Source organism: Yeosuana marina (genome assembly GCF_011762485.1).
In the GTDB taxonomy this organism is placed as follows: domain Bacteria; phylum Bacteroidota; class Bacteroidia; order Flavobacteriales; family Flavobacteriaceae; genus Yeosuana; species Yeosuana marina.
This window is the reverse complement of sequence record NZ_JAAKGI010000027.1, coordinates 1-57,671: the sequence shown is the minus strand read 5'-3', so window position 1 is coordinate 57,671 and position 57,671 is coordinate 1. Positions and strand designations below refer to the sequence as shown.

The following is a 57,671-nucleotide window of genomic DNA, read 5'->3' as shown; positions in this document are numbered from 1 at the left end:
TTATAGGGAGCATATGAACAATCTGTAACGATGCGTTTTATAAATTGAAAAGCATCTGTTATAGATTCCGACCTAAAAAATATTCTTGAAAAGGTTACAATTCCAAAGGTTAACAGAACTTGTCCTATTTCTATTAGTGAAGGAAAAAAGGTATTCTGCCCTACTACAGAATCTTTATAAATTGTATTTCTTCCCATTAAGAACACGGGGATAAAAGCCAGCGCATGAAAACCTCCCCAAAATACAAACGTCCAATTAGCACCATGCCAAAATCCACTTATTAAGAATACAATACAAATATTTCTAACTGATTTTAGTTTGCTAACCCGAGAACCTCCTAAAGGTATATAAACATAATGCCGAAACCAGGTTGATAAAGAAACGTGCCAACGTTGCCAGTATTCCGCGACGTTTCTGGAAAAATTGGGAAACTTAAAATTAGACATCAATTCAATACCAAAAAGTTTGGCGGTTCCTATGGCAATATCTGAATAGCCACTAAAATCTCCATACACCTGGAAACTAAATAAGGTGACTCCTAAAACAAGAGTTGATGCTGGATAGGCAGTATAATTGGCAAAAATATCATCCACGATAGGACCTATAGAGTCCGCAATAACAACTTTTTTAAATAAACCCCATAAAATTAATTTTAAACCACTAACGGTTTGATGATAATTAAATTGGCGTGGATTAGTGATTTGCGATAATAAATTGGAGGCTCGTTCTATGGGACCCGCCACTAATTGCGGAAAGAAACTTACAAAGGCAGCAAACGATAAAAAATCGGTAGTCGGCTGTAATTTTTTATAATACACATCAAACGAATACGACATGGTTTGAAAGGTATAAAATGAGATACCTACGGGTAAGATGATACGCAACATCCAAGGACTTTCTATGTTATATCCTAAAAATGATGAAAAATCAATCCAAGAATCAACAAAAAAATTAAAGTATTTAAAAAATCCTAAAAGCCCAACATTAAAAATGACACTTACCCAAAGCCAGCGCTTTCGCTTTAAGGAGTCATCCGTATTGTAAATCCGCAGTCCTACAAAATAATCAACGATGGTACTTAGTAAAATAAGCGACAAAAAACGCCAATCCCATAAACCATAAAACACATAGCTAGCAACTAATAAGAGAATATTCTGTCCTTTTAAATGTTTGTTAAATACAAACCAATAGAGCACAAACACCATTGGAAGGAACATAAAAAATTCTAAAGAATTAAATACCATGAAGACTTAAAATATAGTAAATGAGTTGAATAGCAATTTTTTTATCAAAACAAACATCACCCTTTTACTGAATAATCTCAAAAAAAATCTTTGAATCGTCTAATAATTACTTTTATCGGTAAAAAAATAAAAGCGCATAAAAAAAGCCCTTAATTAAAGGGCTTTCTAATATTTTACTTGTTTGTAATTTTTAAATTACATATCATTAAAGATAGAATGCATCAAACGTTTTTTATCATTTATGCTTTCTTCAAGAGAAATCATGGTTTCAGTTCTGTAAACACCTTCAATTTCATCTAGCTTAAAAATAACTTCTTTTGCATGCTCGGTACTTTTTGCTCGTATTTTGCAAAATATGTTAAACTTACCCGTAGTTATATGGGCTACTGTTACAAAAGGAATATCGTTAATGCGCTCTAAAACAAATTTAGTTTGAGAGGTATTATTTAAATATAAGCCAACATAGGCAATAAACGAATATCCTAGTTTTTTATAGTCTAAGGTTAACGAAGAGCCTTTAATAATACCTGCCTCTTCCATTTTTTTGACTCTAACATGAACAGTCCCTGCAGATATTAATAATTTTTTTGCAATATCGGTAAAAGGAATTCTTGTATTATCGATTAACATATCAAGAATTTGATGGTCGATTTCGTCTAATTTAATTTTTGCCATGTTTTCATTATTTTTAAATAATAAGCAAAATTAAGACATTTTTGATGATAAATACACATATTTATTGCACTTTATTTCAATAATAATGAGATTTTCTTAGTATTTATCATCACGAAAACGTTTTCGTGACCGGTTTCTAACTCCGAGCCATCTTCTTTTTTTACCGTATTGCCATTTGCAGAAATTTCATGGTGACCAAAAAAACCATCTAAAACAGCAATTTTTTCAACTTTTGGAAGAAATTCTATAACACCTTCTCTAAGTATTTCTTGATATAAAATACCGATATCAACACAAGAATTATCATTTTCAGAATAGACATGGGCGTTTCTGATAATAATGTCAAAAAACCTTTTTTGATTTTCTGGGATGTTGTAATAAGTCTTGTAAAGATTACCGGTTATATGATTATTAGAAATATAATCTAAGGATTCCATCAAAGATAAATAAATAAACTTGCGGGTTTGCTCTCTTGGATAGTCATTTGGATAATGTCCCGCTTCAAAAAGAATGGTTGGTATGTTTTGACTCTGAAAAGTGTCGCCAACACAGTTCATATTAAAAGAATCGTCATACACGCCTACTTGATTAGGAATGACGTTTTGAAGCAGGGTATTCATAACCCCAATAACTTCCATAGCTACTTTGCGATTATCTGTTACGGTACAGGCCTCATCCTGTGCGGGTGCTAAAAACGAAACCGTAGCAGGATTATTGGTGCTGCCAGCACTAAAAATAGTACGCTGACCATGCAAATTATAACAAAAATGAGGTTTAAACCTATCAAAAGCCTCTTTTAAAATGATACTTTCTGGTTGCGTAAGTGCTTGGGCGTCCCTATTTAAATCGACAGCATTAGCATTAACTCTTGTATATGCTTCGGCTCCGTCTGGATTTAAAATGGGGATGATGTATAAAGTACAAGCGTTCAATAGACGTGATGTCTCATTCTTACCCTCTTTAAGAGTGTTTAAGAGATCAAAAATCGCTTTGGTAGTTGTAGACTCATTACCGTGCATTTGTGACCACATAAGGATTCTTTGGTCTCCAGAACCAACCCTAACAGCGCAAATTGGTTTATTCTGAACTGAATGCCCGATAGTCTCAACTATAAATTGGTCGTCTAAAGAGGCTAGTAAAGGAGTGATATGTGTATTCGTAATATAGCGATGATAAAGACTGCTTTCTTTATGTCGTTTAAACAAAGTTTGTAAAATATCAATAGTCATAAAAATAATTAAGATACAAATGTAAACAATTGTATTTTTACATTTGTAAACAATATAAAAGGCGTTTGAAGTTTACATTATTATACAAAATAACGTGTTTTAATAGGGGGTATTTTAGAACAGTAAACACATAAAATCATTTATTAAATTATATTTAATAAACTGCTGTTTGTCAGTTATTCATTGTAGTTAAATTAAAGTAACAATTCATTAAATTAAGTATAATAAGTATATTATTTTTAATAGAATCATTTAAATTAGTTACATTTGTAAAATATTAACCATTTGAATATTGTTTACAATGGTAAACACAGATGAATTTGCTAAAAGACTCCAATTAGTGATCGATTACTACGGTGAATCCGCCTCTTCGTTTGCAGAAAAAATTGGTGTGCAACGCTCAAGTATTTCACATATCTTATCTGGTAGAAATAAACCCAGTTTAGAATTTGTTTTAAAAATCCTGTCCTCCTTTCCTGAAGTTGAATTGTATTGGCTATTAAATGGCAAGGGTAGCTTTCCTGCTCCCGAAAAATCAATACAAACAACATTAGAGTTGCCTCCAACTCCTGTCGTAACTACTGAAACCAAAAAATCGGAATCTAAAACAGATAAAGTAATTGAGCGTATTGTTATTTTTTATTCGGACGGAAGTTTCGAAAATTATCAAAATTAACAGCTTTCTTTAGTAGTTTTGTGGAAAAATCTGTGTCATGCAAAAGCTACCTATCCTATTCTTGTTATTAATAGTTTTAAGTTGTTATCAAACCCAACGTACTTGTAAAAATTTTAAAACCGGAAAATTTTATAGTGAGGTTTCTATTAAAGGGGTGTTATATAAATCTACATTTACTAGAACGGATACTACCCAGGTTGAATACTATGATGGAAAGACAGATTCGTCTACCGTACGTTGGATAAACGATTGTGAAATGGTTTTTAAAACCATTCACCCAAAAAATATGGCTGAACAAAAAGATATTCACTTAAAGATTTTAACTACTACAGATTCCTCATACACCTATGAATACTCCTATGTTGGTGAAACCAAAAAACAAAAAGGAGTTGCCTATAAAATGGACTAGCAGAGGTAAGTATATAGCTTTTTACCCTAATTATTATTTAACAACTAATATGTCCGTTCGAGCGCAGTCGAGAACTAATTGGTTGGATACAAAAAGGATTCTACAACCTTAAATGTGACGTCGTTAGTATTGGTTAGTTCATAAGTTAAAAATAGCTCACCCCAAAAAACTCCATCTGAGAAATCTGCTATAATCCATTTATGGTTTAATAATTTCACCGTATTAATCATCATTTTCCGTCCGTCACTCGCTGCGTAAGGAATTAAAGGATGTTCGCCCTTAACCTCGTTCGTTTTATAGAGTTCGTCTTTGATATAGGGAATTAATTCACTGATGTTATAGCCCTTAGTTTCAAAGTAGGATATAGCATCTTCATTCTTGTCCAGATTAAAATGTGAAAGGTTTAAAATATCATCTTGTAAGGTGGTTATAGAGTCTTTATAAGTCTCTAATTTTACCTTATACGTTTCTAATTGCTTGTTTTGGACTTCAAATAACCGCTTAGAATTAACGTATTGAAATAAAATGATAAGAACTGAAAATATGAATAGATAAATAAAAATACGCTGTTTCATGGTTGTTGGGTATTAAATCGTGATTTGTAAAGTGTCATAGGCTAGAAAAACGCCTTCGGGCAAGGTGTTTTCTGCGTCCTCATGGAATCCTAAGAGGTGGCTAATATGTGTTAAATAGGCTGTTTGAGGGTTTACTTTGTCGATAAACTGCAAAGCCTCTTCTAAATTAAAGTGAGAAAGATGGGGTTCAATACGTAACGCATTAATAACTAAAACCTTCACGTTTTTAATTTTTTCAATTTCTGAATCTTCAACCGTCTTCATATCCGTTAAATAAGCAAAATCTTTAAAGCGAAATCCGAAAACTTGTAGTTTATGGTGCATTCCGTTTATAGGAATGACCGTTAAATTTTTCAGATTAAAGGGTTTATTCTCAATAGTATTAATAGAAAGTGTGGGAACGCCTGGGTATTTATTTTTTGTTTCAAAAATATAATCAAATCGTTTTGTTAAAGAGGTTATGACGCGTTCATGCGCATAAATATCAATATCGCCCTGACGAAAATAAAAAGGTCTCACATCATCTAATCCTGCAACATGATCGGAATGTTCGTGCGTAAAAATAATACCATCAATTTTACTACATTGGGCTCTTAACATTTGTTGTCTAAAATCAGGGCCACAATCAATAACATAGGTATAGTCATCCCATTCAACTAATACAGAAACGCGTAACCGCTTGTCTTTAAAATCTTTGCTTAAACAAACAGGATGTGTACTGCCTATAATGGGGATGCCTTGAGAAGTTCCTGTGCCAAGAAAAGTAATAGTCATGCGTTTTACATTAATTGAGTTTAAATTTATAATTTATTATTGAAACCCAAGACATCACTTAGTTTTTTTTAAAAAGCTAACTATTTTTTTAAAGTAAAACATGATAATTATCACATATTAAACGTCTCTAAAATGTTAATTTTGAAACGATATAATTTAAAACGTTTCCCAAATGATAATAGGTGTTTTAAAAGAAACCCAAAAAGGAGATAATAGAGTTGCCATTACTCCTAAAATTGCCCAACAACTTATAGAAAGAGGATTTGATGTGAGAGTTCAAGAAGACGCAGGTGCTAATTCGTCTTACAAAAACTCTGACTATAGTAAAGCTGGTGCAAGCTTAAGAACGAAAGAAGATCTTATTAAAAATGCAGATGTCTTAATTAAAATTAATCCTTTTGATAATAATGAATTAGAAGAATTAAAAAAAGGACAAATCATCATTGCGCAGTTATTTCATAAATCACATCCCGAGGATATGAAAATTATTGCAAAACGAGGTGCTACAGCATTTTCAATGGATGCGATGCCCCGAATTTCAAGAGCGCAAGATATGGATGTGTTGAGTTCTCAAAATAATTTAGCTGGCTACAAAGCGGTTATTAAAGGGGCTTATGAAATGACTAAAATATTCCCCCTAATGATGACGGCCGCAGGAACTATTTCTCCTGCAAGAGTTTTAGTCTATGGCGTTGGTGTTGCTGGTTTACAAGCTATTGCAACGGCTAAACGACTAGGCGCTATTGTAGAGGCAACAGATATTAGAACCGAAACGAAAGAACAAGCAGAATCCTTAGGTGCTAAATTTATTATGGTGGATAATACAGGCGAAGAATCTGAAGGTGGTTATGCTAAAGAAGCTTCCGAAGATTATGCCAAACGTCAAAAAGAAGCCGTAGATAAATCGTTGTTTAAAGCAGATTTAGTAATTACAACCGCCATGATTCCTGGAAGACGATCTCCAATTTTAATTACTGAAGAACAAGTTAAACAAATGCAAAATGGAGCGGTAATTATTGATTTAGCAGCGGCTCAAGGTGGGAATTGCGAACCGAGCATCATGAACAAAACAGTTATTAAGCATGGTGTTAAAATTATTGGTACAACCATAGCGCCTGAAAGCGTATCTACCAATGCGAGCGATTTATACGCAAAAAATACGTTTAATTACTTGGTGCATCTTACCGATGGCAATCAATTTAAATGGGATTTAGAAGAACAAATCACAGATGAAACGTTGATTATTTACAACGGAGAGATAAGACAAAACGGTAAAACAGTATAACATATGAATGAATTAATAGATTTTATAAGTAACAACATGCAAATGATCTATATCGTCGTATTGATGATATTTGTTGGTGTTGAAATTATTGGCCATGTGCCAGCCGTACTGCATACCCCATTAATGTCTGGAGCTAATGCCATTCATGGCGTCGTAATCATTGGGGCTATTTTAGTATTGCTAGGCGTAAATCCTGAAAATTACTTAGGTCAAGCCTTAGGCTTTGTGGCTGTTTTATTAGGAACCCTTAACGTGGTTGGTGGTTTTGTCGTTACCGATCGCATGTTAGAAATGTTTAAAAAGAAAAAATAATGGAGTATATATTTAGTCTCGAATTTATCTATTTAATTGCATCTATGACCTATATTTTGGGTTTAAAGATGCTTGGTAAACCAGAAACAGCAAGAAAAGGAAATCTTATTGCTGCAGCTGGTATGACTTTAGCCATTTTAGGAACCATTTTCTTATACCAAGGTCAAGTTCCTACATTCATATATGTTTTAATTGGAACCGCAATCGTTATCGGGACCATTATAGGTTGGATGATCGCCAAAAAAGTTGCAATGACCAAAATGCCAGAGTTAGTATCGCTATTTAATGGCATGGGAGGTGCCAGTGCCGCTTTAATTGGATTGATTGAATTTGAACATTATACAGGCGAAGCCTTATCTGTTGCGACTATTGTAGCAGGAATTATTATTGGGAGTATTTCCTTTTCAGGAAGTATGATTGCTTGGGCAAAATTGAATGGAACACTTAAAAAACCTATTCGTTTACCCAAATACAATCTTATCAATAATCTGATTATTATTGGTTTAATCGTGTTTGCCGTATTTATTACATGGTCAGGCACAGAAAGCCAAGTCCTATTATATATTTTGTTTTTTGCAGCCTTAGCATATGGTGTTTTATTTGTATTTCCTATTGGAGGTGCAGATATGCCAGTCGTCATTTCATTATTAAACTCATTTACTGGTTTAGCAGCCGCTTTAGGAGGTTTTCTTTATGGAAATATGGTGATGTTAACGGGTGGTATTTTAGTAGGCTCTGCAGGAACTATTCTTACGTTTGCCATGTGTGATGCCATGAATAGATCGCTAGTTAATGTTATTTTCGGAAGTTTTGGTAGTAGTAGCGGTGATGAAGCCACCTTAGGGGCTTCAGAAACTATGAAAGGATCTATTAAAAAAACAACCGTTAGTGATGCTGCTATTATGATGAATTATTCTCAAAGAATCATCATTGTACCCGGATATGGTTTGGCAGTAGCTCAAGCGCAGCATGCCATTCATGAGTTAGAACAATTATTGGCTAGTAAGGATATAGAAGTTAAATACGCCATTCATCCAGTTGCTGGTCGGATGCCAGGGCATATGAATGTGTTATTAGCAGAAACGAATGTTGACTATGATAAGTTGGTTGAAATGGAAGACGTTAACCCTGAATTTAAAAATACGGATATTGTTTTTGTGGTTGGAGCCAATGATGTTGTTAATCCTGCTGCTCACAACAACCCATCAAGTCCCATTTACGGTATGCCGATTTTAGATGTTGAAAACGCTAAAAATATCATTATCAACAAACGTAGTATGAATCCTGGATATGCCGGTATTGAAAACGAATTATTCTATAATCAAAAAACATCCATGTTATTTGGTGATGCGAAATCAGTGATTCAATCATTAATTTCAGAATTAAAAGGGATGTAAATCATTAAATCCATAAATTTTTTAGTAAAGCCATTTCAAATTTTGAAATGGCTTTCTTTATGTATTAATCCTTCTTTTTTTTCTATTTTTGTAACTCAAAAAAAAGAAAATGACTTTAAAGTTAAAAGGAGATAAAGAAATAAGTAAGATTCCTACCATTAAACAGAAATCCTTACAGATAAATCTTAATGAAAATATTTACGGAACCTTTGCTGAAATCGGTGCAGGCCAAGAAACGGTTCGTAATTTCTTTAGAGCTGGCGGTAGTTCAGGTACCATTGCCAAAGCCATGTCTGCCTACGATAAAGATTTTAGTGATGCTATTTATGGTGTTGAAAATGATAACCGTTATGTAAGCGAGTCTCGTTTACGTAAAATGTTAAATCATGAAGTTCGGTTGGTTGAAGATAGAATTTCAAGAGATAAGCATCCCGATAAACTATTCTTCTCTTTTGCGAATACCGTTGCTACCATTGATTTTTCGAAGAAATTTAAAGGCCATGGTTGGGTAGGTATTAAATTTCAGTTAGATCCGCTTGAAGATTATAACGATATTGTTATTCACGTGCGGTTTAAGCAAACGAATGCCCAGTTACAACAAGAAACATTAGGAATCCTTGGGGTAAATCTGATTTTTGGAGCTTTTTATATGCACGATGATCCAAAAGAGATTGTAAAATCTTTGTATGACAATATTGAAAAAGATCAGATAGAAATTGATATGATCAATTTTGCTGGCTGCAGATTTATGTATGTCGACAATCGCTTAATGAGTTTACAACTGCTTAAGAATGAGATGACTGAAGCCGTTATGTTTGGTCCTGACGGTATGAACCTGTTACCTGCTCAAGAATTATATAAGAAAAATATTTTAGCACTTCGGGGAAGTTTTAGACCAGTGACTAAAGTAAATATGGATATTTATGAAAAGGCAGTAGAATTATTTCTTAGTGAGAAAACAGTTAATAAAAAAAATGTCAAGATAATTTTTGAAATTACGTTGACTAATTTGAGAGCAGAAGGAAAAATTAACGAACGTGACTTTTTAGATAGAGCAGAATTATTATGTTCTCTTGGACAAACAGTTATGATTACTAATTTCCAGGAATACTATAGGTTAGTTGAGTTTTTTGCACAGTTTACAAAAGCAAGAATGGCACTCGCCATGGGCGTTTATAACCTAATTCAAATTTTTGATGAAAAGTACTATCGCAATTTAAGTGGTGGTATTCTAGAAGCTTTTGGTAAATTATTCTATAAAGATTTAAAAGTATATTTATATCCTTTAAAAAATCATGATACCGGAGAATTTTATACCAGTGAAAATTTAAAAGTGCATCCTCGTATGAAAGAATTATACAAATTCTTTAAATACAATGGTAAAATGCTCGATATCAAAGATTTTAATCCAGAAATCATGGATATCTTATCAAGAGAAGTACTTCAAATGATTCAAGATGGTCAAGACGGATGGGAAGACATGCTTCCTGAAGGAGTTGCTGAAATAATTAAAGATCAACGTTTATTTGGATATTCTAGAAGACGTAAATTAAAATAGAATTAGTCTTCTAGTATTTGGCTTGCGTGGTCTTTCGTTTTTACCTTTTCAATTATTTTTGAAATAATACCTTGTTCGTCTATAATAAAGGTGGTTCTATGAATGCCATCATATTCTTTACCCATAAACTTTTTAGGTCCCCAAACACCAAAAGCATTAATAACCGTTTTATCTTCATCTGCTAATAATGGAAACGGAAACTTATACTTGTTTTTAAAATTTTCTTGACGCTTTTGGCTATCGGCACTAACTCCTAAAATGTTGTAACCCTGGTCTTGTAATGTTTTGTAATTATCACTTAAATTACAAGCTTCTGCTGTACAACCAGGCGTACTAGCCTTTGGATAAAAGAAAACAACTAACTTTTTTCCTTTATAATCAGCTAATGAAATCGTGTTTCCTTGCTCGTCTAATGCTTTAAAATTGGGTGCTTTATCCCCTACTTGTAATGTGGTCATATTTTTTAACTTTGTTACTGCTAAATTACAATAAATGTCCAAAATAGAAAATGTAGAATTCGTTATTTCAACACTACAAGAATTATATCCAGAAATCCCTATTCCTTTAGAACACAAAGATCCATTCACTCTTTTGATAGCCGTCTTATTATCAGCTCAAAGCACCGATGTTAGGGTCAATCAAATTACGCCAATACTATTCAAAAAAGCGGACAATCCTTATGATATGGTTAAATTGTCTGTAGAAGAAATCAGAGATATCATAAAACCAGTTGGGTTATCACCTATGAAAAGTAAAGGTATCTATGGCTTATCAAAAATTCTGATTGAAAAGCATAATGGTTTAGTACCTCAAAATTTTGTGGATTTAGAGGAACTTCCTGCTGTTGGTCATAAAACAGCGAGTGTCGTCATGTCTCAAGCTTTTGGAGTGCCTGCATTTCCTGTTGATACACATATTCACAGATTGATGTATCGGTGGAATTTAAGTAGTGGAAAAAATGTGGTTCAAACCGAAAAAGATGCCAAACGTTTATTTCCTAAAGAGCTCTGGAACGATTTGCATTTACAAATAATATGGTACGGAAGACAATACTCTCCTGCCAGAGGTTGGGATTTGGATAAAGATATTATTACCAAAACAATTGGCAGAAAATCGGTGATTGATAATTACTATAAAACAAAAAAGCCCTGAAACTTTGGTTTTCAGGACTTTTGCTTTATTAAAACGTCGTTTAGATTAGTTTAAAACAGTTTCAAACGTCATTTTATTACAATTAATAACACTTAAAGCCTTAGAATAATTTAGAAGAAAATTAACCGTTTCTTCCTTCGGTTTTAGATCATTTAATTTTTTAATAGAATTGTGAGTGTAAAGTTTTGCCATGTATAGTATTTTTAAATGAATTAAAATAGTAACGCAGCAAAACTTGAAATATTGTTTAATTAGTTAAAACAATATTGTGTTTATCTATTATTTTTCTCAAATTAATGAGCGCATAACGCATTCTTCCTAATGCAGTATTAATACTAACACCCGTTTTATCTGAGATTTCCTTAAAGCTCATATCGTTATATATACGCATTAATAACACTTCCTTTTGGTCTTCTGGTAGTTCATCAACCAAGCGTCTTACGTCTGATTCTACTTGATCTTTTATAATCTGTTTTTCTGCATTAAGTGAACTATCGCTCAGCACAGAAAAAATACTGAATTCACCAGTATTATCAAATTTTGGCATTCTGCTATTCTTTCTAAAATGGTCTATAACTAAATTATGTGAGATTCGCATAACCCATGGTAAAAACTTACCTTCTTCATTGTAAGCGCCTCTTTTAAGTGTTCGTATGACTTTAATAAACGTATCTTGAAAAATATCTTCAGTAATATCTCTATCGTATACTTTTGAATAGATAAAACTATAAATTTTCTGTTTGTGTCTCGTTATAAGAATTTCTAATGCGCTCTCATCTCCAGTGATATAGTTTGTCACTAAAGCAGCATCTGGTATAATTTCGTGTTGCATAATAATTACTTTTAATGCATCGAAGAGTTCTTCTTTGCTTGGGGTTACATGTTTAAAAGTAATGTTCTGCTATAGGCAATAGTTTAATTGATGATTATCATTCAAATATAACAACAATCATTCCTAAAAAACAAAAATTATGGTCTTTTTTTGATTTATAAGTGCTTTAAATCCTGTTTTACCGTAATGTTTTATCGTTCAAATACATAACAAGAATCTCAAAAGTTAGGAAACAATTATTTTTACATAGATTAAATACTTATAGTATCTTTGCATGATAAGTCCTTATAAAACCCATGACTACAAACCTTTTAGACGTAAATCCAAAGCAAAATATCATCATTAAAGGTGCCAAATTGCACAACTTAAAAAACATTGATGTCGTTATTCCAAGAAATAAATTAGTAGTCATTACGGGATTATCTGGTTCGGGCAAGTCAAGTTTAGCATTCGACACCTTATATGCTGAAGGGCAACGACGCTACGTTGAAAGCTTATCGAGTTATGCACGACAATTTTTAGGTCGATTAAACAAACCAAAAGTAGATTATATAAAGGGTATTGCGCCGGCCATTGCTATTGAACAAAAAGTAAACTCTACGAATCCACGTTCAACTGTTGGAACATCTACAGAAATTTATGATTATTTAAAATTGTTATTTGCTAGAATAGGCAAAACTATATCACCTATTTCTGGTGCTGAAGTGAAAAAAGATACGGTTTCTGATGTGCTGAACTATCTAAAAGAATTTGCTGAAGGCGAACGATTATTGCTCCTCGCCCCTATTCATTTAGAATCTGGTCGTGAATTGCAAGACAAACTAAAAGTTTTGCAACAACAAGGCTATGCGCGAATAAAAGTAAAAGATAACGTTCTAAGAATTGATGAAGCTACAGATATTAAAGAATCAGTAAAAGATATTTTTTTAGTCGTTGATAGAATTATCATTAAAGACGAAGAAGATTTTCAAAATAGATTGGCTGATGCTGTGCAAACTGCTTTTTTTGAAGGAAAAGGCGAATGTATTATTGAAATCTTAAGCAATCATACTAATAGACATTTTAGCAATAAGTTTGAACTTGATGGGATCTCGTTTTTAGAACCGAATGTACATTTATTCAGTTTTAATAATCCGTACGGAGCCTGCCCAAAATGCGAAGGTTATGGTGATATTATTGGTATAGACGAGGATTTAGTTATTCCAAACACTGGCTTATCAGTCTACGAAAATGCTATTTTTCCCTGGCGTGGTGAAAGCATGAGTTGGTATAAAGATCAATTGGTTAATAATTCGCATAAATTTAATTTTCCCATCCATAAACCTTATTTTGAACTAAGTAAAGAACAAAAAGATCTTATTTGGAATGGAAACCAATATTTTGAAGGATTAAACTCGTTTTTTGCTGAGCTAGAGGCTAAAGCCTATAAAATCCAGAATAGAGTTATGTTGTCTCGTTATCGCGGAAAAACAAAGTGTAAAGCCTGTAATGGAAAGCGGTTACGTCCGGAAGCCAACTTTGTCAAAATTAGTGGTGCAACCATTACGGATTTAGTAGAGATGCCTTTAAATAAATTATCTAATTTTTTCAAAAACTTAGAACTGAATGATTACGATACGCAAATCGCTGAAAGACTTCTAAAGGAAATCAATAACCGATTATTATTTTTATCTAATGTAGGACTTGATTATTTAACCCTAAACAGAAAGTCAAACACTTTATCTGGTGGTGAAAGTCAGCGTATCAATCTAGCAACCTCACTAGGGAGTAGTCTAGTGGGATCTATGTATATTTTAGATGAACCTAGTATTGGCCTGCATCCTAAAGATACAGAACGTCTCATTTTGGTTTTAAAACAGCTACGTGATTTAGGAAATACCGTCATTGTTGTTGAACATGATGAAGATATCATGAAAGCGGCTGATCAAATTATCGATATTGGCCCTGAAGCAGGAACTTTTGGCGGCCATGTTGTTGCTAACGGAACCTACGCTGATATTTTAGAATCAGATTCATTAACAGCTAAATATTTAAATGGAGAATTAGAAATTTCAGTTCCAAAAACACGAAGAAATTCTAAATACCATGTAGACATTATTGGAGCTCGTGAAAACAACTTAAAAAATGTTGACGTATGTTTTCCACTGGGAATGCTTACCGTAGTTACAGGAGTTTCTGGTAGTGGAAAAAGCACGCTAGTTAAAAAAATCCTCTATCCGGCATTACAAAAAAAAATAACTGATTTTTCAGATAAACCGGGTCAATTCACTGCCTTAGAAGGTAATTTTAGTAATGTTAATCATATTGAGTTTGTAGACCAAAACCCCATTGGAAGGTCATCGCGTTCAAATCCCGTAACCTACATCAAAGCGTATGACGATATCAGAGCCTTATATTCAAATCAAAAACTGAGTTCTATTAGAGGCTACCAAGCCAAACATTTTTCTTTTAACGTAGATGGCGGACGCTGTGAGACTTGCAAAGGCGAAGGTGAAGTAACCATTGAAATGCAGTTTATGGCCGATGTGCATTTAGAATGTGAAACGTGTAAAGGAAAACGCTTTAAAAAGGAAGTCCTTGAAGTGACGTTTGCAGGCAAAAATATTGATGACATTTTAAATATGACTATTGATGATGCCATCACATTCTTTGAAACCAATAAGCAATCAAAAATCAAAAACAAATTACAACCGTTACAAGATGTTGGACTAGGCTATGTAACCTTAGGACAAAGCTCCTCTACCCTGTCTGGTGGAGAAGCACAACGGATTAAGCTAGCCTCATTTTTAGGAAAAGGCAATAGTAAAGAAAAGGCACTTTTTATCTTTGATGAACCCACTACAGGTCTGCATTTTCACGATATTTTAAAGTTATTAAAATCGTTTAATGCCTTGATTGAAAAAGGGCATTCCATTATTGTGGTTGAACACAACTTAGAGCTTATAAAATGTGCAGATCATATAATTGATTTAGGTCCAGAAGGTGGTGAAAACGGTGGTTATATAGTCGCAGCGGGCACGCCAGAAGAGATTATTAACAATAATGCTTCTGCTACCACCAAGTATCTAAAAGATAAACTATAGCAGAACGAACTATCATTTCTATCTATTCTAATAGAATAAAAAGGCTGTAAGCCCAATAATTAAAGCAGCTAAAGGCGTTACAAAACTTAAAAACAAAAATGAAATAACGCTACTTTTAATAAAACTTAAGAAATAGCCTTGTCCATAAAAACGTTTGACTGCAAACAATAGATAGAAAAAGGTGGAAAGCATGATTAAAACAATGGTTCCAGCTGATAATTTAAAGATAAAATTAGCTAGAATTAAAATGCTAAATACCATAAACAAAAACGAGAAAAAATAAAACGTAAACACTAAATGGTGCGAAAATCGTCCTTTATTATAGTAAAATAATTTTAGGAGTAATGCGAAAATTGGCAACAAAATAAACATGGCTATCGGTATACTATCGTAAAACGCCTGTAAAATAGAACCTCCGTTTTTTTGTTTATAAAATTTAAGAACTTGAGAAAATAATTTACGCTTAAAAGCTCCTGCATCATCATTTAATCCCATTGCTTTATAAATTTCTGCGTCTGGGGCACCAATGGCTATTAAAGAATCTATTTTCTGTTCATTAAAATCAAAATTAGCATTTACTATAGGTTTATCTTGATTATTTTTTAATATAGAATCTAAATCTTTATACCCATCTACTCCAGTTACAATATTATTTTCTTTTAAAGGCTTTAATATCTTTTCTGTTTGGATAGAGTCTAACGTCAGATTTGATTGAATAGAATCCTTAGCTACTTTAACCTTATCAAAACCATTTTTAAGCGCTTTATCAAACTCTTGAGTACTCTCTCTCGCAATAAATGAAAATAAAAAAAAGAACACCACTGAAATAAACAGATACATTTGTGCCGGATGCAAATATAATAAGCGTTTACCTTCTATAAATCGTTTAGGCAAATAGCCTGGTTTAAACATTAAAGGGATATAGCTTTTAAAAAAACGCGCATCAAACGAAAAATAGTTGCTTATGGTGTTATAAAACAGCACACCAAGCGTAAGCTCATCATTTGCTTTTTGTCCACAGTGCGGGCAAAACTGAAACTCTTTATCATAATCCTTTTCACAATTTTTACAAGTAGTGTAGTCGTGTTTCATACAAATAATAGCTTTGATTATAAAAATATGAAAAAGAATGCATAAACCAATACAGTATAACTAATTGATTATTAATATTTTAAATTTTTGGCACGCAAATTGAAAACTCTAAAGCAATAGCGGAAGCCGAAAAGCTAAAGAGTAGGCGAAAAAAGATAAACCCAAAAATCATGAATATAAAAATTACTTTACTTAGCATTTGCTTTCTTTTAGTTACTGCGTTTAGCTTTTCTCAAAGAAAGGACGACCCTAAAAGCATTATGAACAAAAACGTTGCTATCAAAAAATATCATAGTACTGAAGACCTAGAAAAAATGCAAAAAGGGGAGTTATTAGAATTGTATTTAGAAAGAATGACGACTCTTACTAATACATTACCATACATAGCCTTTGGCACAAAACCTAACGTAACAATGTCCTCAGTAGGTATACCAGAAAGCAAAGAGAATGTAAAGGCACTTGAAAAGCTTCACGAAAACACAGAGAACTATTTAGATAACACTATTGAATTTCAGAAAATAATCCTGCCCTACTCTGACACCAATAACTTAGCTAAGGCCATTTTGTTTTATGAAGAAATAATTAAGTCCTTTCATACTTATGAACAATTTATGTAGTAATGATTACTGTAAATAAATACAATATAGCGGAAGCCGAAAAGCTTAAAGAGTAGGCATCATATAAAATTTGATGATTATGAAAACACTTTTACTTTTTATGACAAGCTTGTTATTAAGTATAACAGCAACATCAGCAACAGAGCAACACCCTGAGCCAAAAGATAACCATGTGAATCCTACTAAATATTATCGCTATGCGCAACCTATTGTATTTGTGGAACGCGGTGTAGAATTCTCAATTTTTCCTGACGGAAGTTTTGACTTTGATGTATTACACAACACTTATTACAATAACTCAAATACAAGAAGAACAACTATCAATGCAGGTTATGCAACAAGAGGCGTACAAGTAAGATATACCTCTGTGCGTTCAAATGCGCCAGTGATTGTTAAAGATAGATTTGGAAAGATTACCCGAGTTGGCAACAGTCCTATTTATTATGACCGTATGGGAGATGTAACTCAAATAGGTTCCGTGGATATTGATTATAGCCGAGGAAATAAAATAGTTGCTAAAGTTGGCGGATTACGAGTAAACTATAACCATTGGGGGCAAATTGTAACGACTAAAGGCTATGTTAATTCTTTAAATAGAACCTTTAATAATTACTATGCTTTAAATAATGATACGTTTTATGATAATGATTATGACGATACGTATTTCTATTACAATAAAAATGGTAAAGTAAAAAAAGTTAAAAAGAATAAACGATAATCTTTTTTTATTAGTTAGTTAAATCCCAAAATGCCTTAGTTGGTGTTTTGGGATTTTTTGTGTTTTAAAACAGTCTATACTAACTCATGTTGGCTGATTTATTTTTTGGCTACTGACGTGGTTACCTTGAATTATCGGATAAATCGAAATTAACTTTCCTTCTATGATAATAATTTTAACTGGTATTCCAGATAATGTTTTGGAAAAATAAACGTAATCAGTTTCTTCATTTTTAACTTTATTGGAATTGGCAAAATCACATTCATTGAATAATGTCGTAGGAATCCAAGTTTTCGGAAAAAAGGTAGAAGACGTTTTTTTTGGAATCCATCTATTTGTGTTTTTATCGTAAAATTCAATTTTTGCTTTAAAAACACCTGTATTTTTATCATAATCTTCCTCTTCTATAATTCTAATTTTATTTGGATCATAATAATGTAACCCAGTAACTTTTCTATTTTTCACTTTACCTGTTGTAGCATGCAAGTAAACATTTATGAAATCCTCTTTATATGTTTTACCTGCAGGAGTTAAAATGTATTTTTCAATTGTTGAAATATTATTCAAAACTTTTTGAACGTGTTTAGAACCCTTTAAAACGACCTTTTTAAAAATCATCGAACTTCTCCTTAGGTTTCTAATTGATTTATATGGTCCTTCTCCTTCTCGAATGGGATAATAATCAGGAACTTTTATTATTCTTGTATCAGTATTTACCTCTTGTCCGGTTGCTTTCCAAACATTATCAATTATATAGTAAGAATAATTCTCTTTCATATTTACAGCTAACTTTAATGATATGAGTATATTTTAATAACTTATATCAACTGCTACAAGAATTTAGTAGTTTTTTCCTTCAAAAAATATATAATCGTTATGAGTTATTAAAAAAGTTATAAACTTTTATTTTTAATTGATTATCAACTACTTAAATAGCTCTGTTGTTTTTTGGCACGCTGTTTGTAATTAACTAAGCGTAGAACAATTAAAACTTACAGTTATGAAAAAATTACTAATATTAGCAGGTTTAATCTTTACAGGATTAACAGCTTCAGCAACAACAATAAATACTACTGAGAATGTTAATACATCTACCTATATTAATGGATATGGTAATTCTTTCATATTTGTAGAAGGTGGCATTGAGTTTTCTGTATTCCGTGATGGACAATTCGATTTTAATATTTTAGGAAACAGATCTAATGTTAATGTAGCTATTGGAACTCCAAATATAAACTTCAGCTTTAACTCTGGATATGATTACAATCCTTACATACAATACGATGAGTTTGGTGCTATCATTCAAATAGAAAATGTGCCTATTTATTATGATTATTATGGACGCATCAGTCAAGCAGGAAATGTAAATATTAATTATAACAACTACGGTTATGTATCTCGTGTTGGTGGTTTGTATGTTCACTATAATCGCTACAATGTATTTTCATATTGCACAGGCTATATAAACATTTATAACAGACATTATGTATACAGACCTTGGCATAATTATTATAGAATTCCACCTAGAAACTATTGTGTAGTATACAATAGACCTTACAGACAGTATTACAAACCTGTTCGTTACAACTATTCAAGACCCTATTACAATAATTACAGACGATCAACCGCTGTGGCTACTAGACGAGGAAATACAGTAGAAAGACACAGAAGTTATGCTACAATTAACAGAAGTAATAACTATACGAGAAGAAATGACTCTCAATTAAGAACAAACACAAATACTAGAAGGGATTATGCGCATGTAGAAAATAACAAACGTATAACAAGAAGCAATAATACATCTAATAATACGGTAATAAGACGCAATAATACAAGTCCTGTTAGAACTAATTCTCAAATAAATAACAATAGAAATACTAAAGAAACCGTTAAAAGAACCTATAAACCTAATACAACAGTAAGAAATAGTGAGGTTATAAGACAACGAAATAATACGGTCTTACAAAAACCAAAAACAACAAATACACGTACCTATAATAAAGTAAATACTACTAGAAACACACAACAAGTACATAGAAATACTGAAAGTAGACAACGAGTTGTAAAACAATCAAACTCACGCCCTACTCAAAGTAAAGCTACAAAAAGTAGAAGCACTTCTAGTAATAACAATACAAGATCGACACCTACAAGAAGACGGTCATAACAATTTTGGTTGGTTAGTTGGAAAGCCCTGCGATAAGTTTGCCTCAAAGCGACTTCGTAGGGTTTTCTTTTGGTTTTAAGAGCGTTTTAATAGCTTATTAATAATTAAAGATATATCATCTGAAAATTTAAAAGCATAAACCATATATCCATAGAAAACACAAACAAGTATAGATTTTAAACTGATGTTTATAATAGGATGAAACGGAAATTCCCAAAAATAAAATATCACAACGCAAACTACAATCAGGCTAAACGTTTTTAGTGTTGCAATAGTAAAAGGCATCATATTAAAAGCGTATTTTACAAACAGTATTTTAGCAATATTATAAATTAATATGGCTATAAAAGTTGCCATAGCCGACCCATTGATACCAAATAAAGGAATGAAAATCATATTTAAAACAACCGTTATAATTACTAAAAAAACACCTAACAGTAAGACCATTCTATAATAATCGCTATTAAAGAGAATCGCATTATTATTTCCTAATAAATTATCTCCTACTTTAGCCACTCCTATTAAAATAACAATTAATAAGCCTCCACTAAACTTCTCAGGAATCAATAGGTATAACTCATTAATATTTAAGATAATTAGTAAAAATATAAATCCACTAATAATAAATAGATTTAAAGAGCTTTTTTGGTAGAGGGACTTTAACTCTACTTTATTTCTTTCATTTAAAAGTTTAGCCGTTACCGGACTTATAATTTGATGTAACGACCGCAAAGGCACTCCAATAACACTCGCTATGTAAATAGCTACACCGTAATAAGCTACCTTTTCTATATCCACATAATAACCTAGCATAAACTTATCAATTTCAAGAATCAAGTTAGCTACAGAACCTGCAACAATAATCAATGAAGTATATTTTAAAACCTTAACTAAGCTTTTAAATTTTTTAAATTTTATAATAGGTTGTCTTAAGCTAAAGGCATAAATAGCCATGATAAGCATTCGTAAAAAGTAAATGCCAACAATTCCATAAATTAATTCTTCAACATTTATAAATTCAAAATAAAGTGCAAATAACAAAATTGTTGTGCATAATCTATGAAACACTTCCTTCATAAAATTACCCAAAACACTTTGAAATTGAACACGACTCCACGCATAAAACACTTCAAAATATGCAAACGTTATGGCAGAAAAATAAATAAGCCACACATAATCTTTGATAATTGGATTTTTTTGAGCCAACCAAGTGCTAATCGTATCAAAAGCCACATGACCAATGAAACCTACAGGAATTATAACTGCCAAAGGCAAAAAAAGCATCAGCGTTAAAAAACTGTTTTGCGACTGCCTTGTTTTAAATATAGAATAAAACTTAATAATGGTATTATTGGTGCCAAAAGCCATTAATGGCATCATGATATTGGCTGTAGAAAGCATAAAAGTAATCAGTCCAAAATACGTGTCACTTATAAAATTGGTGAATAAAAACAAAACATTAATAGCGCCTATACCAAAACCTAAATATGTAGTAAGTGTGTTTTTAATAGATTGAGAAATAACTAGCCCCATTATGTACTTAAAATTTCTACGCTAAAATACTAATTAAAAAAGAAAATGTTTATATGTAAAGATAGCAGTATTTAACAATTGAACTCACAAAAAAATGACTTAATAGCTACTATATTAAATCAGCTAATTGTTTTGTTAACGATTTACGGCTATACTTTTGTAATCCAATAGGATGCGATTGCAGATTTTTAGCTTGAAAGTCCTTATAATGTTTTAGTATCACTGTTTTTAGCGATTGGTAATCATCATAATAAAAGTAATTACCTGTATTGGTTTCTTTAATTATTGTTTCTACATCAGATGCCTTGGGGCCTAATGCAATAATAGGTCTGTTAGAGACCATATATTCAAATAACTTTCCTGGGATAATACAGTTTGTTTCTTCAGAATTGATTTCAATTAATAGTAATACTTGTGATTTTTTTTGAAACATAAGAGCTTCTTTGTGTGATACATATCCTATCTCATTACAATACTTACTTAAATTATGTATTTGAATAGATTTCAACACATCCTTACTTAATAATCCTATAAAATTAAGCTGAAAATCGTTTGAAAAATCGTTGTATTCATTAACTAAATCACTAAGAACACGCCATAATACTCTAGGATTTCTTTTAGATAATAAGGAGCCTATATGTGCTATAGAGAATTTAGAATCTAAGGTTACAGAATTTAAAGACTCTACATCATATCCATTAGTGATAACCTCTATAGGTTGCTTCGTTAAAAGCTGAAACTCTTTTTTGGTTGTAAAGCTTGTAACTATAATTTGATCTGAACTATTTAAGACTTCTCTCTCTAATGTTTTATGCTTCAATTCAGAAGATTTGGTCAGTTTTAATTGCTTATGATAACCTATTTGTGTCCATGGATCCCTAAAATCAGCTATCCACTTCACTCCTAGTTGCTCTTTGAGTTGCTTTCCTATTAAATGTAAACTGTGCGGTGGCCCTGTAGTGATAATGGTTTCAATCTGTTCGTTTTTAATATAATCCAATAAAAAATTCACAGAAGGTTTTACCCAACCGACACGAGCATCAGGAATAAAAAAATTACCTCTAATAAAAAGCATTATTTTTTCTAGTAAACTTTGCTTTTTGACATCTGTAATAATGCCCTTACTAATTGTTTTCGATTTCTTTTTTGAAAACAGACTCGCAAGTTTATAAGGCTCTAATATAGGTCGCTTTATTATGGTAACATCAAGTGGAACTTCATTTAGTAATGTCTCATCAATAATCGGGTAATTGGGGTTTTCGGGAATAAATACAACGGGATCAATATTAAATTCAGGAAGATACTTTACAAATTTTAACCAGCGTTGTACACCAGGCCCACCCGCAGGTGGCCAGTAATAGGTTATTATGAGCGCTTTTTTATGCACTGTCATTTGTTTTTTTTCGTATACCAAACGCAATTCCTAAAATAACTAACAAACCAACCAAAATAGAACTAGCAAGCGCTATAGTACTACCCGTTTTAACCACTTGAGGATCAAACTTAAACTCAATAATATGCTCTCCAGCAGGAACCTCCATACCTCGTAACACATAATTCACTTCACTATGGCTGACTGCTCGACCATCAATAAAAGATTGCCAACCATGAGGGTAATAAATCTCAGAAAAGACAGCAAATCCCTTATTACTATTGTTAGATTGATACTTTAAATAATTAGGTTTATGATCTAAAAGTTTGATTGTAGCAGTTGAATCAACACTATATGTTGTCTTATAGTTTTCTTTATCCATCCAATCTTTATTGATAACCGCTGTTGTTTTTGTATTTAAGCTATCTAATGCCAAAATTTCTTCGTTGGCAGACTGAACACTATGTAATTGAGAAATAAACCAAGCATTCCCATTAGCTTCGTCATTGGTATATGGGAAAATTTGTCCATCTTTATCTTTTGCAATAATATACTTCGTATTCAGCATATTTAGGACATTCAATTTATTTTTTTCTACGTAAAAATCAAACAGTTCACTATAGCGTTTTAATTCAGCAGCATTGTATCCATTTAATGAATTATGAAAATAAGATGGTTTTGCGGGCCCGGATACGAGGTCGAAAACCCGATAATAGGTCGTGTCTTTTAAAATTGCTTTATCTGCGGCATTTTCTTGAAACGGTTTATTAACTTGAATAGCCGAGACGAAATCATCATCATTTACATAACGCTTATCAACTCCAACTAAATCGAACAAAATTAGAACACCAAAACCAATAATAACCCAGGTCTGTTTTATTTTATGTTTTAAAAACAAGAGTATAGTTCCAGCGGATAGTAATACTAAAATCAATGTTCGTATCGTATCACTAACAAAGATACTTTTACGGTCTTCTTTTATAGCATTAATAAAGTCCTGACCGTAGTTTTGACGATAATAGCCATCATTAATCCCTGCGAAATCAAAAGAGGATTTAAACACTAAAAACAGTATTGCCAAACCTCCAGTGATTACCAAAGAATACTTTAAGGCATCTTGTTTTTCTTGAACTGTTTCAGAATCTTTGAAAAGTTTCGAAAGCCCTAAAATAGCCAATACAGGAATACACAATTCTAAGATAACTTGAATAGATGTTACGGCTCTAAACTTGTTGTAAAGCGGTACAATATCAATAAAAAAGTTAGTTAGGAATTCTAAATTCTTGCCATAAGATAATAATAGTGATACTATGGTTCCTGCAACCAACCACCATTTACGTCTGCCTTTTACTAAGAATAAGCCAAATACAAATAAAAATAAGATAACAGCCCCAACATAAGCCGGTGCTTCTACAATAGGCTGATTTCCCCAATACATAGGCGCACGCTTTGATTCCTGAAGCGCTTGTGCTGGTGAGGCTCCTAGTTTTCGAAAGGCAGTGTATGTTTTTGAGTCTTTACCAACATCTTCTCCATTACCACCACCCATAAAGCGCGGAATGTATAAATTGAATGTTTCCCACAACCCATAACTAAACTGTGTAATATAATCTTTATCCAACCCAGAAGTTACTTCTTTGGGTGTTCCGTCAGGATTAATAGTTAATTCGCTTTTGCCACGTGTACTTTCTTTAACATATTGTTGAGTAGCTAATATATTGGTTGCATTTAAGGCAATAGCCAAAAGTGCCGCCGGAATTAAGATACCTATAGATTTAAAATAATGAGGTAAATCATTATTTTTATAAGCATCAATAGCATACACGATTCCTAAAATAACAACCAGAAATAACAAATAATAGGTCATTTGAAAATGATTGGCAACAAGCTCTAACCCCAACGCAATAGTAGTCAGTAAAAATCCAATTATATATTTTCGTTGAAAGACTAATAAAATACCACTTAAAACTAATGGCATGTAAGCAATAGCGTGTGCTTTACTATTATGACCAACTCCTAGAATAATAATTAAATAAGTTGAAAACCCAAACGCAATGGCGCCTAAGGCAGCCAATTTAAAGTCTACTTTTAAAACTAATAGTAATACGTAAAAACTTAAAAGATACAGAAATAAATAATCTGCTGGGCGTGGTAAAAACCGCAATGATAAATCTAACGATTTAATATAATTATGAGGGTATTTTGCGCCCAATTGATACGTAGGCATTCCTGCAAAAGCACTATCTGTCCAATAGGTTTCTTTACCGGTATCTGCTCTAAAATCATTTTGTTTTTTACTCATGCCTATATATTGCATGATATCACTCTGAAAGAGTTGTTTGCCTTTTAAAACAGGACTGAAATACGCTAAAGACAGGATAATAAAACCTACAATGACCAGCTGGTGTGGTAGTACTTTTTTAATTGAAAATTGCATGAATTTATGTTAAAAAACAATGATAGCGAAAATTAATCAATTTCTTCGTAATCAATATAGTCTCCTACATTTTTATTTGAAGATTTTGTATTAGGCATTTTATCAATAGTTACTTCACCTTCCTTTTTAGGAGGTTCTTGTCGTTGTTGAGAACCAAATTGACCACCAAAACGTTCTTCTGCCTTTTTAGCTACAAACTTTATAAGAAATGGCGAAAACAATCTAGCTAAAATTTTTATTCCAAAATAAATAACCAATATAATTAGTATGGTTCTAACCAACCCTGTAGCGGATGCATATTGCAACATAAAAATATTTTTTAGCAAAAATACAATTCTATGTATTGAAAAAGCAGTCAAAAATGATAAAAAAACTATAAAATCTCTATATTTGGGAACCCTTTAACTCGTAAATTAATGAATATCCTTACGATTTTATATTTATATCAAAATCTAAAACCTTAATTATGAAGCTTATCAAATCTACTATTTTAATTCTGTTTGTTTTAGTATCTACCCAAATGTATAGTCAATATACAGATGTTATAAATTCAAATAGACCAGGCGTATCTCGTAGTGCTTTTTCTGTAGGCACAAAAGTAGCCCAATTTGAAGTTGGCCCTTATTTTATTAAAGAAAAACGAACTCCTGCTCTACAAACGGAAACTTCGGGTTATGGTATCGATTTTGCTGCACGTTATGGCTTTTTACTTGAGCAATTAGAACTTAATATTGAAGGCACCTACCAAAATGATACAAAAACTTATTTTTCAACGGTCCCTTTTGATGAAAACCGATCAAACTTTAAAAACTTAACAATAGGTGCGAAATATTTAATTTTTGACCCTTATAAAAATTCTGAAAATGATAAACCTAATTTGTATAGCTGGAAAGCAAATCATCAGTTTAAATGGAGTTCTTTAATACCCGCTGTTTCAGCTTATATAGGAGTTAACTATGATACAAAAAATAATCCTTACACAGCTCCTGGCGTTGAAGGTATTAGTCCGAAAGTAATGCTTATTTCACAAAATAATTTTAATAGTGGTTGGGTGTTTGTCATTAACTTAATTAAAGATAGAATTGGAACCGATCAATCTGATTTTTCATATATATTAACCCTTACCCATTCGTTTAGTCCTAAATGGGTTATTTTTGGCGAAACTCAAGGCATAAAAAGCGATTTTTATGCTGATAATCTTTTTAGGTTTGGTGGTGCTTATTTATGGGGGAAAGATTTTCAATTAGATACAGCTGTTACACTAAACACTAAAGACACCCCGTCGGTTTTTAGTGTGAATTTTGGAGCATCCTACCGCCTTGACTTTCATAAAGATAAAATACAAAAAAACGAAAATATTGATAATGGCGCATCAGCTAAAGAAGAAGGTAAAAGACGGTCCAGAAAAAATAAAAAAACAACGGATGTTATTGAAGATTATAACAAAAAGCACAAAAGAAAAGTACAAAAATTTAATTAAAAGCAGAGATATCTCACTTTAACATGATCACAATAAAAGAAGTAAAAACTAAAAAAGACTTAAAAGCTTTTGTAAAGTTTCCGTTTGAATTGTATAAAGATTCAAAGTTTTGGGTGCCACCTATTATTAGTCAGGAATTAAAAACGTTTGACAAAAAAGAGAATCCTGTATTTAATGATACCGAAGCTCGTTTTTTTCTTGCCTATAAAAACAATAAACTTGTTGGGCGTGTTGCTGCTATTATTAACTGGTTAGAAGTGAAAGAACAAAATCAGAAAAAAATGCGCTTTGGTTGGTTTGATTTTGTTGATGATATCGAGGTTTCTCAAGCTCTTTTAGATACTATTGAACGCATAGGGAAAGAGAATAATTTAGATTATACTGAAGGGCCCGTCGGTTTTTCAAATCTTGACAAGGTTGGAGTAATCACAGAAGGCTTTGAAACTATAGCCCCTATGATTACATGGTACAACTATCCGTATTATGCGAAGCATTATGATTCTGCTGGTTATCAAATAGAAAAAGCGTATTCAGAAAGTCGGTTTCCTTTTGCAAATGTACACCCTGATTTTTTTCTTAAAGCTCAAGAATTAATAAAACGTCGTTATCAATTAAAAGCATTGACATTTTCTAAAACATCTGAAGTCATGCCTTATGTTGATAAAATGTTTGACTTGTTTAATAAAAGTTACGCATCATTATCCTCTTTTGTTGCTATTACAGATATTCAAAAAGAATATTTTAAAAAGAAATTTATCAGTTTTGTCAATCCTGAATATATCAAATTTGTTGTAGACAAAGATGATAATTTAATTGGATTTGCTATTGTAATGCCTGCTTTTGCCAAAGCATTACAAAAAATTAAAGGACGTTTATTTCCTTTTGGTTTTAAACATATTCTTAATGCTAAGAAAAATAGTAAAGATGTTATATTTTACCTAATAGGAATTCATCCTGAGTACCAAAACAAAGGAGTTCATGCTGTAATTTTCAATGAATATTATAATACATTTACCGAAAAAGGGATTAAAACCTGTTTTAGAACTCCTGAATTAGAAGACAATATAGCCATTCACCAAATATGGAAACACTTTTCGCCTGAAGTGTATAGAAGACGAAAAACATTTAGAAAAAATTTATAAAAAAAGCACCTTTAATACTTAAAGGCGCTTTTTTTATACTATACTATTTTTTAAAACTTTTATTCTCCCATAGCAGCCATAACCGCTGCAGAAAGCCTTTGATAAGTTCCGTTTTCAAGTCTTGTACGTATGGATTCAAATGCATCCAGTGTTATTTGAACATCTTCTAACGTATGTGTTGCTGTTGGAATCAAGCGCAATAAAATCATTCCTTTTGGTATCACAGGATACACTACGATAGAACAGAAAATACCGAAATTTTCTCTCAAATCTTTCACTAAAGCCATTGCCTCAGGAATACTTCCTTTTAAATAAACGGGAGTTACACAACTTTGTGTAGTACCAATATCAAACCCTCGTTTTCTAAGTCCTGTTTGAAGTGCATTAACATTTTCCCAAAGCTTATTTTTAAGTTCGGGCATTGTTTTAAGCATCTGTAAACGCTTGCGAGCACCAACAACCAATTGCATTTGCAATGATTTGGCAAACATTTGAGAACGTAAATTATATTTTAAATAATCTATAATTTCTTGATCGGCTGCAATAAAAGCTCCCGTTCCTGCCATTGATTTAGCAAATGTTGCAAAATAAACATCAATGTCATCTTGAACCCCTTGTTCCTCACCTGTTCCTGCACCTGTTTTTCCTAAAGTTCCGAAGCCATGAGCATCATCTACCAGAAATCTAAAATTATATTTTTTCTTTAATGCAGCTATTTCTTTCAATCTACCTTGCTCACCACGCATTCCAAAAACGCCTTCAGAAATAACTAAAATTCCTCCACCGGTTTGTTCGGCCATTTTGGTAGCTCTATCAAGATTTTTTTCTAAACTTTCTACATCATTATGTTTATACGTAAAACGTTTACCCATATGTAAACGCACACCATCAATGATACATGCATGGGCATCAACATCATATACAATAATATCATTTTTTGAAACTAAGGCATCAATAGTAGAAACCATTCCTTGATAACCAAAATTTAAAAGATAGGCAGCTTCTTTATTAACAAATTCTGCCAATTCCTTTTGTAAAGTCTCATGAAGATCTGTATGACCAGACATCATTCTTGCTCCCATTGGATAGGCAGAACCGTAAGCAGCACCAGCTTCAGCATCTATCTTTCTTACTTCAGGATGATTGGCTAAGCCTAGATAATCATTAATACTCCAAGTAATAACATCCTTACCACGAAATTTCATTCTATTAGAAATTTGACCTTCTAATTTTGGAAACACAAAATATCCTTCTGCTTGCGATGCCCACTTCCCTAGCGGACCCTTATCTTTATAAATTTTTTCAAATAAATCTTTCATTTAAAATAAATGTTATTGCTATTAAAATTCAACATGACTACTAAGAAGACTGTGATGTAAGTTAATAAATCTAATTAACTTATGTTATCTGTAATACTTGAAAGTTTTACTTAGTTAGCAGGAGCAAAATTAAATATTTATATTGTTTGTACATAATTTTTAGACTTCAATTATTAATAAAATAAAAAAAGAGACAGCATTATGTTAGAATAACAATTACTATCTCTTTTAAAAATTATAATTATTCTTATTTTATGTACTCAATAATTTCTGCTGCTTCAATATTTACACTATCAAAAAAGCCTTGTTCATTCATCCATTTATCACTATATATTTTACTCATATAACGTGACCCATGATCAGGAAATAAAACAACAACCATATCGCCTTTTTTAAACTCTCCTGTTTCATTAAGTTGTTTTACAGCTTGTAGAGCTGCTCCACTTGTATAACCAACAAAAAGACCTTCTTTTTTAGAAATTTCTCTGGCCGTATGGGCACTTTCCTCATCTGTTACTTTAATAAATTTGTCTATTTGACTAAAGTCTGTTGCTGTTGGAATTAAGTTCTTGCCTAAACCTTCTATTCTGTATGGATATATTTCTTTTTCATCAAACTCATTAGTTTCATGATATTTTTTAAGAACAGAACCATAAGCATCCACGCCTATTATTTTTACATTAGGATTTTGCTCTTTTAGATATTTTGCGGTACCTGAAATTGTTCCTCCAGTACCACTACAAGCAACAAGATGTGTTATTTTACCTTCTGTTTGATTCCAAATTTCTGGACCTGTAGAATTATAATGTGCATCAATATTTAATTGGTTAAAATATTGATTGATATAAACAGAACCTTTTGTTTCTTGGTGTAAACGTTTTGCTACTTCGTAATAAGATCTTGGATCATCTGCCGCTACATGTGCTGGACAAACATACACTTTTGCTCCAATAGATCGTAACATGTCTATTTTATCTGGTGATGACTTGGAACTTACCGCTAGAATACATTTATAGCCTTTTATAACACTTACCATAGCTAAACTGAATCCTGTATTTCCAGAAGTAGTCTCAATAATAGTGTCTCCTGGGTTTAGAATTCCTTCTTTCTCTGCTTTTTCAATAATGTAAAGCGCTATTCTGTCTTTTGAAGAGTGTCCGGGATTAAAAGCTTCAACTTTTGCGTAAAAATCACCTTTAAAAGAAGAGGTGATTTTATTTAATTTAATAAGTGGTGTTTTACCTATTAAATCTAACACATTGTTAAAAACTTGATTTTTTTGTTTCATAAATGTTTTTTAAAAGCTACAATTTTGCATGAAAATAATTATAGCCTAAAACCAAACAAAAATAGAATATTTTTTTTTATTAGCAATGAATTCCTTCTAAATCTAGTAAAAACGCATATTCCAAAGCCACTTCTTTGATGCTTTCAAAACGCCCAGAAGCCCCTCCATGACCCGAATCCATATTTACGTGTAATAGGAGTTTATTTGAGTCTTTTTTTAAATCTCTTAGCTTAGCAACCCATTTAGCTGGTTCCCAATATTGTACCTGAGAATCATATAAACCTGTTGTTACTAACATGTTAGGATATTCCTTCTCTTGAACATTATCGTAAGGTGAATATGATTTCATATACTTGTAATACTCTAATTGATTTGGATTTCCCCATTCATCATATTCTCCTGTTGTTAAAGGAATTGTATCATCTAGCATCGTGGTAACTACATCCACAAAAGGAACAGCAGCCAAAACGCCGTTGTATAATTCAGGATTCATATTTATTATGGCTCCCATAAGCAAACCTCCAGCAGAACCGCCGTAAGCATATAAATGCTTATTTGACGTATACTTTTGTTCTATTAAAAATTTTGAACAATCTATATAATCATAAAACGTATTAAGTTTTGATAAAAGTTTACCGTTTTCATACCATTCTCTACCTAAATACTCACCACCACGTACATGAGCAATGGCATAAATAAAACCTCTGTTTAACAAACTTAATCTTATCGTTGAAAACGATGGGTCTGTCGTCGAACCATAAGACCCATAGGCATACAAGAGTAATGGATTTTCTCCATTTAATTGAATTCCTTTTTTATATACTATTGATATTGGTACGTTTACACCATCTCTTGCTGTAGCCCAAATGCGCTTAGATTCGTAATCATTTTTATTGAAATCGTTACCAAGAACCTCTTGTTCTTTTTTTATCTCACTTTGTTTAGTATAAAAATTATAATCAATAACAGCACTTGGAGAGGTAAGCGAGTTAAAACCGTAACGTAACACTTCACTATCAAAATCAGGATTATTACCAATATAGGTGCTATAGGTTTCGCTATTGAAAGGCAGATAGTAATCTTCCGTTCCGTTCCAACTCATAATACGCAACTTATTCAATCCGTTTTCACGTTCATTAACCACTAGATAATCTTTAAAAATCTCAATATCCTCAATTAAAACATGATCTCGATGAGGAATTACGTCTTCCCAAAATTCTTTTTGAGTTTGAGTTTCGTTGACTTTTAAGAGTTTAAAATTAGTAGCTCCGTCGCTATTAGCAATAATATAAAAGTGATCTTTATAATGCGCAATACTATAATCTAACTCACGTAAACGTTTTTGAAAAATCTTAAAGGCATCATCGGGCGTATCTGCATTTAAAATTCTATATTCAGAAGTCAAAGTACTTGAAGATCCTATAATGATGTATTTTCTTGATTTTGATTTATAAACAAAGGTATTATAGGTTTCGTCTTTTTCATGAAACACTAATTCATCATTCTTGGTTCCACTATGAAGTTTATGTTTGAATATTTTATGAGAACGAAGTGTTACTTCGTCTTTCATTGAATAAAACAACGTTTTATTATCATTGGCCCAAGTAGCACTACCAGTGGTGTTTAATATTTTATCTGGATAAACTTCTCCAGTAACCAAATTTTTTATTTGAATAGTATATTGCCTTCTACTCACTGTATCCGTAGAAAAACACGCTAATATATTATCTGGACTAATAGCAATACTTCCTAAATTAAAATAAGAAAAATCTTTAGCCATCTCGTTACAGTCAAATAGAATTTCTTCTGGAGCTGTTAAAAGTTCTTTTTTTCTTATATAAACAGGATAATCCTTTCCTTTTTCATACTTAGTAATATACCAATATCCATTTAATTTATAAGGAACTGTTGAGTCATCTTCTTTAATTCTACCTTTCATTTCTTCAAACAATGCGTTTTGAAAATCTTCGGTATGAGACATCATCTGCTTGGTATAGTCGTTTTCTGAATTTAAATAATCTATAACCTCTGGATTTTCTCTGTCATTCAACCAATAATAATTATCAATTCTTACATCAGAATGAATTTTTAATTCTTTTGGTTGTTTCTTTGCTAAAGGTACTTCTACAGTATTTTTCAAATGGATTATTTATTTAAAATGAAAGTGCCAAAAATATAAAAATTATATAGTTTTGTACCCAATAAAAAATTAAAACTATGTTTGGAGATATGATGAATATGATGGGTAAATTAAAAGAGACCCAGAAAAAAGTTGAAGACACAAAAAAACGTCTAGATACGGTGTTTATTGATGAAAAAAGTAATGATGGCAAAGTTAAAGTAACTTTAACAGGGAATAGAACTATAAAATCTATTGAAATTGATGCAACATTACTTGAAGATAAAGAACAACTTGAAGATTATTTAATCCTCACTTTAAATAAAGCTATTGAAAAAGCAACCCAAGTAAACGAAGCAGAATTAGCAGCAGTTGCTAAAGAAGGTATGCCAAATATTCCGGGATTGGATATGTTTAAGTAAACTGTATTTAGAATTTTAGACTTGTTAAAATTTCTAGAACTTTTTCATGCATAGTATTGGTGTAATCTAAATGAGTTACCATGCGCAGTTTATTACTGCCCATACTGATAATCAAAATATTGTTTTCTTGTAGTTTTTGAACAAACTCTTTTTCATTAACGCCTTCATGTAATTCAAAAATTACAATATTCGTTTCAACAGGCTCGACTGTTTTAATGTATGACAAATTTGATAAAACCTCCCCTATTTGTTTTGCTTTAGTGTGATCATCATTTAAGCGCTCCATATGATTATCTAAGGCATACAATCCAGCGGCAGCCAAATATCCAATTTGACGCATATTACCGCCAAAAATCTTTCTAACCCTAATGGCATTTTTCATAATATCTTCATCACCAATCAACACAGAACCAATAGGACAACCAAGCCCTTTACTTAAACATACCGAAATAGTATCAAACACGTCTCCGTATTGTTTAGTACTTTCATTTTTAGCTACTAAAGCATTCCATAGTCTGGCGCCATCTAAATGAAACCCTAAATTATTAGACTTACAAACCTCTTTAATTTTTAAAATTTCATTGAAATCCCAACACGCTCCCCCGCCTTTATTGGTAGTATTTTCAATTTCAACTAAACTAGTCTGACTGTAATAAAACGCATCAGGATTAATAGCCTCTAGTACTTGATTTGCTGTGAACATACCTTGATTACCATCTAATAGTCTACAAGACACCCCACTATTAAAAGAAGCACCTCCAGATTCGTAATTGTAAATATGGGCATATTTATCACAAACAACTTGTTCTCCAGGATTGGTATGCAACTTAATCGCTGTTTGGTTTGCCATCGTACCTGAAGGAAAAAATAAGGCTCTGTCTTTACCAAACATGTTGGCTAACCGTTCCTCTAAAATAATAACTGTTGGATCTTCACTAAACACATCATCCCCTACTTTGGCTTGCATCATAGCATCTAACATGCCTTTTGTAGGCTTGGTAACGGTATCGCTTCTTAGGTCTATAATCATAAAAATGTTCTTACTAATTATTTGATAAAAATATCATTAAAATTTATGTTCTTAAAGCTTATGTTCTATTTTTGTTCAAAATTTAATTTTCATGATTACATCAGACCAAATCAAGTCTCTTAATACCCGCCTAGACAAACTTAGGCACTATCTTTGACATAGATGCCAAACTTATAGAAATACAAAACGAAGAAGAGCAAACCTTTGCTCCTGACTTCTGGGAAGATTCAAAAGCTGCTGAGTTAGTTATGAAATCGCTTCGTGTTAAGAAAAAATGGGTTGAAGATTACAATACCTCAAAATCACTTTTAGAAGAACTAGAAATCTTATATGATTTCTATAAAGAAGGAGCATACACCCTTGAAGAAGTTGAAGAAAGTTATGACAAGCTTAAAAACCTCCTTGAAGATATCGAATTTAAAAACATGCTTTCTGAAGAAGGTGATAGTTTAAGTGCTGTACTTCAAATTACTGCTGGTGCTGGTGGCACAGAAAGTTGCGATTGGGCGAGCATGCTAATGCGTATGTATTTAATGTACGCCGAAAAAAGTGGTTTTAAAGTAAAAGAATTAAACTTTCAAGAAGGTGATGTTGCGGGCATAAAAACGGTGACTTTAGAGATTGAAGGCGATTTTGCCTTTGGTTGGTTAAAGGGTGAAAATGGAGTCCATAGATTAGTAAGAATCTCTCCATTTGATAGTAACGCGAAACGACATACCAGTTTTGCTTCGGTTTACGTATATCCGTTGGTTGATGATAGTATAGAAATAGAAATTAATCCTGCTGATATAGAAATTACCACAGCACGTTCTAGTGGTGCTGGCGGACAAAACGTTAATAAAGTAGAGACCAAAGTCCAATTAACACACAAACCTACGGGTATTCAAATTCAATGCTCAGAAACACGCTCTCAGCATGATAACAGAGCTCGGGCATTACAAATGCTTAAATCTCAATTATATGAAATCGAGCTTCAAAAGCAAATGGCACAACGCGACGATATTGAGGCTGGTAAAATGAAGATTGAATGGGGTAGCCAAATTCGCAACTATGTCATGCAGCCTTATAAGTTGGTAAAAGATGTTAGAACCGGACATGAAACCAGCAACCTAGACGCCGTTATGAATGGTGATATTGGTCCGTTTTTAAAGTCGTATTTAATGATGATGGGACAAAAAGAAGACGATAATTCACTATAATAAAACTTAAATAACATGATTAAAATATATCACAACAATAGATGCAGTAAATCTAGAAACGGATTGAAATTACTTGAAGAATCTGGTAAAGATTTTGAAATTATAAATTACTTAGAAGATAGTCCTTCTAAAGAAACATTAAAAGAAATTATTAATTTATTGGATATAAAACCTATTGAATTGGTTAGAAAAAATGAAGCCATTTGGAAAGAGCAGTATAAAGGAAAAGACTTAACAGATGACGAAGTGATTAATGCCATGATTGAAAATCCGAAACTCATAGAACGACCTATTGTTATTAACGAAAATAAAGCAGTCATTGGCAGACCTACAGAAACTATTCTTAGCATCATTTAAATTAGTTTAACGCTCATATTTTTTTTAACAATTAATTAACCTTTTAGTATTAAACCTTCCTATAATTTCTTTGTCCAACAAAGAAAAATATCTATGATCAAAAATATCCTAACCACAACCATTTTTTCTTTATTATTCAGTATTGTTTCAAATTTAAATGCTCAAACTAGTTCACAGAGCATCGAATCGATACCTATTTTAAAAAACACTTCAAGCGAAACAACACATCTCAATGAAAAAGAAATAAAAATCTCAGGAACAGTCATTGACGCTGAAACGAAGACACCTTTAGAGTATGCGACTGTTTCATTTTATAGTCAAGAACAACAAAAGATAGTCGATGGTGTAATCACCAATACCGATGGTACATTTGAAGTCAAAATACCTAAAGGGATTTACGATATAAATATTGAGTATATTTCTTATAAAAAAGTAACATTAAAAAACCGAAATATTACCGAAAATCTTGATTTAGGTACTATTTCATTACATATAGATTTAGAAGCGCTTGATGCTGTTGAAGTGATTGCTGAAAAAACCTCAGTTGAAATTAAACTCGACAAAAAGATATATAATATTGGTAAAGATTTAACGACTGCTGGAGGAACAGTAAGTGATGCGCTTAATAATGTGCCTTCGGTTTCTGTTGATATTGACGGCGCTATAAGTTTAAGAGGTAATGAAAATGTTAGAATTTTAATTAACGGCAAACCATCTGCAATGGCAGGTTTTGGCGATACTAATGTTTTAAGTCAGTTACCCGCCGAAGCTATAGAGCGAGTTGAAGTGATTACATCGCCTTCCGCGAGATATGATGCCGAAGGAACTGCAGGCATCCTAAATATCATACTTAGGCAAAAGGAAACATTAGGTTTTAATGGCTCTTTTGATGTAACGTTAGGTAATCCTGATAATGTTGGAATTTCTTCAAACATTAATTATAGAACAGAAAAATTCAATTTATTTTCTAACATTGGGTTCAGATATTTTAATGCTCCAAGAAATAGCTTTAACGACACCAATTATTTTGATAGATTAATTAATGGCGTTTTAGAAGCACCAGAATATGAGAGAATTCGTGAAAAAGAAAATGTAACACGCCTTAATCGAAATTACAATGCAAACTTAGGTATGGAGTATTTTTTATCTAAAAAGACATCTGTTACAGGAAGTTTGTTTTACAGATATGGTGAAGATGCCGATTTAGGACTCAACAACAGTGATCGGTTTAATGGAGGTAGCATCGTAGAGCAAACCTTAAGAAAAGAGCAACAAGATGAAAATGGCGATGACTTTCAAGTGTCATTAAATTATATTACAAAATTTAACGATAAAGGGCATCAGTTAACGGCAGATGTTCAATTTGAAAATGGGTCTGAAGATCAATCCAATAATATTAACGAAAACTATATTATTACCAATCAAACCAACCCTGTACCCTTCCAAGACGAAAAAGTAAGTCAAACACAAGATAAAAAGGAGTCCTTATACCAGGTAGATTATGTGTTGCCTATTGGAGAAGATTCAAGATTTGAAGCCGGTTACAGAGGTAATTTTGAAAATGAAATTACGGATTACACCTTACAACAGGAAGATATTGCAACAAATGATTTTTTTATCAATGATACTATTTCTAATATTTTTGATTATTCAGAAAACGTCAATGCACTATATACACAATATGGATCTAAATTTGGTAAATTTTCATTTCTATTGGGATTAAGAGTAGAAAACACCCAATTAAAAGGAAAAATTGATTCGCGATTAAGTGATGCTGAACTTGAAGCTTCTTTTGGTTTTCCAATTGATACAGATTTTAATAATAATTATTTCGGTCTATTTCCTACATTAAATCTTATATATAATTTAGCTAAAAGCGATGATGATTCAGAAGAAAGTGTCACATTTGGTTTTAATAGAAGAATTAACAGACCACGCGGTTGGTTTATTAATCCATTTCCCTCACGTTCAAGTCGTACTAATATCTTCCAAGGTAACCCTAATATACGCCCTGCATTTTCAAGCACTTTTGATATAGGCTATTTAAAACGATGGGGAAAACTAACATTAACGACCTCGATATATTATCAACACGAAACCGATTCTTTTGAACGAATAGAAGAAAATACTGGTCAACAAACTTCTGATGGCATTGATATTATTAGGACCATACCAGTAAACTTATCCACTAACAATAGAACAGGTGCAGAATTAGGAGTTCTTTATAATCCAGAAAAATGGTTGAGGTTAAATTCTAGTTTTAACTTTTTTCAGTTTGAAACAATAGGAGAATTTAATGGAGTTGACTATGGTGCAAAAAACACGAGTTGGTTTGCCCGTTTTAGTAGTAAAATTACACTTCCTTCAAACATTGATTGGCAAACAAATGCTAACTATCGAGGCGCTAGTGAAAATGCTCAAAGCACCAGAGAAGGCATTTTTACAATGGATTTAGCGTTGAGTAAGGAATTTTTTGACAACCATTTAACCATTTCATTAAATGCGAGAGATATTTTTAACTCCAGAAAACGTAAGTCATTAACAACAACAGAGTTTTTCTCAAGGTATAATGAATCACAATGGAGACAACGTCAAGTCAATTTATCTCTTAGATATCGTTTTAACCAACAAAAGAAACGAAACGATAGAAGAAATGATAATCCAAACGGTGGTAATGACGACTTTGATTTTGAAGGATAATCAACCACTTAACAAACATAATTCATAAAAAAAGGAAGCTAATTTAGCTTCCTTTTTTTATTTTATAAACAATTAATATTTTAACGAATTGCTGCTTCTTCTCTTTTCGCCTTTTTTTCAGCTTTAATTTCTTTATAGCGTTCAATTGATGCACCAAAAATCCAATACGGAATTACAAAAGAGATTAAAAAAATCATTAACCAAAATCCTATGGTTAGTATGGTTAAAAACGCTAAAAATCCTAAATATTGGTCAAATTGAAACATCCTTATTTATTTTTAAAATCAAATATGCAGCAAATATAATGTAAAGCATGTATTTATACAAAACTAAATTTAAGATTTATTAACAAGGTTTTCAAGTTTATTATTTAATTGTAGTCTTTCATTGTTTTAACCTCATTTCTTATAAATATCTATTTCCAAAATAAGTCTAATATCATTTAATAAGTGAAAATTTTCCTAAAATTACGGGGTTTATAAGCTAAAAAATAAGGGTTTTCATACTTTTAACTTCTCAAAAAAAATTAAATTTTTATCTATGAAATTCCGTATTAAATATTTAGCTTTTATTCTACTCTTTAGTGGACTTATCAACAAATTACAAGCACAAGAACAAACAAACACATCTGAATCTACCTTTAATAAATATGAAGCTTTTAGCCCGTTGTTTATGACGGGAGAAACTAGTGCGTACCATAGTGCAACGGGTAATCCAGGAGAAGATTATTGGCAAAATCAGGCCAATTACAACATTAAAGCTACTTTAGATACTATTAACCATATAGTTAAGGGAAAAGTAACTATTTCCTATATAAATAATAGTCCTTATAAGCTACATTTTTTATGGTTGCAATTAGATCAAAATACTTTTAGAAAAGATTCTCGAGGCTCTCAACTCTACCCTGCTAATGATAGAAACGGTGTACATACTTTTACCGATGGATACGAACTTCAAAAGGTTGCCATTAAAATGGGAAAAAGTACTCAAATAGCCGACTATATAGTTTCAGATACCCGCATGCAGATTCGACTTCCGGAAGCACTTGAAGCTAAAGGACAACAAATGGATATCAGTATTGAGTATTCATTTAAAATACCTGAACATGGTAAAGACAGAATGGGGCGCGTAAAAACAGAAAATGGTTGGATTTATACGCTGGCCCAATGGTACCCAAGAATGGAAGTGTTAGATGAAGTAGATGGCTGGAATACATTACCTTATTTAGGAACTGGCGAATTTTATTTAGAATATGGGAATTTTGACTACGAAATAACGGCTCCCGCTAATATGGTAGTAGTTGGGTCTGGTGAATTACAAAATCCTAAAGATGTTTTAACAGATTACGAACGTGACCAACTTGAAAAAGCTAGAAAAAGTGATCAAACAGTTACTATAAGATCTCTTGAAGATGTTAAGGCAGATAAACATGTGAAAGGTGATGCTAATGGAATGCTTACTTGGCATTTTACAATGAATCAAAGTCGTGATGTTGCCTGGGCAGCTTCAAAAGCTTTTATTTGGGATGCCGCTCGTATCAACCTTCCTAAAGGCAAAACAGCATTAGCACAATCTGTATATCCCGTAGAAAATTCTGGTCAAGATGGTTACGCAAGATCTACCGAATATGTTAAAAATTCTATCGAATTATATTCTAAAGAATGGTTTCCCTACACCTATCCCGTTGCTACAAATGTAGCTGGTCATGAAGGCGGAATGGAATATCCTGGTATTGTATTTTGTGATTATAAAAGTAAAAATGCAGAGCTATGGGGCGTAGTTAACCATGAATTTGGTCACAATTGGTTTCCTATGATTGTTGGCTCTAACGAACGTAAGTATGCCTGGATGGATGAAGGTTTCAACACCTTTATAAACGATGTTGACACAAAGGAATTCAATAACGGTGAATATTATAACGAAAGTGATGTGCAAAGCGCAACAGGAAGATTATTTAACGACTATTTAAATCCGGTATTTACAGTGCCTGATGTTATTCATAATCAGCAAAACCTAGGCATTGAAGCCTATTACAAGCCTAGCACAGCACTTAAGGTTTTAAGAAATACTGTTTTAGGTAAAGATCGTTTTGATTATGCCTTCAGAACCTACATAAAACGATGGGCTTTTAAGCATCCTACTCCATGGGATTTCTTTAATACCATGAACTCGGCCGCAGGCGAAGATTTAGGTTGGTTCTGGAAAGGCTGGTTTATGAACAATTGGAAATTAGACCAGGGTGTAGAAGATATTAAATATGTAGATAATGATCCTGCAAAAGGAGCTCTAATTAGCTTAATCAATAAAGATAGAATGGTTATGCCTACTTCTTTGAAGATTATTCAAGAAAACGGCAAAACAGAAATCGTTAAACTTCCTGTAGAGATTTGGATGACTGGACCAGAATATGTTTATAATTATCCTTCTACCTCAAATATTGTTTCAGTGGAAATAGATCCAAATCACGAAGTTCCTGATGTCAACCTTCTAAACAATATAATGGTTCCTCTAATGGACGCTCCAGAAGGAGTTACGGCCAAAACAGTAATCGATCACTATATTCAAGCCATTGGAGGGCGTAAAAATTTAGAAAGCGTAAAAGATATTTCAGAAGTAATGTCAGCTACTATAAATGGAACAGAAGTTAATATAATTACAAAGAAAAAAAGTCCTGAAAAATACATGATGTCCATTGAAGTACCTGCAATGAATCAATCAGTTTTAAAATATGTAGTTAATGGTGATAACGTTTCTGTAATAGCTCGAGGACAAAAACAAGAACTGAGTGATGAACAGAAAGAATCAATTAAAAAAAGTACATCTATTTTCCCTGAATTATTATATAAAACTAGCGATTATACACTTAAACTTTTAGGCATAGAAAATGAGAATGGCAACCAATTGAATGTTGTACAAATTACAACTCCAGATGGAAAATTCATTAAAGATTACTTTAATGTCGACTCTGGTTTGAGAGTAAAAAAAGAAGTTTCTATTGACGGAAATACTACAAAATCCACCTATTCAAATTATCAAAATGTAAACGGAATTATGCTTCCTTTTAAACAAACAACTGATTCATTTGGTCAAGACATGGAATTAAATCTTAAAGAAGCAAAAATAAACAGCAATATAGAAGATAGTGAGTTTAAATAAATAATATCTTCTTAATCAAAAAAAAAGGGTGTTATAGTAACACCCTTTTTTATTTCTAAAACTTAGTTGAATTGTTTTTTTGTTCTTCCTATTTCACATTTGGTTGTGGAGTCATTCTTAAATAAGGTTTTATTTCTTTATGACCTTTTGGAAAAAGTGCCGGTATCTGTTCATTAGTTACGGCTGGAGAAATAACAACGTCTTCACCATTTTTCCAATTTGCAGGTGTGGCCACTTTATGATACGCGGTTAACTGCAAAGAATCAATAACACGCAGTAATTCGTCAAAATTTCTACCTGTTGAAGCTGGATATGTAATTATTAATTTAATTTTTTTGTCATCCCCAATAACAAATACTGAACGCACGGTAAACTTCTCGCTAGCGTTAGGATGAATCATATCATAAAGTTCAGATACTTTTTTATCTTCATCTGCAATTATTGGAAAATTTACCGTAGTATGCTGTGTTTCATTGATATCTTTTATCCAATCATTGTGAGAGTCTAAACCATCAACACTAAGTGCCACTACTTTTACATTTCGCTTATCAAATTCAGCTTTGTATTTAGCTACTGTACCCAACTCTGTGGTACAAACAGGCGTGTAATCAGCTGGATGCGAAAATAAAATTCCCCAACTATCACCTAGCCACTCATGAAAATTAATAGTCCCTTCTGTAGAATTTGCTGTAAAGTTTGGAGCTTCATCTCCTAATCTAATTGTTGCCATAGTATAATTTTTTTGTGTTATTATCACCGAATTTACTCATTTTTAAACAAAAATTAAATTTTAAAATGTTATTTAAACCTTAAATAAATAGTTGAAATAAAACATATTTCGCTTAAAATTAAGTGCTAAAAAACGTAAATTTGTTTTAAATTAATTACTTATTAAAATGGAATTCAGAATAGAAAAAGATACGATGGGCGAGGTTAAGGTGCCCGCTGATAAACTTTGGGGAGCACAAACAGAACGCTCTAGAAATAACTTTAAAATTGGTCCGAAAGCATCTATGCCATTAGAAATTATTTACGGCTTTGCTTATCTAAAAAAAGCAGCCGCTTTTACTAATTGTGAATTAGGTGTGCTACCTATTGAAAAACGTGATTTAATTGCACAAGTTTGTGATGAAATTTTAGAGGGAAAACTTGATGATCAATTCCCTTTAGTTATTTGGCAAACGGGTTCTGGCACACAAAGTAATATGAATGTGAATGAAGTGATTGCCAACAGAGCTCAACAATTAGCAGGCAAAACTATTGGTGAAGGTGACAAAGTTATTCAACCTAATGACGATGTTAACAAATCTCAATCTTCAAATGATACCTTTCCAACAGGAATGCATATTGCTGCTTACAAAAAAGTAGTAGAAAAAACCATTCCAGGGGTAAAAAAACTACGAGATACCTTAAAAAAGAAATCTGAAGCCTTTAAAAATGTAGTTAAAATAGGAAGAACTCATTTAATGGATGCCACTCCTTTAACATTAGGTCAAGAACTTTCAGGATATGTTGCGCAACTAGATCATGGTTTAAATGCCTTAGAAAACACCTTACCTCATTTAAGCGAACTGGCACTTGGAGGAACTGCGGTTGGAACAGGATTAAACACGCCTAAAGGCTATAGCAAACGTGTAGCAGAATATATAGCTAAATTTACAGAATTACCTTTTACATCGGCGCCTAACAAGTTTGAAGCCTTGGCTGCTCATGATGCCTTGGTGGAAACGCATGGTGCGTTAAAGCAATTAGCAGTTTCTTTAAATAAGATTGCAAACGACATACGTATGATGGCTTCCGGTCCACGAAGTGGAATTGGAGAAATTAGTATTCCTGCAAATGAACCGGGAAGTTCTATAATGCCAGGGAAAGTCAACCCTACTCAGTGTGAAGCATTAACAATGGTTTGCGCACAAGTTATAGGTAACGATATAGCAATTTCTGTTGGAGGTATGCAAGGCCATTATGAATTGAATGTATTTAAGCCTGTTATGGCTGCCAACTTATTACAGTCTGCAGAATTATTAGGAGATGCTTGTATGAGTTTTGAAGAACATTGTGCTTCTGGTATTGAACCAAATTATGAGGTCATTACTAAACTTTTAAATAATTCATTGATGCTTGTAACAGCGCTTAATACTAAAATTGGTTATTATAAAGCTGCTGAAATAGCTAATACCGCTCATAAAAATGGGACAACACTAAAAGAAGAAGCTATCAATCTGGGATATGTCACAGCTGAAGATTATAATGCTTGGGTGAAACCTGAAGATATGGTAGGTAGTTTAAAATAAAACCAGAGATCTATCTAAAATAGATATTTAAAAACTTAAGATAAAAACCCCACCCAATAAGGTTATTGAGTGGGGTTTTTATTTAAAATTAGTATTCTGAAAAACTATAGCATCTATTTTCTTATAAATATGTTTGTATAAAACCAATCACCGTCTGAATTTTGCTCTGCTGACACATCAAAATTAGTAAAATCTCCTTCTATATTTTCTTTATGGGATTCACTTTTTAACCACGCATTTACAACTGATTCTGCCTTCGTATATCCATAAGCTACATTTTCAGATACATATTTAGCGCCAGCATTTGCTTTTAAGTAATTGCTACGTTGAAAAAAATTGTCATGATTAACTTCGTTTATCTCGACCATATACTCGGTATGAGAATAAGCTTGGGACTTTATAATATCCATGTGCTCTAATGGATTTAAACCCATACTCAATCTATGATTATTAATAAGTTCAAGAATTTGAGTTTCTATTGTTTTAGTTTCGGGAACAACAGCGGTTTTGTTTAATGCTGCAACGTTATCATCTAAATTGTCAGTAGAACAAGAAAATGTCAATACAGCCAACAGTACCAATACTGGTAGTTTGATTAATGATTTCATAAGTAGGTAATTTGGTACTATAAAGTTAACCTACATGAAATGAAGCAAATGTTAAAAAAATGTTAAAATCGACTAAAAACACACATATTAACGTTATTATTTGTTTTTCGTCGATAAAATACAAGCTAAATAAAATAAAAATGATTTTTATCGATTTTTTACGGAGATAATCGATCTATTTTCCAATTATAATCAGGTTGAAGTTTAAACCGTATTCGGTCGTGCAATCGGTTTGGTCTACCTTGCCAAAACTCCATTTCAATAGGTTTTACAATGTAACCTCCCCAAAATGCTGGCCTTTCAACGTCTTTGCCTTCTAATTCTTTTTCTAAACTTAACAATTTATCTTCAAGAACCTGTCTGTTCTCTATGACCTCACTTTGATTTGAGACTAACGCCCCTAATTGACTGCCTCTAGGACGAGATTCAAAATATCCATCACTTAAATTCTCTGCTATTTTTTCAGCCTTCCCTTTAATAATAATTTGTCGCTCTGCACTGTTCCAAAAAAATGACAGACAAACATTTGGATTTTTTTCTATGGCTTTTCCTTTTTCACTATGATAATTGGTGTAAAATATAAAGCCTTCATACGTATATCTTTTAAGAAGCACTACCCTACTCTTTGGATAACCGTCTAATCCAAATGTTGAAATAGTCATGGCATTTGTTTCGTCTTGATTAAATTTTGTATCTACTTCATAAAACCATTTTTGAAATAACTCCATTGGGTTGTCGCTAATATTACTTTCTAGTAATTCTTCTTTTTCATATGATTTTCTGTAATCGCCTAAGTCTGTATTCATTATAAAATTCTCGAAATTAATTATAAATTAAATGTTTTAGAGTTAAATAAAATCATATAAATTTAAGCATTAATTAATAGCAATGTATTTCGAAAACAGTAATTATTTTAAACAACTTGAACATAAAAAATTAGAGTTTACATTTGGGAATTTTTATTTATGTGACCATTTTTTCATCTCTGAAATAAATGAAGGCGTTCATTTTGATTGGGAAAAAATTAAAATAGTAATGCCTAAAATTATAGATTATTATGGCGATAATAGTCAATTAGGCTACATTTCAAATAGAGTACATTCGTATTCCATGGATCCGTATTCATGGCAAAAAGTGGATCAAAAATATGGAGTGATTGTAGCAGGAGCTATAGTGTACTATAATGATTTAATGTACAAAAACGCAACCCTTGAAAAGTTGTTTTCCAAAAAAAGTTTAAAGCGATGTATTAATCTAGATGAAGCTATTTATTGGATGAAAACAATAAATGAGTTTAGTTAAAATCGAAAATTTTACCATCCTCTGACAATTCAACCGATTTAAAAATAGTTTCAGCCTCCGTTTTAAAATCATCTAAACCCCCATACCTTGTGGAATAATGGCCTAAAATTAAGGTGCCAACATTGGCTTTATTTGCTATAGTAGCTGCCTGTTTTGCTGTACTATGTTTGGTAGGATCTGCAAGAGCTTCGTGTTTCTCTAAAAACGTAGATTCATGATACAAAACATCGACATCTTTGATAATTGGAATAATTGATTCGTTATAGGCCGTATCACTGCAAAACGCATAGCTTTTTGATTTTATAGGAGGTGATGTAACTTCTTTATTTTTAATCAAATCACCCTCTTCATTTTCAACATCAAAACCTTGCTTTAATTTTCTATAATAAGCCACGTTAATATTATGGTCTTCGGCAGCGTCCACATCAAGTTTTCGTTCTCCTTCTTTTTCTTTAAAAAGAAATCCATTGGTATAAATACGGTGTTTTAAAGGAATTGTATAAACTTCAACATCATCATCTTCAAAGATTAATTCTGATGTTGTTGATTCTAATTCATGAAAATAAAGGTTGTAATTGGTCCAAGAGTCGGCTAACTTCATTTGTAGCGTAACAACCTCTTTGATGCCTTTCGGTCCGTAGACATGCAAATCCGTTTCACGAGTCAGCAATCTAAACGTTGATATTAAACCTACTAATCCAAAAAAATGATCTCCATGCAAATGAGAGATAAAAACATGCTTAATTCTATTAAACTTAATTTTATGTCTTCGTAAATGTACTTGGGTACCCTCTCCACAATCAATCAAAAACATATGATTTTTAATTTCAAGAACCTGTGAAGTTGTATTGGTTAATGCTCTTGGTGTTGCACTATAGCATCCTAAAATTGTTAGCTTCATATTAAATACCTAAGTCCCTTTCCATCTCTTCCATTTCAATAATATCGTAAGCTTCTTGCAGGGTAGGAACAACAATTATTTCATCTGGGGTATCATTAATATCAATACTATTTGAGACAATTACAAAAGATTGTTTTGAAGCTCTATGACTGTTTGATATCTCCAAAAATTCAATAATATCTTGTAAAGTTAGTTTATTTAAACTAGTTAGATTTACAATAATATTATCGTGTTTTAATTTTGAATAAACGTCTTGTATTTTTTTAACTAATTCTATTATAGTTGCTTTTTCCTGTGTTATAATAGAAATATTTCCATCTTGATCTAAAATCATAATTTACTGTTTTATTTTTGATGCTAATAAATAAATAACTGCCATTCTTATGGCTACTCCATTTTGTACCTGCTCTAAAATAATAGACTGTTTAGAATCAGCTACATCACTTGTAATTTCTACACCTCGATTAATAGGACCTGGATGCATAATAATAATTTCCTTGTTTAAAGAATCTAATAATTCTTTATTTACACCATATTGTTGTGTATATTCTCTGGTTGAAGGAAAATAACTAATATCCATGCGTTCATTTTGAACCCGTAACATATTGGCTACATCGCACCAGTTTAAGGCCTTTCTTAAATTGGGTTCAACCATTACGCCTAATTTATCAATATATTTTGGAATTAAAGTTTTTGGGCCACAAACCATAACTTGAGCTCCTTGAAGTTGTAACGCAAAAATATTAGATAATGCCACACGACTGTGAAGAATATCTCCTACGATTACAATTTTTTTACCTTTGACATCTCCAAGTTTTTCTCTAATGGAATACGAGTCTAAAAGAGCCTGTGTTGGATGTTCATGAGCTCCATCGCCTGCATTGACAATACTTGCTTTTACATGTTTTGATAAAAACACACCTGCGCCAGGGTTTGGATGTCTCATAACTACCATATCAACTTTCATTGATAAAATATTATTGACAGTATCTATAAGCGTCTCCCCTTTTTTTACGGACGATTGTCCTGATGAGAAATTAATAACATCGGCTGATAATCGTTTTTCAGCCAATTCAAATGATAATTTTGTTCTGGTAGAATTTTCAAAAAATAAATTGGCAATCGTAATATCTCTAAGCGAAGGTACTTTTTTAATGGGTCTATTAATAACTTCTTTAAAATGATCGGCGGTTTCAAAAATAAGTTGAATATCTTGTTTGTTAAGATATTTGATTCCTAATAAGTGATTGACACTTAATTCGCTCATGGGTAATTATTTATTAATTAAGTAAACAATGTCCTCTCCTTCATTCTCCTCCCAATTGACTTTTACTTTTTCATGGTTTATCACATCTACTTGCCTGCCTCTATAATCTGGTTGTATAGGTAAATGTCTGCTAAAACGTCTATCTATAAATGTTAATAGCTCTATTTCATTTGGTCTCCCAAAAGATTGTATGGCGGTTAATGCTGCACGAATACTTCTGCCTGTATAGAGTACATCGTCAATAAATACAACAGTTTTATCTTCTACTATAAAATTAATGTTGGTTGTATTGGCTTCTAAAGGTTTGTCTCCTCTACGAAAATCATCTCTAAAAAAAGTGATATCTAAAAATCCTAATTGAATGTTTTTAACATTATAATCTTCCCGAAGTATTTTAGCAATTCTGTTGGCTAAAAATATACCACGAGGTTGTAAACCTATTAATACGGTATTAGAAAAATCATTATGTTTTTCAATGAGTTGACAAGCCAATCGATGAAGAATGATGTTTACCTCTTTTGCGTTAAGTAAAACTTTTTGACTCATATACTATCCAAACGTATTTGGTAAACAAAGGTAATGCAAAATTTTAAAAATTTTAGATTTTATAAAATGTTTAATAAAAAAGAAGCCTTCAATTTCTTGAAGGCTCTAATTTATAAATGAATACCTGATTTTTTCAGGTTTGAAAAAAAACTATTTTTTTGATTTAGTCGTTTTTCCGTCCATTTTATCTTTAAGTGCTTGTAACTGATCATTAGCATCACCTAAAGTTGGTTTTGCTTCAGCAGCAGTTGCAGCAGCCTTTTTAACGGCAGCTTTAACGTTAGCAGCTTCTTCAGCTCTAAAAATAGCTGTATGAGATGCTACGACGCGTTTAAACTCTTTATTAAACTCAATGATTTTAAATTCAGCTGAATCTCCTTTTTTAAGTTTTTTACCGTCTTCTTTTTCTAAATGACGTGTTGGTACAAATGCTACGATATCTTCGTTAAATTCAACAGTAGCACCTTTGTCAACGATTTCAGAAATTTCAGCCGTATGAACTGTGTCTAAATCAAATTCTGTTTCGTATTTATCCCAAGGATTTTCTGTAGTTTGTTTATGACCTAAACTTAATTTACGTCCTTCAACATCTAACTCTAATACTACAACATCTAATTTATCTCCAACAGAACAGAACTCACTTGGATGCTTGATTTTCTTAGTCCAAGATAAATCTGAGATATAAATTAACCCATCAATACCTTCTTCTAATTCAACAAACACACCAAAGTTTGTAAAGTTACGTACAATACCTACATGTTTAGAACCTACAGGATATTTTCCTGTAATATCTGTCCATGGGTCTGGTGTAATTTGTTTAATACCAAGAGACATTTTACGCTCTTCTCTATCTAACGTTAAAATGATTGCTTCAACTTCATCGCCAACAGATACGAAATCTTGTGCCGAACGTAAGTGTGTAGACCATGACATTTCTGATACGTGAATTAAACCTTCAACACCATCAGCCACTTCGATAAACGCACCGTAATCTGCAATAACAACTACTTTACCTTTTACTTTATCTCCTACTTTTACAGTATCGGCTAAAGCTTCCCAAGGATGTTTACTTAATTGTTTAAGACCTAATTGGATTCTAGATTTATCTTCATCAAAATCAAGAATAACTACATTAAGTTTTTCATCTAGCTCAACAATCTCGTTTGGATGATTGATTCTAGACCAAGATAAATCTGTAATATGAATTAATCCGTCAACTCCACCAAGATCGATAAACACACCGTAAGATGTAATGTTTTTAACAACACCTTCTAGTACTTGACCTTTTTCTAATTGACCAATGATTTCTTTTTTCTGTTCTTCAATATCAGCTTCAATAAGTGCTTTATGAGAAACAACTACGTTTTTAAATTCGTGGTTGATTTTAACAACTTTGAATTCCATAGTTTTATTTACATACTGATCGTAATCTCTAATTGGTTTGACATCAATTTGAGAACCTGGTAAGAATGCTTCAATGCCAAAAACATCTACAATCATACCACCTTTAGTTCTGCATTTTACAAAACCATTAACGATTTCTCCGGTTTCGTGAGCTTTGTTAACGCGGTCCCATGCTTTAATTACACGAGCTTTTCTGTGAGATAATACTAATTGTCCTGTTGCATCTTCACGCACATCAATTAATACTTCTACTTTGTCTCCTACTTTTAAATTTGGGTTGTAACGGAATTCGTTTAAAGAGATAACACCTTCAGATTTTGCATTGATATCAATAATCGCATCTCTATCAGAAATGTGAACTACCGTACCTTCAACAACTTCATCGTTAAGCGTATCAACGAAATTTTCTGCTACTAATTTTTCAAATTCTTGCAATTGTTTGTCATCAACCTCATCAATACCTTCTTGGTAATTGTGCCAGTTAAAGTCTTTTAAGAATTTTTCAGGATTTGCTTGAGCTTCAGATACTACTGGAGCTTCTGCTTTTGGAGTTTCTTCAGTTGGAACTTCAACTGCTTCAACCTCAGCTTGTTTTGCTTTTTCAGCCATTTAAATAATAATTTAATGTATAGTTTTCCGCCTTCGCGGAAACGCAATTACATTACGTTTTGTATTCTGTATGTTTCGGAAGATTTTAAGCGATTAACACACAGAAGTGTTATTTTTATTTATCGTTTCATTCCTTTTATCTTTCCGACGACTCGCTAAAAGGAGTGCAAAAATACACATTTTCAATAAAATAGCCTAATTTCAATAAAATAAAATTATAGTGACTTTTTATGTTGTTTTGTGTCTAATACTACGAATGAAATTTAAACACATTAATACTATTACATTAAGCAGAAAAATTAATATATTGTAATACTAAAAATAAACAATTATGACAGCGAAAGCAAAATATCAAGACGTGCTTGATTTAGGAGAAGCATTAAACATTAAAGACGGTAATGTTACCGAAGAAAACGGCATCTTAAAAGTTAAAGGAGAAGCTAAAACACAATATGAAAAAAACCTAATTTGGGATAAAATAAAGGAAATTGGTGGTGAAAAACCTACCGATATTTTAGCTAACATAACTGTAGCCGATACGAGTGTTTACCATAGACACACCGTGAAAAGCGGAGAAACTTTAGGCAAAATTGCTAAACATTATTACGGAAATGCTTCTAAATATCAAGCAATCTTTAAAGCAAATTCAGATATCTTAAAAAATCCTGATATTATTTATCCAGATCAAGAATTGATTATTCCTAACTTATAAAAACTAGAAATATTTAATAGTTTAGAACGAATCTTTATTCATTTAAAGGTTCGTTTTTTTATGTCATTACGAGGAGATAACGACGAAGTAATCTCTTGAAAAGAAGTTAATATTAAACAGATTGCTTCACAATATTCTCAATGACACTCGCGACAAAAAAGATTGCTTCGTTTCTCTCGCAATGACGAAACTAGACTTCATTACCAGGAATGAGGTGCGAATGATGAAGTAATCTTATGAAATAGAACTAAAAATAAACAGATTGCTTCACTGCGTTCTCCATGACATAGTGTTATCTCAATCTTCCAAAGTCATAGTAACCAACTTAAGAATCTTATCAAACTGTTCGTCTAAAGACAAATTCGAGTTATCAATTTCAATAGCATCTTCTGCTTTATACAATGGCGAATCTTTTCTTGTTGAATCTAAATGATCACGCTCTTGAACATTGTTTAAGACATCTTCAAAACTTACATCATCTCCTTTTGCTTTAAGTTCATCATAACGTCGTAATGCTCTTGTTTCAGCTGATGCGGTCATAAATAGTTTCAATTCTGCATCAGGAAAAACGACCGTACCTATGTCTCGACCATCCATAACAATACCTTTTTGTAAACCCAATTGGTGTTGTTGTTTAACCAATTGTTTTCTAACCTCTGGAATAGCCGATACCTTACTCACAAAGTTCGAAACTTCTAGGGTTCTGATTTCCTTTTCTACGTTTATACCGTTTAAATACACTTCAGCAAACCCCAAGTCTTTATTAAATTTAAAACTTACATGAATATCTTCTAATTTTGAAATAAGTCCGTCAACATCAAAGCCATTTTCATCAATAAAACCATTCGTCATCGCAAAATAAGTAATGGCTCTGTACATGGCGCCAGAATCTACATATATGTAACCAAGTTGTTTAGCAAGTTGTTTAGCAACCGTACTTTTTCCAGTTGAAGAAAATCCATCTATAGCTATTATAATTTTTTTTTGACTCATACCCTATTGTAAATCTATTTGTAATCCGAAAAAGTTTGAATTGGCTGCACTTGTATATTTAGCATGCGTGTAACTAAATCGCATTTTATTTAATTTTATTGAAAATCCTGCTGATAATCCTGAAAAATTACGTTGATCAACAATACGTAATTCTTCTGCTCTTCTAAAATTATAGCCTAAACGGATATTAAATCCGCCTTCAGGAAATAATTCGGCGCCCAAAATAGTATGCCTAATAGCTTTTCCTAAAAACCCCACTTTCTCTGGGGTTTGATTACCAGATAAATCGGTGGTAACACGCGCAGGATTTGAAACCGCAATAGGCCATTCCTGCAAGTTTTCAAAAGTAATATGCCATCTTATCGGAACATTTTCTAGGCGTTGAGACATTCCAAAATCTATTTCAAACGGTAAGGGTTCATTTTGTCCTGCGTAGGTTGTAAGTTGTGTTCCAAAATTCCGGATTACTAAAGCGGCATTAAAATCTAAGTCTTCATTAATATAAAGTAAACCCAAATCTGTAGCGACACCTAACGAATTGTATTGTTCTAATTTAGAGGTGATAAATTTAAGATTAGCACCAAAATAAAAATCACTATATCCTATTTGCAACGCATAGCCTAATGATAATGCTGCTTCATTACCTGTAAAAGATCCTGTTGCATTTCCATTTTCATCATATCCATCAAAAGAACCGTAATTTATATAAGTAATTCCTGCATGAAATGTTTGCGTACGCCTGTCCATAGTATACGCATATGAAGCCGTTCCATAACTAATACCTCCCAAGTAACTGGTATAATTTAATGCCAATTGATTATCCATATTAGCATTAATAGTTGCTGGATTGTAGAGTCCCTGAGCCACATCATAATCTACATTAGTCAAAACCTTTCCTCCAAGAGCTGCTTGTCTTGGCGATGAAACCAAATTTAAAAATTGATAGGTTGATTCACCCCCAACTTGTGCGCTGGAAACAACACCTACTAGCAACCAAAAAAAAGGGACAATTTTTTTTAACATATAGACCGCAAAGTAACTAAATCTATCTTAGAACGAAAGTGCCTACGAATTATTTTAAATCAAAAAAAACCTCGAATTTAATCGAGGTCTATATATTATAATTTCTTTGCGTGTTGAACTTTTTGATTTGTGAGTGCTATTTTAATAACATCACTCATATCCGTCACATAATGAAACGTTAATCCTTTAAGATAATCAGGTTTAATTTCTTCAATATCACGTCTATTATCTTCACACAATAAAATTTCTTTAATTCGTGCTCGTTTAGCCGCTAAAATCTTTTCTTTAATACCGCCTACTGGAAGCACTTTACCTCTTAAGGTGATTTCACCAGTCATAGCCAAACTTTTCTTTACTTTTCGTTGTGTAAATAATGACACTAATGAGGTTAACATTGTTACACCAGCACTTGGTCCATCTTTAGGCGTTGCGCCTTCGGGCACATGGATATGGACGTTATACTTATCAAAAACCTCTGGGTTAATACCAAATTCCGCAGCATTCGATTTAATGTATTCCATGGCTATGGTAGCCGATTCTTTCATCACCTTACCAAGATTTCCTGTAATATTTAAAGCGCCTTTACCTTTAGATAAAATAGATTCTATAAAAAGAATGTCACCCCCTACTCGTGTCCAAGCTAATCCAGTAACTACACCGGCTACATTATTGTTTTCATATTTATCACGCTCTAGTTTAGGACCACCTAAAACTTCAATAATATCGGCATTAGATATTTTGATATTATAATCTTCTTCCATGGCGATATTCTTAGCCGCATAGCGCACCATTTTTGCTAATTGCTTTTCAAGGCTACGCACACCAGACTCTCGTGTATACCCCTCAACAATTTTTTCTAATTGAGGTTTACCTATTTTTAAATCTTTTTCCGCAAGCCCATGTTCCTTTAATTGTTTAGGTAATAAATGACGTTTGGCAATTTCAACCTTTTCTTCAATGGTATATCCTGTCACATTAATAATTTCCATTCTATCTAATAACGCTGGTTGAATGGTTGATAAACTGTTACAGGTAGCAATGAACATGACTTTAGATAAATCATAACCCATTTCTAAAAAGTTGTCATAAAACTCGTTATTTTGTTCTGGATCCAATACTTCAAGCATTGCTGAAGACGGATCTCCTTGATGAGAGTTTGATAGTTTATCGATTTCATCCAAAACAAAAACTGGATTGGAGGTGCCTGCTTTTTTTAAACTTTGAACAATTCGTCCTGGCATAGCACCTATATAAGTTTTTCTATGTCCGCGTATTTCAGCCTCATCACGTAATCCGCCTAATGACATACGCACATACTCTCTGCCAAGAGCTTCTGCAATAGACTTTCCAAGGGACGTTTTACCAACTCCTGGAGGTCCATACAAACATAATATGGGCGATTTCATATCATTACGCAGTTTTAAAACCGCTAAATGCTCTATAATTCTACGTTTTACATCTTCTAACCCAAAATGGTCTCTATCAAGTATTTTTCGCGCTCTTTTTAAATCAAACTTATCTTTACTAAACTCATTCCATGGCAAATCCAAAAACAGGTCTAAATAATTTCTTTGAATAGAATATTCTGCCACTTGGGGGTTCATGCGCTGCATTTTGGCTAATTCCTTTTCAAAATGTTCAGCTACTTTGGTATCCCATTTTTTGTCTTTAGCACGCTGTTTCATCTCATCAATCTCTTCATCATGACTCACGCCACCCAATTCTTCTTGAATGGTTTTCATTTGTTGATGCAAGAAATATTCACGTTGCTGTTGACTCATGTCCATTTGAACCTTAGACTGAATATCATTTTTAAGCTCTAGCTTTTGAAATTCAAGATTCATATATTTTAAGGTAGCAAGTGCTCTCTTTTTCAAATCATTAACTTCCAAAAGACTTTGCTTTTCTGTAACCGACAAATTCATATTTGAGGATACAAAATTCACTAAAAATGAATTACTCTCAATATTCTTAATAGCAAAAGAGGCCTCACTTGGTATATTAGGACTATCCTTAATAATTTGTAATGCTAATTCTTTAATAGAATCTATTATAGCTGCAAACTCTTTATTATTTTGAGCAGGTCTCGCTTCTGGAATTTCCCTTATGGTTGCATTCATATAAGGCTCTTCTGTAATAACCTCGGCTACTTTAAAGCGTTTTTTTCCTTGGATAATGACCGTTACATTACCATCTGGCATTTTCAATACCCGTAATATTCTAGCAACTGTTCCTGTTTCATGGATATCTTTTGCCGTTGGATCCTCTACAGATTCATCTTTTTGAGAAACAACACCAATAACCTTACTACCCTTATTGGCATCATTAATCAATTTTATTGATTTATCACGTCCCGCTGTAATAGGTATGACAACACTAGGAAACAATACGGTATTCCTTAATGGCAATATAGGTAGTGTTTCAGGTAAATTTTCGTTGTTTATTTCTTCTTCATCTTCAGGTGTCATTAAAGGAATTAATTCTGAATTCTCATCAAACTCCTGGAATGACAAACTGTCAAGACTTATAAAATCGGATTTCTTCATATACTTATTTAAGTCAATATGTCATTAAAGCAAATGACTATTTGTTTTTTAAAGATTATTAAAATTAATAAATAATTGAATACCAATAAATTAAAACCAATATTAAATATTCAATACCAATATAATTTCAATAGGCATGCCATACTCAAACACGGAGTAATAAAAAATTAAATTATGTGGTAAATCTTACAGCATATAATTCTATATTTGTAACTTAATCTTAAAAATAATATAAATGAAATTAAAACAACTCCTACTTTTAATGTTATGTGTTGCAATTAGTTCTTGCAACACCGAATCTACTGATAATCCTGACGAAAACACTCCTGACAATACTTTATTGAAAAAAGCAATTTACAACAGAGGAACAGTTGACGAATATTCAGAAACTTATAACTATAATGGCAACAAATTAATAAGTGTTGTTGGAACTGATGGTAGTGAAGAATGGAAAAATGTTTATACCTATGACGATAATGACAATTTAATTAAAGATGATTATTTTGATGCAGACGGACATAATGCTTCTGTTGTATTAGAATATAATTCTGAAAATAAAATTGCTACATATACTGAAATTTTTCTTGAGCCTTCTGAATTAGGTGATCGTAAATATAAAAGTGTTTTCACTTATAACAATGACGGTACTTTAACCAATGAAGTTTATGTGAGTTATTCTAATTCTGATTTTGAATTAGACTGGACAGAAACAATTACTCTAAACGGAAAAAATATTGCAGAAATAGCCGATGATAAAGACTATAAAATATCATATGGGTATGATGACAAAAATGGTATGTTCAAAAACGTTCACGCTATTGAAGTACTTAACATCTTGAGTGAAAATGAATTTGGAGCTTACATATATGGAAATACCAATAATATTGTTAGTTATGTAGAAAGTGACACTAATACTAGTGACAATTATAATGATAAATATGAGTATACTTATAACGAAAATGATTATCCAAAAACTTGCATATACACATCTCAATATGGTAATGAAGATGAAGATGTTGAAACCATTGAATTTTTCTATGAATAGTTTTAAAGAAACCTATTAATAAAAAAGCCAATTTGTAATTCAAATTGGCTTTTTTATTTTTCACATTTTCCCAGCTTTCTTTAAAGCAAAAAGTAAAACAATAGGAACCGCCAATAAGGCTATCATTAACAAGTCTTCTTCAAATAGCCATGGAGCTAATAGTAAAGTGATTGCATAACCACCTATAGCACCACCAAAATGAGCATCATGACCAATATTGCCTATTCTATTTTTCATACCATAAATAGAATATAATAGATACCCAATTCCGAAGATATAAGCAGGAATTGGAATTGGTATAAAAAACATGTATAAGCTCATACCTGGCTGTAATAGAATAGCTGAATAAATAATACCCATAACGGCACCACTGGCACCTACAGCACTATAATGATATTCATCTTTGTGAAAATATAAAGACAGCAAACTACCCAATATCAAACTTCCTACATAAATTATAACAAAACTAAAAACTCCCAAAAACCCAATGACCACATCGGCAAAAAAGTATAAGGAAAACATGTTGAAAAATAAATGTGCATTATCTGCATGCAAAAAACCTGTACTAAATAACCGGAATTGCTCTCCTCGTCTTACAGCTCCAACATTGAACTTGTATTTTTCAAAAAAACCAAAATCACTAAAGCCTTTGTATGAAATAATAACATTGGCCGCGATAATAATTATAGTTACTACATCTAATTTGCCCATAAGGAGTAAACGTTTAAATAATTTATAACATATATTTGTTGTGCAAATTTAAAATTAATTAATGCAATTTCTTGTTTACATTCTAGTTTATCCGCTTTTGTGGCTTATATCTATTTTACCTTTTAGATTATTGTATGTGTTTTCAGACTGCATTTATGTACTGATATACTATGTTTTTGGCTATAGAAAACGAGTAGTTAATGACAACTTAAGATTGGTTTTTCCTGACAAAACTGAAGACGACATAAAAAGAATCAGAAAGAAATTCTACCATCATTTATGCGATATGTTTTTAGAAATGGCTAAAACTATGAGCATTTCTGAAAATGAACTAAAAAAACGATTTAAGATTAAAAATCCA

The 57,671-nt window shown here is 32.2% G+C and carries 53 protein-coding genes (1 of these 53 running past the window's edge); 23 read left to right on the top strand and 30 right to left on the bottom strand.

The window, feature by feature from the left end:
- The 3 genes from G5V56_RS14575 to G5V56_RS14565 all read right to left on the bottom strand — a co-directional run.
- On the bottom strand, positions 1 to 1,244 hold the 5' portion of the coding sequence (locus tag G5V56_RS14575; protein WP_166966362.1) for an MBOAT family O-acyltransferase. Its footprint begins 208 nt before the window's first position; 1,244 of the gene's 1,452 nt are visible here — the first part of the coding sequence; it begins with the start codon at positions 1,242 to 1,244; its stop codon lies beyond the left edge, outside the window.
- 195 nt (positions 1,245 to 1,439) lie between these two features.
- Positions 1,440 to 1,919, bottom strand: coding sequence for an Lrp/AsnC family transcriptional regulator (locus G5V56_RS14570; protein ID WP_166966359.1), 480 nt, complete (start codon positions 1,917 to 1,919; stop codon positions 1,440 to 1,442).
- A gap of 71 nt (positions 1,920 to 1,990) precedes the next feature.
- Complete coding sequence (locus G5V56_RS14565; protein WP_166966356.1) at positions 1,991 to 3,148, bottom strand: M14 family metallopeptidase; 1,158 nt, start codon at positions 3,146 to 3,148, stop codon at positions 1,991 to 1,993.
- Between the two features lie 301 nt (positions 3,149 to 3,449).
- On the opposite strand from G5V56_RS14565, the gene G5V56_RS14560 reads away from it, so the two are divergent.
- Together G5V56_RS14560 and G5V56_RS14555 are read left to right on the top strand one after the other, a co-directional pair.
- The gene (locus G5V56_RS14560; protein WP_166966353.1) at positions 3,450 to 3,824 is read left to right on the top strand and encodes a helix-turn-helix domain-containing protein; all 375 of its coding nucleotides are present in this window, start codon (positions 3,450 to 3,452) and stop codon (positions 3,822 to 3,824) included.
- Between the two features lie 37 nt (positions 3,825 to 3,861).
- A complete protein-coding gene (locus tag G5V56_RS14555; RefSeq protein WP_166966345.1) occupies positions 3,862 to 4,233 on the top strand; it encodes a DNA topoisomerase IV in 372 nt (123 codons plus the stop codon).
- 74 nt (positions 4,234 to 4,307) lie between these two features.
- On the opposite strand, the gene G5V56_RS14550 is transcribed toward G5V56_RS14555, so the two are convergent.
- Positions 4,308 to 4,808 (bottom strand): hydrolase, encoded by a 501-nt coding sequence (locus tag G5V56_RS14550; RefSeq protein ID WP_166966342.1) that lies wholly within the window; start codon positions 4,806 to 4,808, stop codon positions 4,308 to 4,310.
- 12 nt (positions 4,809 to 4,820) lie between these two features.
- Positions 4,821 to 5,582, bottom strand: a complete 762-nt coding sequence (locus G5V56_RS14545; RefSeq protein WP_166966339.1) for an MBL fold metallo-hydrolase — start codon at positions 5,580 to 5,582, stop codon at positions 4,821 to 4,823.
- 172 nt (positions 5,583 to 5,754) lie between these two features.
- Here G5V56_RS14545 and G5V56_RS14540 point away from each other — a divergent pair, with 172 nt between their 5' ends.
- The 4 genes from G5V56_RS14540 to G5V56_RS14525 all read left to right on the top strand — a co-directional run bounded on the left by G5V56_RS14540 (position 5,755) and on the right by G5V56_RS14525 (position 10,134).
- Entirely contained in the window at positions 5,755 to 6,867 is a 1,113-nt protein-coding gene (locus tag G5V56_RS14540) for a Re/Si-specific NAD(P)(+) transhydrogenase subunit alpha (protein ID WP_166966336.1), read from the top strand.
- A gap of 3 nt (positions 6,868 to 6,870) precedes the next feature.
- Positions 6,871 to 7,179 (top strand): NAD(P) transhydrogenase subunit alpha, encoded by a 309-nt coding sequence (locus G5V56_RS14535; RefSeq protein WP_166966333.1) that lies wholly within the window; start codon positions 6,871 to 6,873, stop codon positions 7,177 to 7,179.
- Positions 7,179 to 8,576 (top strand): NAD(P)(+) transhydrogenase (Re/Si-specific) subunit beta, encoded by a 1,398-nt coding sequence (locus G5V56_RS14530; RefSeq protein ID WP_166966331.1) that lies wholly within the window; start codon positions 7,179 to 7,181, stop codon positions 8,574 to 8,576. The genes G5V56_RS14535 and G5V56_RS14530 overlap by 1 nt, the downstream gene beginning before the upstream one ends.
- A 109-nt stretch (positions 8,577 to 8,685) precedes the next feature.
- Positions 8,686 to 10,134: a TonB-dependent receptor gene (locus tag G5V56_RS14525; protein ID WP_166966329.1), complete on the top strand. Its 1,449-nt coding sequence runs from the start codon at positions 8,686 to 8,688 to the stop codon at positions 10,132 to 10,134.
- 2 nt (positions 10,135 to 10,136) lie between these two features.
- On the opposite strand, the gene bcp is transcribed toward G5V56_RS14525, so the two are convergent.
- Positions 10,137 to 10,592, bottom strand: a complete 456-nt coding sequence (gene bcp / locus G5V56_RS14520) for a thioredoxin-dependent thiol peroxidase (RefSeq protein WP_166966327.1) — start codon at positions 10,590 to 10,592, stop codon at positions 10,137 to 10,139.
- 34 nt (positions 10,593 to 10,626) lie between these two features.
- Here bcp and G5V56_RS14515 point away from each other — a divergent pair, with 34 nt between their 5' ends.
- A complete protein-coding gene (locus G5V56_RS14515) occupies positions 10,627 to 11,286 on the top strand; it encodes an endonuclease III domain-containing protein (protein ID WP_166966325.1) in 660 nt (219 codons plus the stop codon).
- A gap of 247 nt (positions 11,287 to 11,533) precedes the next feature.
- On the opposite strand, the gene G5V56_RS14510 is transcribed toward G5V56_RS14515, so the two are convergent.
- Complete coding sequence (locus G5V56_RS14510; protein ID WP_166966323.1) at positions 11,534 to 12,118, bottom strand: RNA polymerase sigma factor; 585 nt, start codon at positions 12,116 to 12,118, stop codon at positions 11,534 to 11,536.
- A 296-nt stretch (positions 12,119 to 12,414) separates the two neighbouring features.
- Between G5V56_RS14510 and uvrA the strand changes: the two genes are divergently transcribed.
- Positions 12,415 to 15,201, top strand: a complete 2,787-nt coding sequence (uvrA, locus tag G5V56_RS14505) for an excinuclease ABC subunit UvrA (RefSeq protein ID WP_166966321.1) — start codon at positions 12,415 to 12,417, stop codon at positions 15,199 to 15,201.
- Between the two features lie 27 nt (positions 15,202 to 15,228).
- On the opposite strand, the gene G5V56_RS14500 is transcribed toward uvrA, so the two are convergent.
- Complete coding sequence (locus G5V56_RS14500) at positions 15,229 to 16,293, bottom strand: DUF3667 domain-containing protein (RefSeq protein WP_166966319.1); 1,065 nt, start codon at positions 16,291 to 16,293, stop codon at positions 15,229 to 15,231.
- 170 nt (positions 16,294 to 16,463) lie between these two features.
- Here G5V56_RS14500 and G5V56_RS14495 point away from each other — a divergent pair, with 170 nt between their 5' ends.
- Complete coding sequence (locus G5V56_RS14495; protein ID WP_166966317.1) at positions 16,464 to 16,910, top strand: hypothetical protein; 447 nt, start codon at positions 16,464 to 16,466, stop codon at positions 16,908 to 16,910.
- 79 nt (positions 16,911 to 16,989) lie between these two features.
- The gene (locus tag G5V56_RS14490; RefSeq protein ID WP_166966315.1) at positions 16,990 to 17,628 is read left to right on the top strand and encodes a hypothetical protein; all 639 of its coding nucleotides are present in this window, start codon (positions 16,990 to 16,992) and stop codon (positions 17,626 to 17,628) included.
- A gap of 84 nt (positions 17,629 to 17,712) precedes the next feature.
- Here G5V56_RS14490 and G5V56_RS14485 read toward each other — a convergent pair whose 3' ends face one another.
- Complete coding sequence (locus G5V56_RS14485) at positions 17,713 to 18,405, bottom strand: EndoU domain-containing protein (RefSeq protein ID WP_166966313.1); 693 nt, start codon at positions 18,403 to 18,405, stop codon at positions 17,713 to 17,715.
- Positions 18,406 to 18,628: 223 nt separating this feature from the next.
- Between G5V56_RS14485 and G5V56_RS14480 the strand changes: the two genes are divergently transcribed.
- Complete coding sequence (locus G5V56_RS14480) at positions 18,629 to 19,795, top strand: hypothetical protein (protein WP_166966311.1); 1,167 nt, start codon at positions 18,629 to 18,631, stop codon at positions 19,793 to 19,795.
- 75 nt (positions 19,796 to 19,870) lie between these two features.
- Here the strand turns inward: G5V56_RS14480 and G5V56_RS14475 are convergent, their stop codons facing one another.
- The 4 genes from G5V56_RS14475 to G5V56_RS14460 form a co-directional block, all read right to left on the bottom strand.
- Positions 19,871 to 21,328: a lipopolysaccharide biosynthesis protein gene (locus tag G5V56_RS14475; RefSeq protein ID WP_166966308.1), complete on the bottom strand. Its 1,458-nt coding sequence runs from the start codon at positions 21,326 to 21,328 to the stop codon at positions 19,871 to 19,873.
- A 109-nt stretch (positions 21,329 to 21,437) separates the two neighbouring features.
- Positions 21,438 to 22,721 (bottom strand): glycosyltransferase family 4 protein, encoded by a 1,284-nt coding sequence (locus tag G5V56_RS14470; protein ID WP_166966305.1) that lies wholly within the window; start codon positions 22,719 to 22,721, stop codon positions 21,438 to 21,440.
- The gene (locus tag G5V56_RS14465) at positions 22,708 to 25,137 is read right to left on the bottom strand and encodes a YfhO family protein (RefSeq protein ID WP_166966302.1); all 2,430 of its coding nucleotides are present in this window, start codon (positions 25,135 to 25,137) and stop codon (positions 22,708 to 22,710) included. Before G5V56_RS14465 ends, G5V56_RS14470 begins: the two co-directional genes overlap by 14 nt.
- A 32-nt stretch (positions 25,138 to 25,169) precedes the next feature.
- Positions 25,170 to 25,445, bottom strand: coding sequence for a DUF4834 family protein (locus tag G5V56_RS14460; protein WP_166966299.1), 276 nt, complete (start codon positions 25,443 to 25,445; stop codon positions 25,170 to 25,172).
- A 158-nt stretch (positions 25,446 to 25,603) separates the two neighbouring features.
- Between G5V56_RS14460 and G5V56_RS14455 the strand changes: the two genes are divergently transcribed.
- Positions 25,604 to 26,617 carry a transporter gene (locus G5V56_RS14455; RefSeq protein WP_166966295.1) on the top strand — a complete coding sequence of 338 codons (1,014 nt, stop codon included), beginning with the start codon at positions 25,604 to 25,606 and terminating at the stop codon, positions 26,615 to 26,617.
- Positions 26,618 to 26,640: 23 nt separating this feature from the next.
- Positions 26,641 to 27,759, top strand: a complete 1,119-nt coding sequence (locus G5V56_RS14450) for a GTP cyclohydrolase (RefSeq protein WP_166966292.1) — start codon at positions 26,641 to 26,643, stop codon at positions 27,757 to 27,759.
- 59 nt (positions 27,760 to 27,818) lie between these two features.
- Here the strand turns inward: G5V56_RS14450 and G5V56_RS14445 are convergent, their stop codons facing one another.
- The 3 genes from G5V56_RS14445 to G5V56_RS14435 all read right to left on the bottom strand — a co-directional run bounded on the left by G5V56_RS14445 (position 27,819) and on the right by G5V56_RS14435 (position 32,506).
- On the bottom strand, positions 27,819 to 29,078 hold the full coding sequence (locus G5V56_RS14445; RefSeq protein ID WP_166966289.1) for an aminotransferase class I/II-fold pyridoxal phosphate-dependent enzyme: 1,260 nt from the start codon (positions 29,076 to 29,078) through the stop codon (positions 27,819 to 27,821).
- A gap of 247 nt (positions 29,079 to 29,325) precedes the next feature.
- Entirely contained in the window at positions 29,326 to 30,366 is a 1,041-nt protein-coding gene (locus G5V56_RS14440) for a PLP-dependent cysteine synthase family protein (RefSeq protein WP_166966286.1), read from the bottom strand.
- A 79-nt stretch (positions 30,367 to 30,445) separates the two neighbouring features.
- Positions 30,446 to 32,506, bottom strand: a complete 2,061-nt coding sequence (locus G5V56_RS14435) for a S9 family peptidase (RefSeq protein WP_166966284.1) — start codon at positions 32,504 to 32,506, stop codon at positions 30,446 to 30,448.
- A gap of 77 nt (positions 32,507 to 32,583) precedes the next feature.
- Here G5V56_RS14435 and G5V56_RS14430 point away from each other — a divergent pair, with 77 nt between their 5' ends.
- Positions 32,584 to 32,907: a YbaB/EbfC family nucleoid-associated protein gene (locus tag G5V56_RS14430; RefSeq protein ID WP_166966281.1), complete on the top strand. Its 324-nt coding sequence runs from the start codon at positions 32,584 to 32,586 to the stop codon at positions 32,905 to 32,907.
- A 7-nt stretch (positions 32,908 to 32,914) separates the two neighbouring features.
- Here the strand turns inward: G5V56_RS14430 and G5V56_RS14425 are convergent, their stop codons facing one another.
- Entirely contained in the window at positions 32,915 to 33,937 is a 1,023-nt protein-coding gene (locus G5V56_RS14425) for a threonine aldolase family protein (protein WP_166966278.1), read from the bottom strand.
- A gap of 91 nt (positions 33,938 to 34,028) precedes the next feature.
- Between G5V56_RS14425 and prfB the strand changes: the two genes are divergently transcribed.
- From prfB to G5V56_RS14410, 3 genes are all read left to right on the top strand, one after another.
- Positions 34,029 to 35,136 (top strand): peptide chain release factor 2 gene (gene prfB, locus G5V56_RS14420; RefSeq protein WP_166966275.1). Its coding sequence is split into 2 segments (ribosomal slippage): positions 34,029 to 34,091 and positions 34,093 to 35,136, totalling 1,107 coding nucleotides; the frame shifts between segments, so codons are not numbered across the junction.
- Between the two features lie 15 nt (positions 35,137 to 35,151).
- Complete coding sequence (gene arsC / locus G5V56_RS14415) at positions 35,152 to 35,493, top strand: arsenate reductase (glutaredoxin) (RefSeq protein WP_166966272.1); 342 nt, start codon at positions 35,152 to 35,154, stop codon at positions 35,491 to 35,493.
- Positions 35,494 to 35,586: 93 nt separating this feature from the next.
- Positions 35,587 to 38,193 (top strand): outer membrane beta-barrel family protein, encoded by a 2,607-nt coding sequence (locus G5V56_RS14410; RefSeq protein ID WP_166966269.1) that lies wholly within the window; start codon positions 35,587 to 35,589, stop codon positions 38,191 to 38,193.
- 80 nt (positions 38,194 to 38,273) lie between these two features.
- Here the strand turns inward: G5V56_RS14410 and G5V56_RS14405 are convergent, their stop codons facing one another.
- Positions 38,274 to 38,459 (bottom strand): hypothetical protein, encoded by a 186-nt coding sequence (locus tag G5V56_RS14405; protein ID WP_166966266.1) that lies wholly within the window; start codon positions 38,457 to 38,459, stop codon positions 38,274 to 38,276.
- A gap of 274 nt (positions 38,460 to 38,733) precedes the next feature.
- Between G5V56_RS14405 and G5V56_RS14400 the strand changes: the two genes are divergently transcribed.
- Positions 38,734 to 41,349, top strand: a complete 2,616-nt coding sequence (locus G5V56_RS14400) for a M1 family metallopeptidase (protein WP_166966264.1) — start codon at positions 38,734 to 38,736, stop codon at positions 41,347 to 41,349.
- Between the two features lie 88 nt (positions 41,350 to 41,437).
- On the opposite strand, the gene G5V56_RS14395 is transcribed toward G5V56_RS14400, so the two are convergent.
- Positions 41,438 to 42,079, bottom strand: coding sequence for a peroxiredoxin (locus G5V56_RS14395; protein ID WP_166966262.1), 642 nt, complete (start codon positions 42,077 to 42,079; stop codon positions 41,438 to 41,440).
- 166 nt (positions 42,080 to 42,245) lie between these two features.
- On the opposite strand from G5V56_RS14395, the gene fumC reads away from it, so the two are divergent.
- Positions 42,246 to 43,643 carry a class II fumarate hydratase gene (fumC, locus tag G5V56_RS14390; protein WP_166966260.1) on the top strand — a complete coding sequence of 466 codons (1,398 nt, stop codon included), beginning with the start codon at positions 42,246 to 42,248 and terminating at the stop codon, positions 43,641 to 43,643.
- Between the two features lie 113 nt (positions 43,644 to 43,756).
- On the opposite strand, the gene G5V56_RS14385 is transcribed toward fumC, so the two are convergent.
- Together G5V56_RS14385 and pdxH are read right to left on the bottom strand one after the other, a co-directional pair.
- The gene (locus G5V56_RS14385) at positions 43,757 to 44,251 is read right to left on the bottom strand and encodes a CAP domain-containing protein (RefSeq protein WP_166966258.1); all 495 of its coding nucleotides are present in this window, start codon (positions 44,249 to 44,251) and stop codon (positions 43,757 to 43,759) included.
- A 158-nt stretch (positions 44,252 to 44,409) separates the two neighbouring features.
- The gene (gene pdxH, locus G5V56_RS14380; RefSeq protein ID WP_166966256.1) at positions 44,410 to 45,057 is read right to left on the bottom strand and encodes a pyridoxamine 5'-phosphate oxidase; all 648 of its coding nucleotides are present in this window, start codon (positions 45,055 to 45,057) and stop codon (positions 44,410 to 44,412) included.
- An 82-nt stretch (positions 45,058 to 45,139) separates the two neighbouring features.
- On the opposite strand from pdxH, the gene G5V56_RS14375 reads away from it, so the two are divergent.
- On the top strand, positions 45,140 to 45,553 hold the full coding sequence (locus G5V56_RS14375) for a hypothetical protein (RefSeq protein ID WP_166966254.1): 414 nt from the start codon (positions 45,140 to 45,142) through the stop codon (positions 45,551 to 45,553).
- Here G5V56_RS14375 and G5V56_RS14370 read toward each other — a convergent pair.
- From G5V56_RS14370 to rpsA, 5 genes are all read right to left on the bottom strand, one after another.
- Positions 45,546 to 46,454: a ribonuclease Z gene (locus G5V56_RS14370; protein WP_166966252.1), complete on the bottom strand. Its 909-nt coding sequence runs from the start codon at positions 46,452 to 46,454 to the stop codon at positions 45,546 to 45,548. The genes G5V56_RS14375 and G5V56_RS14370 overlap by 8 nt on opposite strands.
- Position 46,455: 1 nt before the next feature.
- The gene (locus G5V56_RS14365; RefSeq protein ID WP_166966250.1) at positions 46,456 to 46,788 is read right to left on the bottom strand and encodes a ribonuclease Z; all 333 of its coding nucleotides are present in this window, start codon (positions 46,786 to 46,788) and stop codon (positions 46,456 to 46,458) included.
- A gap of 3 nt (positions 46,789 to 46,791) precedes the next feature.
- The gene (locus G5V56_RS14360; RefSeq protein WP_166966249.1) at positions 46,792 to 47,721 is read right to left on the bottom strand and encodes an aspartate carbamoyltransferase catalytic subunit; all 930 of its coding nucleotides are present in this window, start codon (positions 47,719 to 47,721) and stop codon (positions 46,792 to 46,794) included.
- Between the two features lie 6 nt (positions 47,722 to 47,727).
- A complete protein-coding gene (gene pyrR, locus G5V56_RS14355) occupies positions 47,728 to 48,267 on the bottom strand; it encodes a bifunctional pyr operon transcriptional regulator/uracil phosphoribosyltransferase PyrR (protein ID WP_166966247.1) in 540 nt (179 codons plus the stop codon).
- A 150-nt stretch (positions 48,268 to 48,417) separates the two neighbouring features.
- Positions 48,418 to 50,280 carry a 30S ribosomal protein S1 gene (rpsA, locus tag G5V56_RS14350; protein WP_166966245.1) on the bottom strand — a complete coding sequence of 621 codons (1,863 nt, stop codon included), beginning with the start codon at positions 50,278 to 50,280 and terminating at the stop codon, positions 48,418 to 48,420.
- Positions 50,281 to 50,611: 331 nt separating this feature from the next.
- On the opposite strand from rpsA, the gene G5V56_RS14345 reads away from it, so the two are divergent.
- Complete coding sequence (locus tag G5V56_RS14345; protein WP_166966243.1) at positions 50,612 to 50,992, top strand: LysM peptidoglycan-binding domain-containing protein; 381 nt, start codon at positions 50,612 to 50,614, stop codon at positions 50,990 to 50,992.
- 297 nt (positions 50,993 to 51,289) lie between these two features.
- Here G5V56_RS14345 and cmk read toward each other — a convergent pair whose 3' ends face one another.
- The 3 genes from cmk to lon all read right to left on the bottom strand — a co-directional run bounded on the left by cmk (position 51,290) and on the right by lon (position 55,554).
- Entirely contained in the window at positions 51,290 to 51,985 is a 696-nt protein-coding gene (cmk, locus tag G5V56_RS14340; RefSeq protein WP_166966241.1) for a (d)CMP kinase, read from the bottom strand.
- Positions 51,986 to 51,988: 3 nt separating this feature from the next.
- Positions 51,989 to 53,008 carry a type IX secretion system protein PorQ gene (gene porQ, locus G5V56_RS14335; protein WP_166966239.1) on the bottom strand — a complete coding sequence of 340 codons (1,020 nt, stop codon included), beginning with the start codon at positions 53,006 to 53,008 and terminating at the stop codon, positions 51,989 to 51,991.
- A gap of 95 nt (positions 53,009 to 53,103) precedes the next feature.
- Positions 53,104 to 55,554, bottom strand: coding sequence for an endopeptidase La (gene lon / locus G5V56_RS14330; protein WP_166966237.1), 2,451 nt, complete (start codon positions 55,552 to 55,554; stop codon positions 53,104 to 53,106).
- A gap of 235 nt (positions 55,555 to 55,789) precedes the next feature.
- On the opposite strand from lon, the gene G5V56_RS14325 reads away from it, so the two are divergent.
- Entirely contained in the window at positions 55,790 to 56,599 is an 810-nt protein-coding gene (locus G5V56_RS14325; protein WP_166966235.1) for a hypothetical protein, read from the top strand.
- Between the two features lie 60 nt (positions 56,600 to 56,659).
- Here G5V56_RS14325 and G5V56_RS14320 read toward each other — a convergent pair whose 3' ends face one another.
- Positions 56,660 to 57,310, bottom strand: coding sequence for a rhomboid family intramembrane serine protease (locus G5V56_RS14320; protein ID WP_166966233.1), 651 nt, complete (start codon positions 57,308 to 57,310; stop codon positions 56,660 to 56,662).
- 61 nt (positions 57,311 to 57,371) lie between these two features.
- Between G5V56_RS14320 and G5V56_RS14315 the strand changes: the two genes are divergently transcribed.
- Positions 57,372 to 57,671, top strand: a 300-nt coding sequence (locus G5V56_RS14315; protein ID WP_394366208.1) for a lysophospholipid acyltransferase family protein, incomplete at its 3' end; no start/stop codon positions are given.

Bases quoted from the DNA above. Each gene is read 5' to 3' on its own strand.
- porQ (WP_166966239.1), bottom strand. From the start codon at position 53,008: ATGTTAAAAAAAATTGTCCCTTTTTTTTGGTTGCTAGTAGGTGTTGTT.
- lon (WP_166966237.1), bottom strand. From the start codon at position 55,554: ATGAAGAAATCCGATTTTATAAGTCTTGACAGTTTGTCATTCCAGGAG.
- G5V56_RS14460 (WP_166966299.1), bottom strand. From the start codon at position 25,445: ATGTTGCAATATGCATCCGCTACAGGGTTGGTTAGAACCATACTAATT.
- G5V56_RS14430 (WP_166966281.1), top strand. From the start codon at position 32,584: ATGTTTGGAGATATGATGAATATGATGGGTAAATTAAAAGAGACCCAG.
- G5V56_RS14425 (WP_166966278.1), bottom strand. From the start codon at position 33,937: ATGATTATAGACCTAAGAAGCGATACCGTTACCAAGCCTACAAAAGGC.
- G5V56_RS14550 (WP_166966342.1), bottom strand. From the start codon at position 4,808: ATGAAACAGCGTATTTTTATTTATCTATTCATATTTTCAGTTCTTATC.
- G5V56_RS14495 (WP_166966317.1), top strand. From the start codon at position 16,464: ATGAATATAAAAATTACTTTACTTAGCATTTGCTTTCTTTTAGTTACT.
- G5V56_RS14360 (WP_166966249.1), bottom strand. From the start codon at position 47,721: ATGAGCGAATTAAGTGTCAATCACTTATTAGGAATCAAATATCTTAAC.
- G5V56_RS14490 (WP_166966315.1), top strand. From the start codon at position 16,990: ATGAAAACACTTTTACTTTTTATGACAAGCTTGTTATTAAGTATAACA.
- G5V56_RS14475 (WP_166966308.1), bottom strand. From the start codon at position 21,328: ATGGGGCTAGTTATTTCTCAATCTATTAAAAACACACTTACTACATAT.
- G5V56_RS14450 (WP_166966292.1), top strand. From the start codon at position 26,641: ATGATCACAATAAAAGAAGTAAAAACTAAAAAAGACTTAAAAGCTTTT.
- G5V56_RS14470 (WP_166966305.1), bottom strand. From the start codon at position 22,721: ATGACAGTGCATAAAAAAGCGCTCATAATAACCTATTACTGGCCACCT.
- pdxH (WP_166966256.1), bottom strand. From the start codon at position 45,057: ATGAATACAGACTTAGGCGATTACAGAAAATCATATGAAAAAGAAGAA.
- G5V56_RS14385 (WP_166966258.1), bottom strand. From the start codon at position 44,251: ATGAAATCATTAATCAAACTACCAGTATTGGTACTGTTGGCTGTATTG.
- G5V56_RS14400 (WP_166966264.1), top strand. From the start codon at position 38,734: ATGAAATTCCGTATTAAATATTTAGCTTTTATTCTACTCTTTAGTGGA.
- G5V56_RS14555 (WP_166966345.1), top strand. From the start codon at position 3,862: ATGCAAAAGCTACCTATCCTATTCTTGTTATTAATAGTTTTAAGTTGT.
- G5V56_RS14395 (WP_166966262.1), bottom strand. From the start codon at position 42,079: ATGGCAACAATTAGATTAGGAGATGAAGCTCCAAACTTTACAGCAAAT.
- G5V56_RS14445 (WP_166966289.1), bottom strand. From the start codon at position 29,078: ATGAAAGATTTATTTGAAAAAATTTATAAAGATAAGGGTCCGCTAGGG.
- G5V56_RS14570 (WP_166966359.1), bottom strand. From the start codon at position 1,919: ATGGCAAAAATTAAATTAGACGAAATCGACCATCAAATTCTTGATATG.
- G5V56_RS14440 (WP_166966286.1), bottom strand. From the start codon at position 30,366: ATGAAACAAAAAAATCAAGTTTTTAACAATGTGTTAGATTTAATAGGT.
- G5V56_RS14510 (WP_166966323.1), bottom strand. From the start codon at position 12,118: ATGCAACACGAAATTATACCAGATGCTGCTTTAGTGACAAACTATATC.
- G5V56_RS14375 (WP_166966254.1), top strand. From the start codon at position 45,140: ATGTATTTCGAAAACAGTAATTATTTTAAACAACTTGAACATAAAAAA.
- G5V56_RS14515 (WP_166966325.1), top strand. From the start codon at position 10,627: ATGTCCAAAATAGAAAATGTAGAATTCGTTATTTCAACACTACAAGAA.
- G5V56_RS14455 (WP_166966295.1), top strand. From the start codon at position 25,604: ATGAAGCTTATCAAATCTACTATTTTAATTCTGTTTGTTTTAGTATCT.
- G5V56_RS14560 (WP_166966353.1), top strand. From the start codon at position 3,450: ATGGTAAACACAGATGAATTTGCTAAAAGACTCCAATTAGTGATCGAT.
- G5V56_RS14535 (WP_166966333.1), top strand. From the start codon at position 6,871: ATGAATGAATTAATAGATTTTATAAGTAACAACATGCAAATGATCTAT.
- pyrR (WP_166966247.1), bottom strand. From the start codon at position 48,267: ATGAGTCAAAAAGTTTTACTTAACGCAAAAGAGGTAAACATCATTCTT.
- fumC (WP_166966260.1), top strand. From the start codon at position 42,246: ATGGAATTCAGAATAGAAAAAGATACGATGGGCGAGGTTAAGGTGCCC.
- bcp (WP_166966327.1), bottom strand. From the start codon at position 10,592: ATGACCACATTACAAGTAGGGGATAAAGCACCCAATTTTAAAGCATTA.
- G5V56_RS14480 (WP_166966311.1), top strand. From the start codon at position 18,629: ATGAAAAAATTACTAATATTAGCAGGTTTAATCTTTACAGGATTAACA.
- G5V56_RS14320 (WP_166966233.1), bottom strand. From the start codon at position 57,310: ATGGGCAAATTAGATGTAGTAACTATAATTATTATCGCGGCCAATGTT.
- cmk (WP_166966241.1), bottom strand. From the start codon at position 51,985: ATGAGTCAAAAAAAAATTATAATAGCTATAGATGGATTTTCTTCAACT.
- G5V56_RS14410 (WP_166966269.1), top strand. From the start codon at position 35,587: ATGATCAAAAATATCCTAACCACAACCATTTTTTCTTTATTATTCAGT.
- G5V56_RS14325 (WP_166966235.1), top strand. From the start codon at position 55,790: ATGAAATTAAAACAACTCCTACTTTTAATGTTATGTGTTGCAATTAGT.
- uvrA (WP_166966321.1), top strand. From the start codon at position 12,415: ATGACTACAAACCTTTTAGACGTAAATCCAAAGCAAAATATCATCATT.
- rpsA (WP_166966245.1), bottom strand. From the start codon at position 50,280: ATGGCTGAAAAAGCAAAACAAGCTGAGGTTGAAGCAGTTGAAGTTCCA.
- G5V56_RS14345 (WP_166966243.1), top strand. From the start codon at position 50,612: ATGACAGCGAAAGCAAAATATCAAGACGTGCTTGATTTAGGAGAAGCA.
- G5V56_RS14370 (WP_166966252.1), bottom strand. From the start codon at position 46,454: ATGAAGCTAACAATTTTAGGATGCTATAGTGCAACACCAAGAGCATTA.
- G5V56_RS14500 (WP_166966319.1), bottom strand. From the start codon at position 16,293: ATGAAACACGACTACACTACTTGTAAAAATTGTGAAAAGGATTATGAT.
- G5V56_RS14405 (WP_166966266.1), bottom strand. From the start codon at position 38,459: ATGTTTCAATTTGACCAATATTTAGGATTTTTAGCGTTTTTAACCATA.
- G5V56_RS14565 (WP_166966356.1), bottom strand. From the start codon at position 3,148: ATGACTATTGATATTTTACAAACTTTGTTTAAACGACATAAAGAAAGC.
- G5V56_RS14485 (WP_166966313.1), bottom strand. From the start codon at position 18,405: ATGAAAGAGAATTATTCTTACTATATAATTGATAATGTTTGGAAAGCA.
- G5V56_RS14545 (WP_166966339.1), bottom strand. From the start codon at position 5,582: ATGACTATTACTTTTCTTGGCACAGGAACTTCTCAAGGCATCCCCATT.
- G5V56_RS14465 (WP_166966302.1), bottom strand. From the start codon at position 25,137: ATGCAATTTTCAATTAAAAAAGTACTACCACACCAGCTGGTCATTGTA.
- G5V56_RS14365 (WP_166966250.1), bottom strand. From the start codon at position 46,788: ATGATTTTAGATCAAGATGGAAATATTTCTATTATAACACAGGAAAAA.
- G5V56_RS14525 (WP_166966329.1), top strand. From the start codon at position 8,686: ATGACTTTAAAGTTAAAAGGAGATAAAGAAATAAGTAAGATTCCTACC.
- arsC (WP_166966272.1), top strand. From the start codon at position 35,152: ATGATTAAAATATATCACAACAATAGATGCAGTAAATCTAGAAACGGA.
- G5V56_RS14540 (WP_166966336.1), top strand. From the start codon at position 5,755: ATGATAATAGGTGTTTTAAAAGAAACCCAAAAAGGAGATAATAGAGTT.
- G5V56_RS14530 (WP_166966331.1), top strand. From the start codon at position 7,179: ATGGAGTATATATTTAGTCTCGAATTTATCTATTTAATTGCATCTATG.